The sequence below is a fragment of the Streptococcus sp. 1004_SSPC genome (genome assembly GCF_001069025.1).
GTDB lineage: Bacteria > Bacillota > Bacilli > Lactobacillales > Streptococcaceae > Streptococcus > Streptococcus vestibularis.
Window position 1 is genome coordinate 1 of sequence record NZ_JWGQ01000101.1, and the last position, 48,174, is coordinate 48,174.

48 protein-coding genes, 1 tRNA gene and 2 pseudogenes are annotated in these 48,174 nt (G+C 39.9%); 8 read left to right on the top strand and 43 right to left on the bottom strand.

Features of this window, described 5'->3' with window-relative positions:
• Window positions 1-64: 64 nt before the first annotated feature.
• From serB to ADF62_RS07400, 13 genes are all read right to left on the bottom strand, one after another.
• On the bottom strand, window positions 65-715 hold the full coding sequence (serB, locus tag ADF62_RS07340) for a phosphoserine phosphatase SerB (protein ID WP_003093290.1): 651 nt from the start codon (window positions 713-715) through the stop codon (window positions 65-67).
• Window positions 716-825: 110 nt separating this feature from the next.
• On the bottom strand, window positions 826-2,550 hold the full coding sequence (gene ezrA, locus ADF62_RS07345; protein ID WP_048788498.1) for a septation ring formation regulator EzrA: 1,725 nt from the start codon (window positions 2,548-2,550) through the stop codon (window positions 826-828).
• 96 nt (window positions 2,551-2,646) lie between these two features.
• Window positions 2,647-4,599, bottom strand: coding sequence for a DNA topoisomerase (ATP-hydrolyzing) subunit B (gyrB, locus tag ADF62_RS07350; RefSeq protein WP_048788499.1), 1,953 nt, complete (start codon window positions 4,597-4,599; stop codon window positions 2,647-2,649).
• Entirely contained in the window at window positions 4,600-5,160 is a 561-nt protein-coding gene (locus ADF62_RS07355; protein ID WP_048788514.1) for an HAD-IA family hydrolase, read from the bottom strand. It lies immediately after the preceding gene.
• Window positions 5,161-5,245: 85 nt separating this feature from the next.
• The gene (locus ADF62_RS07360; protein ID WP_220428504.1) at window positions 5,246-5,956 is read right to left on the bottom strand and encodes an LrgB family protein; all 711 of its coding nucleotides are present in this window, start codon (window positions 5,954-5,956) and stop codon (window positions 5,246-5,248) included.
• The gene (locus ADF62_RS07365) at window positions 5,934-6,287 is read right to left on the bottom strand and encodes a CidA/LrgA family protein (protein WP_239665011.1); all 354 of its coding nucleotides are present in this window, start codon (window positions 6,285-6,287) and stop codon (window positions 5,934-5,936) included. Before ADF62_RS07365 ends, ADF62_RS07360 begins: the two co-directional genes overlap by 23 nt.
• 171 nt (window positions 6,288-6,458) lie before the next feature.
• Window positions 6,459-6,529, bottom strand: a tRNA-Thr gene (locus ADF62_RS07370).
• Window positions 6,530-6,586: 57 nt separating this feature from the next.
• Window positions 6,587-6,940: an arsenate reductase family protein gene (locus tag ADF62_RS07375; protein WP_048788500.1), complete on the bottom strand. Its 354-nt coding sequence runs from the start codon at window positions 6,938-6,940 to the stop codon at window positions 6,587-6,589.
• Window positions 6,941-6,974: 34 nt separating this feature from the next.
• Window positions 6,975-7,469: a methylated-DNA--[protein]-cysteine S-methyltransferase gene (locus tag ADF62_RS07380; protein ID WP_048788501.1), complete on the bottom strand. Its 495-nt coding sequence runs from the start codon at window positions 7,467-7,469 to the stop codon at window positions 6,975-6,977.
• 58 nt (window positions 7,470-7,527) lie between these two features.
• Window positions 7,528-8,706 carry a 3-phosphoglycerate dehydrogenase family protein gene (locus tag ADF62_RS07385; RefSeq protein WP_048788502.1) on the bottom strand — a complete coding sequence of 393 codons (1,179 nt, stop codon included), beginning with the start codon at window positions 8,704-8,706 and terminating at the stop codon, window positions 7,528-7,530.
• 18 nt (window positions 8,707-8,724) lie between these two features.
• Window positions 8,725-9,282, bottom strand: a complete 558-nt coding sequence (locus ADF62_RS07390) for a hypothetical protein (RefSeq protein ID WP_003094036.1) — start codon at window positions 9,280-9,282, stop codon at window positions 8,725-8,727.
• A 12-nt stretch (window positions 9,283-9,294) separates the two neighbouring features.
• The gene (gene serC / locus ADF62_RS07395; protein WP_048788503.1) at window positions 9,295-10,389 is read right to left on the bottom strand and encodes a 3-phosphoserine/phosphohydroxythreonine transaminase; all 1,095 of its coding nucleotides are present in this window, start codon (window positions 10,387-10,389) and stop codon (window positions 9,295-9,297) included.
• A gap of 153 nt (window positions 10,390-10,542) precedes the next feature.
• Window positions 10,543-11,436: an ROK family protein gene (locus tag ADF62_RS07400; protein ID WP_048788504.1), complete on the bottom strand. Its 894-nt coding sequence runs from the start codon at window positions 11,434-11,436 to the stop codon at window positions 10,543-10,545.
• Between the two features lie 115 nt (window positions 11,437-11,551).
• Between ADF62_RS07400 and ADF62_RS07405 the strand changes: the two genes are divergently transcribed.
• Window positions 11,552-11,947 carry a VOC family protein gene (locus ADF62_RS07405; RefSeq protein WP_002884456.1) on the top strand — a complete coding sequence of 132 codons (396 nt, stop codon included), beginning with the start codon at window positions 11,552-11,554 and terminating at the stop codon, window positions 11,945-11,947.
• A gap of 42 nt (window positions 11,948-11,989) precedes the next feature.
• On the opposite strand, the gene ADF62_RS07410 is transcribed toward ADF62_RS07405, so the two are convergent.
• From ADF62_RS07410 to folB, 8 genes are all read right to left on the bottom strand, one after another.
• Complete coding sequence (locus ADF62_RS07410) at window positions 11,990-12,889, bottom strand: SPFH domain-containing protein (protein WP_002891518.1); 900 nt, start codon at window positions 12,887-12,889, stop codon at window positions 11,990-11,992.
• A 307-nt stretch (window positions 12,890-13,196) separates the two neighbouring features.
• Entirely contained in the window at window positions 13,197-14,264 is a 1,068-nt protein-coding gene (locus ADF62_RS07415; RefSeq protein WP_048788505.1) for an ABC transporter substrate-binding protein, read from the bottom strand.
• Complete coding sequence (locus tag ADF62_RS07420) at window positions 14,257-15,036, bottom strand: ABC transporter permease (RefSeq protein WP_048788506.1); 780 nt, start codon at window positions 15,034-15,036, stop codon at window positions 14,257-14,259. The genes ADF62_RS07415 and ADF62_RS07420 overlap by 8 nt, the downstream gene beginning before the upstream one ends.
• Entirely contained in the window at window positions 15,033-15,827 is a 795-nt protein-coding gene (locus tag ADF62_RS07425) for an ABC transporter permease (RefSeq protein ID WP_048673786.1), read from the bottom strand. Before ADF62_RS07425 ends, ADF62_RS07420 begins: the two co-directional genes overlap by 4 nt.
• A complete protein-coding gene (locus ADF62_RS07430) occupies window positions 15,811-16,965 on the bottom strand; it encodes an ABC transporter ATP-binding protein (RefSeq protein ID WP_048788507.1) in 1,155 nt (384 codons plus the stop codon). Before ADF62_RS07430 ends, ADF62_RS07425 begins: the two co-directional genes overlap by 17 nt.
• A 44-nt stretch (window positions 16,966-17,009) precedes the next feature.
• A complete protein-coding gene (murB, locus tag ADF62_RS07435; RefSeq protein ID WP_048788515.1) occupies window positions 17,010-17,912 on the bottom strand; it encodes a UDP-N-acetylmuramate dehydrogenase in 903 nt (300 codons plus the stop codon).
• A 189-nt stretch (window positions 17,913-18,101) separates the two neighbouring features.
• Complete coding sequence (folK, locus tag ADF62_RS07440; protein WP_003096473.1) at window positions 18,102-18,593, bottom strand: 2-amino-4-hydroxy-6-hydroxymethyldihydropteridine diphosphokinase; 492 nt, start codon at window positions 18,591-18,593, stop codon at window positions 18,102-18,104.
• On the bottom strand, window positions 18,590-18,949 hold the full coding sequence (gene folB, locus ADF62_RS07445) for a dihydroneopterin aldolase (protein WP_003094589.1): 360 nt from the start codon (window positions 18,947-18,949) through the stop codon (window positions 18,590-18,592). The genes folK and folB overlap by 4 nt, the downstream gene beginning before the upstream one ends.
• Before the next feature lie 219 nt (window positions 18,950-19,168).
• On the opposite strand from folB, the gene ADF62_RS07450 reads away from it, so the two are divergent.
• The gene (locus ADF62_RS07450) at window positions 19,169-20,620 is read left to right on the top strand and encodes an alpha-amylase (RefSeq protein WP_048788508.1); all 1,452 of its coding nucleotides are present in this window, start codon (window positions 19,169-19,171) and stop codon (window positions 20,618-20,620) included.
• Between the two features lie 30 nt (window positions 20,621-20,650).
• Here ADF62_RS07450 and folP read toward each other — a convergent pair whose 3' ends face one another.
• From folP to rpsP, 6 genes are all read right to left on the bottom strand, one after another.
• Entirely contained in the window at window positions 20,651-21,451 is an 801-nt protein-coding gene (gene folP / locus ADF62_RS07455) for a dihydropteroate synthase (protein WP_048788509.1), read from the bottom strand.
• A gap of 8 nt (window positions 21,452-21,459) precedes the next feature.
• Window positions 21,460-22,023 carry a GTP cyclohydrolase I FolE gene (gene folE / locus ADF62_RS07460; RefSeq protein ID WP_002884345.1) on the bottom strand — a complete coding sequence of 188 codons (564 nt, stop codon included), beginning with the start codon at window positions 22,021-22,023 and terminating at the stop codon, window positions 21,460-21,462.
• A 146-nt stretch (window positions 22,024-22,169) separates the two neighbouring features.
• Window positions 22,170-24,014 carry an APC family permease gene (locus tag ADF62_RS07465; RefSeq protein ID WP_048788510.1) on the bottom strand — a complete coding sequence of 615 codons (1,845 nt, stop codon included), beginning with the start codon at window positions 24,012-24,014 and terminating at the stop codon, window positions 22,170-22,172.
• 66 nt (window positions 24,015-24,080) lie between these two features.
• Window positions 24,081-25,343, bottom strand: coding sequence for a bifunctional folylpolyglutamate synthase/dihydrofolate synthase (locus ADF62_RS07470; protein ID WP_048788511.1), 1,263 nt, complete (start codon window positions 25,341-25,343; stop codon window positions 24,081-24,083).
• 165 nt (window positions 25,344-25,508) lie between these two features.
• Entirely contained in the window at window positions 25,509-25,757 is a 249-nt protein-coding gene (locus ADF62_RS07475) for a KH domain-containing protein (protein WP_003093900.1), read from the bottom strand.
• Window positions 25,758-25,768: 11 nt separating this feature from the next.
• Window positions 25,769-26,041: a 30S ribosomal protein S16 gene (gene rpsP / locus ADF62_RS07480; protein ID WP_002884675.1), complete on the bottom strand. Its 273-nt coding sequence runs from the start codon at window positions 26,039-26,041 to the stop codon at window positions 25,769-25,771.
• 427 nt (window positions 26,042-26,468) lie between these two features.
• On the opposite strand from rpsP, the gene tehB reads away from it, so the two are divergent.
• Complete coding sequence (tehB, locus tag ADF62_RS07485; protein WP_003094612.1) at window positions 26,469-27,347, top strand: SAM-dependent methyltransferase TehB; 879 nt, start codon at window positions 26,469-26,471, stop codon at window positions 27,345-27,347.
• A gap of 83 nt (window positions 27,348-27,430) precedes the next feature.
• Here the strand turns inward: tehB and ADF62_RS11555 are convergent, their stop codons facing one another.
• Window positions 27,431-27,589 (bottom strand): cobalamin biosynthesis protein CbiX, encoded by a 159-nt coding sequence (locus ADF62_RS11555; RefSeq protein WP_162489196.1) that lies wholly within the window; start codon window positions 27,587-27,589, stop codon window positions 27,431-27,433.
• 1,013 nt (window positions 27,590-28,602) lie between these two features.
• Between ADF62_RS11555 and ADF62_RS07495 the strand changes: the two genes are divergently transcribed.
• Window positions 28,603-29,430: an exodeoxyribonuclease III gene (locus tag ADF62_RS07495; RefSeq protein ID WP_003093291.1), complete on the top strand. Its 828-nt coding sequence runs from the start codon at window positions 28,603-28,605 to the stop codon at window positions 29,428-29,430.
• Between the two features lie 72 nt (window positions 29,431-29,502).
• Window positions 29,503-29,982 (top strand): QueT transporter family protein, encoded by a 480-nt coding sequence (locus tag ADF62_RS07500; RefSeq protein WP_003093479.1) that lies wholly within the window; start codon window positions 29,503-29,505, stop codon window positions 29,980-29,982.
• A gap of 39 nt (window positions 29,983-30,021) precedes the next feature.
• Here the strand turns inward: ADF62_RS07500 and ADF62_RS07505 are convergent, their stop codons facing one another.
• The 14 genes and pseudogenes from ADF62_RS07505 to ADF62_RS07570 form a co-directional block, all read right to left on the bottom strand.
• Entirely contained in the window at window positions 30,022-31,650 is a 1,629-nt protein-coding gene (locus tag ADF62_RS07505; protein ID WP_048788512.1) for a membrane protein, read from the bottom strand.
• Window positions 31,647-32,543 (bottom strand): annotated as a pseudogene (locus ADF62_RS07510) (helix-turn-helix transcriptional regulator). The gene ADF62_RS07505 and the pseudogene ADF62_RS07510 overlap by 4 nt, the downstream one beginning before the upstream one ends.
• Before the next feature lie 141 nt (window positions 32,544-32,684).
• Window positions 32,685-32,948, bottom strand: a complete 264-nt coding sequence (locus ADF62_RS07515) for a hypothetical protein (protein WP_048788513.1) — start codon at window positions 32,946-32,948, stop codon at window positions 32,685-32,687.
• Between the two features lie 120 nt (window positions 32,949-33,068).
• Window positions 33,069-34,082, bottom strand: coding sequence for a diacylglycerol kinase (locus ADF62_RS07520; protein ID WP_003093200.1), 1,014 nt, complete (start codon window positions 34,080-34,082; stop codon window positions 33,069-33,071).
• A 9-nt stretch (window positions 34,083-34,091) separates the two neighbouring features.
• Window positions 34,092-36,050, bottom strand: coding sequence for an NAD-dependent DNA ligase LigA (gene ligA / locus ADF62_RS07525; protein ID WP_003093433.1), 1,959 nt, complete (start codon window positions 36,048-36,050; stop codon window positions 34,092-34,094).
• A gap of 50 nt (window positions 36,051-36,100) precedes the next feature.
• Window positions 36,101-36,610: a QueT transporter family protein gene (locus ADF62_RS07530; protein ID WP_003094667.1), complete on the bottom strand. Its 510-nt coding sequence runs from the start codon at window positions 36,608-36,610 to the stop codon at window positions 36,101-36,103.
• A gap of 90 nt (window positions 36,611-36,700) precedes the next feature.
• Window positions 36,701-37,660: a YihY/virulence factor BrkB family protein gene (locus ADF62_RS07535; protein ID WP_003096444.1), complete on the bottom strand. Its 960-nt coding sequence runs from the start codon at window positions 37,658-37,660 to the stop codon at window positions 36,701-36,703.
• Window position 37,661: 1 nt separating this feature from the next.
• Entirely contained in the window at window positions 37,662-38,522 is an 861-nt protein-coding gene (locus ADF62_RS07540; protein WP_003093906.1) for a methionyl aminopeptidase, read from the bottom strand.
• 43 nt (window positions 38,523-38,565) lie between these two features.
• The gene (gene spxR, locus ADF62_RS07545) at window positions 38,566-39,846 is read right to left on the bottom strand and encodes a CBS-HotDog domain-containing transcription factor SpxR (protein WP_003094415.1); all 1,281 of its coding nucleotides are present in this window, start codon (window positions 39,844-39,846) and stop codon (window positions 38,566-38,568) included.
• The gene (locus ADF62_RS07550) at window positions 39,839-40,384 is read right to left on the bottom strand and encodes a GNAT family N-acetyltransferase (protein ID WP_048788516.1); all 546 of its coding nucleotides are present in this window, start codon (window positions 40,382-40,384) and stop codon (window positions 39,839-39,841) included. The genes spxR and ADF62_RS07550 overlap by 8 nt, the downstream gene beginning before the upstream one ends.
• A gap of 65 nt (window positions 40,385-40,449) precedes the next feature.
• Window positions 40,450-41,712 (bottom strand): UDP-N-acetylglucosamine 1-carboxyvinyltransferase, encoded by a 1,263-nt coding sequence (locus tag ADF62_RS07555; protein WP_003093180.1) that lies wholly within the window; start codon window positions 41,710-41,712, stop codon window positions 40,450-40,452.
• A gap of 85 nt (window positions 41,713-41,797) precedes the next feature.
• On the bottom strand, window positions 41,798-44,038 hold the full coding sequence (locus ADF62_RS07560) for a DNA internalization-related competence protein ComEC/Rec2 (protein WP_003093634.1): 2,241 nt from the start codon (window positions 44,036-44,038) through the stop codon (window positions 41,798-41,800).
• A complete protein-coding gene (locus tag ADF62_RS07565) occupies window positions 44,028-44,723 on the bottom strand; it encodes a helix-hairpin-helix domain-containing protein (RefSeq protein ID WP_003093743.1) in 696 nt (231 codons plus the stop codon). Before ADF62_RS07565 ends, ADF62_RS07560 begins: the two co-directional genes overlap by 11 nt.
• 107 nt (window positions 44,724-44,830) lie before the next feature.
• The gene (locus tag ADF62_RS07570; RefSeq protein WP_003094150.1) at window positions 44,831-45,586 is read right to left on the bottom strand and encodes a lysophospholipid acyltransferase family protein; all 756 of its coding nucleotides are present in this window, start codon (window positions 45,584-45,586) and stop codon (window positions 44,831-44,833) included.
• A gap of 129 nt (window positions 45,587-45,715) precedes the next feature.
• On the opposite strand from ADF62_RS07570, the gene ADF62_RS07575 reads away from it, so the two are divergent.
• The 3 genes from ADF62_RS07575 to ADF62_RS07585 are packed head-to-tail and all read left to right on the top strand — an operon-like array spanning window position 45,716 to window position 47,738.
• Complete coding sequence (locus tag ADF62_RS07575; protein WP_003094094.1) at window positions 45,716-46,651, top strand: polysaccharide deacetylase family protein; 936 nt, start codon at window positions 45,716-45,718, stop codon at window positions 46,649-46,651.
• A gap of 49 nt (window positions 46,652-46,700) precedes the next feature.
• Window positions 46,701-47,465, top strand: a complete 765-nt coding sequence (locus tag ADF62_RS07580; RefSeq protein WP_003096421.1) for a tRNA1(Val) (adenine(37)-N6)-methyltransferase — start codon at window positions 46,701-46,703, stop codon at window positions 47,463-47,465.
• A gap of 3 nt (window positions 47,466-47,468) precedes the next feature.
• A complete protein-coding gene (locus ADF62_RS07585) occupies window positions 47,469-47,738 on the top strand; it encodes a GIY-YIG nuclease family protein (RefSeq protein WP_003096419.1) in 270 nt (89 codons plus the stop codon).
• 49 nt (window positions 47,739-47,787) lie between these two features.
• Here ADF62_RS07585 and ADF62_RS11945 read toward each other — a convergent pair.
• Window positions 47,788-47,907, bottom strand: a pseudogene (locus tag ADF62_RS11945) (IS30 family transposase); the annotation flags it as partial.
• Window positions 47,908-48,174 lie beyond the last annotated feature (267 nt).

Here is a 48,174-nt window from a genome sequence, read left to right on the forward strand (position 1 = left end):
AAAAGTAGTGAGTACTCTCTCCCGTCGGAGATTTCTTCACTACTAATCTTAGTATGTTTTATACCTACTTTGTCTTAACCTCATCCAAAATCTGAATCACCTTATATAAATTTGGTTCTGTGATTTGATAGGGAGCTTGTTCACGGACAATTGGTTTGGCACAAAAGGCGATGCCTATGCCGGCTGTCTTAATCATAGGCAAATCATTGGCTCCATCACCCATAGCAATGGTTTGAGAGAGTTTAAGACCATTTTCTGCTGCCCAATCTTTAAGTTTGGCTACCTTGACATCTTTGGTAACAATCTCACCATAAATCTTACCAGTTAAGAGACCATCGACCACCTCAAGGTGATTAGCCTTCACATAATCAATACCTGCTTCTTTTGCCAGTCTATCAACTGTCTCATGGAAACCACCAGAAACTAAACCTACCTTGAAGCCACGTGAGTGAAGTTCATCCACAAGTTCCTTGGCTCCCTTGTTGAAATGAATGCGGGCATAGACCTTCTCAAATATGCTGTCAGGTAATCCCTTAAGGGTTGCCACACGCTCATTCAGAGCCTGTCTGAAATCTAATTCTCCACGCATGGCCCGCTCTGTGATTTCAGCGACCTCTCGACCAACACCAGCCTCTTCCCCCAATAAATCAATTACTTCTTCTTGGACCAGAGTTGAGTCTACATCCATAACTAATAAGCCTTTTACTTCTGACATAATTACCTCTATTCTTTAATACCTATATAACTTTTATTAGGCTTTTCATTAACCTAAAAAGAGATAAGTTTCTTCAAAAAAATCCTGGACCGAGGCCCAGAATCTCTCTTCTACATACGAATTTGTTCGCGTGTTTTTTCGTAAGACGATACAAAACGATCTGTTACACCTGGTTCTACTGTTTCCAAGGCGTAAGAGATTTCTTCCAAAGATGCATCGTAGTCGTGGTCAACTTCGAACAACTTAAGCGCATGCTCAAAGCTACTTTGAACAGCAGGTTCGAAAGAGCGGTAACGGTTTGAGTACTGCAAGAGTTGTTCAGTCAAGGTTGCATTTTGAACAACCAAATAAGCAGTCTCTTCCAAATGTTCAATAGCATTTTTTGACGTTTCAGTCAAACGCATTACTGCATCAATATTAATACGTCCACGGCTGAGCTCGTCCATAAGAGCCTCGATTTGTGCACTTGTTGAGAAGAATACACTCAAGAAGGATTGAGGAATACCTGGAAGATTACGTTTTTCCATGTAACGCTTGATAACATGCAATTTATTAACATAAACATCAAGCTCGTCACGCGCCTTAGCTTCATTTTTCGCGATAGCTCGAAGATTTTCAAAAACCTCAACCTGTCCATTTTCAACAGCAGACAAGGTATTGAGACTCTTTTCGAAGATCTTTTCAAGTTCTGAGAAAGGTTTCACCTGATTATCAAAGTTTTCAAGGGTTGGAAGAACTGCTGTTTCAACACTCGAAATATCTGAAGCAAAGCTACGTACATCTGCTGCATAAGTTTCATCGAAAATGTAAGTCAACATGAGACGCTCAAGCTCTTCTTGAAGTTTCTTGTTGTTTTCTTTAGCATGCTTGAGATAATCTGGCAAAATTTTCTTTTGACGTATAACAGCCTTGTATGATGCAATTTCGCGTTCGAAAATGCTATACAAGTTGTCAATTTTTTCTTGAATATCAGAGTTTTCTTCTTCCGCGCGATCCAGGTCAAGAGAAACCAACTCACTTGAGTTTGAACGGATAGCTTCACGAATTTCCTGGAAGTGACGTTCGATATTTTTCTCAGGGAAGTGGTAATTTTGCTCAATCAACTTGCGGTATCCAGATTCCAAATCATCCAACTGATCTGGAAAATCATCTTCCAACTTAGCTACAATGGCTGGAATCTTCTCTGAAATTTGACCCAAAGCAATGGTATGCTCCTCTGCACGGTCCAAAATGCTTGATGCCTCAACAGGGTCACCTGATGAATTAAGAGTCACGAATTCAGCAAACTCAGATTCGATGTTTTTAAGCTGTTTATTGATTTCACCCATAGTAGAGCCAAAATTATCAGAGTTTTCTTCAATAGAATTTTGCAACTCTTCGTACAAGTCAAGTGCATGTTTAACACGAGCACTATTCTTTTCTTCTTGTTCTTTCAAGGTTGAGAGCGCCTCACGAATAGACTTAATGTCTTCTTCCACAAGATCTAACTGACTCTCAATATTATTGATCTCACCACTAGCTTTAAAGAAATGGAAGGTATCATTCATATTTTCAGCTTCGAAAATATGATTTTCAATATCTGCAAATGAATTTGTCGAAATGTCTATCCATTTCTGATTCCATTCACGGAAAGTTGTTTGACTTTGTCCAATCAAATGAAGCTTTTTAACTTCTTCAATTTCTTCGTTAATTGGCAAGTCAAACAATTTTTGCTTGCGTTCTTCAAGCTGTGCAATCCGCGAATCATTTCGTTTTCTAATAAGAATACCGACTAAGTAAGCGACAATTACAAGTATAACTGCCACTACAATCAGTAAAACAATTCCGCTAGACATAGTTTCTCCTTAATCGTCTATTATGTTCATAAATGTAGAATAACATTACGATTATATCATAGTTATCCTAGCATTGCACCTTTTTCTAAAAGAATATTAGATATCCAGAGTACTGTAAACGGCATTTTCTTCGATAAATTCGCGGCGAGGTTCAACCTTGTCTCCCATCAACATATCGAAAATCTTATCGGCCTCTGCAGCATCATCCACAGAAACACGTGCCATCAAACGATTTTCAGGGTCCATGGTTGTTTCCCAAAGTTGGTGGTCATCCATTTCACCTAGACCTTTATAACGTTGAACCGTAGGTTTTGAACGTCCCACACTGTAATTTTCAAGAGCTACACGCAATTTTTCTTCTTGATTTGCACCAGGTTGGATGTATTCTTTAATCTCAGAACCAACCTTAACCCCATAAATTGGTGGTTGAGCAATGTAGACATAGCCTGCTTCCAAGACTGGACGCATAAAGCGGTAAATCAAAGTCAGAAGCAAAGTACGGATGTGGGCCCCATCGACATCGGCATCAGTCATGATTACCAACTTGTGGTAACGAGCCTTGCTGACATCAAATTCTGATCCAAAACCAGTTCCCATAGCTGTGAAGAGAGAACGAATCTCTTCGTTGGCTAGAATCTTATCCATGCTAGCCTTTTCAACGTTCAAAATCTTACCTCGAATTGGCAAGATAGCTTGGAATTCACGATTACGACCTGATTTTGCAGAACCACCGGCTGAGTCCCCTTCGACAATGAAGAGCTCATTCATTTCGGCATTGTTTGACGAACAATCTGCTAACTTCCCTGGAAGGTTTGAAATTTCAAGACCTGACTTCTTACGTGTCACTTCACGAGCACGCTTAGCGGCGATACGGGCCTTAGAAGCCAGAATTCCTTTTTCAACAATCTTTTTAGCAATAGCAGGATTTTCCAAGAGGAAGCGACTTAAGGCTTCACTGAAGAGACGATTAGTAATCTTAACCACTTCTGAGTTTCCAAGTTTGGTCTTGGTTTGCCCTTCAAACTGTGGGTTTGGATGCTTAATAGAGATGATAGCAGTCAAGCCTTCACGAACATCATCACCGGTCAGATTATCATCTTTTTCTTTGAGAATCTTATTCTGACGTGCATAATCATTGATAACACGAGTAAGAGCCGTACGGAAACCTTGTTCATGAGTACCACCTTCATGAGTGTGAATGTTATTAGCAAAACTCATCACCGTTTCATGGTAGCCGGTCGTATACTGCATAGCAACTTCAACTGAAATACCATCCATCTCACCATCTGTGTAGATAGGCTCGTCAAAGATAACGTCTTTGTTTTCATTGATGTACTTCACATAAGATGTGATTCCACCCTCATAGTGATAATGTTTCTCTTGTTCAAGACCTTCACGCTTATCTGTAATAGAGATACGTAGACCCTTGTTCAAAAAGGCTAATTCTTGGATACGTTTAGCCAATTTTCCAAAATCAAACTCCGTTGTCTCTTGGAAAATCTCTGGGTCTGGCGTAAAGTGAACAGTCGTACCATGTTTCTCTGTTTCACCAATTACTGCTAAATCTGCTACCACTACCCCACGTTTATACTCTTGGAAGTGGATATAGCCATTTTTATAAACCTTAACATCAAGTTGTGTTGAGAGGGCATTAACGACCGAAGAACCAACCCCGTGCAAACCACCAGAGACCTTATAACCGCCTCCGCCGAATTTACCACCAGCGTGAAGTACTGTAAAGACAGTTTCTACCGCAGGACGGCCAGTTTTTTCTTGGATATCGACTGGGATACCACGACCATCATCAACAACCGTGATAGAATTATCAGGTTCAATAAAAACTTTGATATGTGTGGCGAATCCTGCTAAGGCCTCATCGATTGAGTTATCGACAATCTCCCATACCAAGTGATGCAAGCCTTCTTTTGAGGTGGATCCAATATACATTCCTGGGCGCATACGTACCGCTTCAAGTCCCTCTAAGACCTGAATCTGGCTGGCATCATATTCTTGCGCTTTTTCTTCAAGATTTTTTAATTCATCAGTCATCTATGTCACAATCTCCAATAATGATTTATGGCCATCAACAAACAAGGTATCCAAACCCGCTGCTCCTCCAGCCTCTATGTCTATCTGGCGGTCACCAATGACCAAGCCATGTTTAATATCGTATTTTTTAATTAAATAAAGGAAACTATCTGGACTAGGTTTTCTAGCAAAACCATTTTCAGAAGTTACAACCTCTGTAAAATAATGAGCAATCTCTGCTCTATCAAGGATATCTAGCACCAAATGATTACGGTGGCTAACCAAGAAATTACGTCCGCCCTCAGCCACAATCTTAGCAAGGACATCCTTAGCACCTTCAAAAAGCACAGGTTCTTGTAAATGTTTGGCTTCCTCTTGCTTATATAGGGTTCGAAAATCAGTTATATCAGGCGCAAACATGGCAATGGCAGTACTGGTTGACACCTTAAGGGCATCATAGACTGCTTGAAATTCTGCTGTACGCTCAAATTGTTCTAAAGTTGCTAGAAAGGCTTGGCTTGATACCTGGTAATTATCCAACAAGGTACCACCTAAATCCCAGATATAATCTCCATAATTCATAATCTTAATTATAGCATAAAAGGTCAGATTTTGCTTGTTTTTCATAGCTAAAAAGGCTTGGAAAACCTATCCAAACCTTAATTTTTTATCTCAGAATTAAACTAGCCACAATAGGACTAATAAAGACATATAAAATCCCTGTTACAGCGATTGATAGACCACCCATGGCACCTGCAACCTGACCATATCTGAAGGCAGTTCCAGTACCAACGGCATGCCCAGTTCCTCCTAGGGAAAGACCAATAGCGACTGGATCTTTAATTCCAATCATCTTTAAAAAGACAGGGCCTAAAACTGAGGTTAAAATACCCGTAATAACAACTACAACCAGAGTAACTGTCGTAATCCCCTGCATTTTTTCCGAAATTCCTACAGCCATGGCAGTCGTCACAGACTTAGGAAAGAGTGAGATAGCAAGGAAATAATCCATACCAAAAAGCTTAGCAATCAAAGCGGTATAAGTAGTGTTAAGAACACAGGCAACTGTTGACCCAATCAAGATACTCTTATAGTGATGACGCATGAGGTGTAGATTTTTATAAAAAGGAACTGCTAGCGCGACGGTTGAAGGAATAATCAAACTGTTAAGATAAGAGCCACCTACATAGTAATCCTTGTAGGAAATACCTGTATAGTGCAAAATGACGATAATCAAGGCAGTCGATACAAGAAGAGGCGTTGTCAAAGGATTAGGAAAACGGCGATAAATCAAAAGTCCTATTGTGTAAGCTAGTACAGAAAGTGTTAGCCCAAACAAAGGTGTGTTAAAAAAATTAGCCACGATTAACCTCCTCATAATCGCCTTCAAAGTGTTTTTTGATAAAGACAACAACTACTGCAATCACTACAATATTAAGAACCAAGGCTCCCATAATAATCAAAATAATAGGGACAATATTCGCTGAAATAGCATTCCATCGTTCCATAATACCGACACCCGCTGGCAAAAATAGAATAGTCATATTGGCAATTAAAAACTCTGCTACTGCATGAATATGACGTAGACGAATCCACTTAAGCTGTAGAGCAATCAGAAGTAAGAATAAGCCAATGATACTTCCAGGTACAGGTAATTTAAAAAAGGTTGAAAGTGCTTCGCCAATCACGGCAAACAAACAAATCAACATGAATTGAACGTATTATTTCACAACTTGCCTCCTAGGTTTAATCACCTATTAGTCTACTCCTTTTTTTGAATTTCAAGAGTTTTCAGTAAATTCTTTTGAAAAATTGAGAGGCATAAATCAGCCTCTTTGAATATAAAAAAATCCAACCCTGAGGCTGGATTCATTCACAGATGCCACCACCGAGAATTGAACTCGGAACGGAGCATTACCATTGCTCTATTATACCATTTAACTATAGCGGCAACTGTTTTAATCTTACCATACTTCTATTTACTGTGGCAAGATTTTTTGCTTATTATTTATAAATTTAAGTCTTGGTAAGGGGTGCGGTAACCAATCTGCAAAACCTTACCATCCTTAATCAAGATAGGACGTTTTATCAACATCCCATCTGAAGCTAAGAGTTCAATAGCTTCATCAAGAGACAATGTTGGTAGCTTATCTTTTAAACCTAAAGAACGGTAGGATTGTCCACTCGTATTAAAGAATTTCTTGAGTTCTAAATCTGACCCCGCCAAAAGCTCTTTTAAAAATTGAGCCGAAGGTGGGTTTTCCTTAATATTAATAGATTCAAAATCTAAACCTAATTGATTGAGTTCCGCCTTTGCCTTACGACAAGTGCTGCATTTTGGATATTCATAAAAAGTGTACATGTTTTTCTCCTTTTTTCTAGCATAAGACATCTGTCTAAGGATGGTCAAACCTAATGCCTTCTAACTGAAGTAAGAAACGCTTGGCTTCTTCTCCTGCTGCATATTTTCCTATATGACCACTACTAGGAAGAACCCGATGACAGGGGACGAGAATCAACCAAGGATTCTTACCAACAGCAGTTCCTACAGCCTGTGCGGATTGACAAGAAGTTGCCTTACCAATCTGACCATAGGTTCTGATTTGCCCCATAGGAATTTCACTTAAAGCCAACCAAACTCTTTGTTGGAAAGCTGTTCCTCGTTCAGCTAAAGGAAGGTCATCTGGACTTGGATTCTCACCTTTAAAATAAGCCTGCAACCACTTCTTGGTCACTTCTAAAATAGGATTTGAGGTGTCCGCTAACTCCTCTTCCTTAAAACCAGACTGAAAATGATTTTGTCCTTTTAACCATATACCATAGAGGACTTCTTCACCAGCCACCAAGGACAGGCGACCAATAGGGGATACATAATACTGACGATAATACATAAGTTCATTATAACAAAAAAAGACAGGAAAACCTTGTTCCTGTCAGCTTATTTCTGAATTATTTACCTTTAATCAAACGTACTCGTACGATATTGTCGCTGGCCTCAAACTTAGCGACCAATTCATCAATCTTAGACTTGTCTGTCTCATCAAGGTCAAGAAGGGTATAAGCATACTCTCCCTTTGAACGGTTAATGATATTATCAATATTGATATTAAAATCAGAGACCGCTGTTGAAATACGGGCCACAATGTTAGGCACGTTTTTATTAATCAAAGTGATACGATATGGAGCACTCAAAACCTGTTGTACACGTGGGAAGTTAACAGAATTGACAATTTCACCTGTTTCCATGAAGCGACGGATGGTTTGACCAGCCATAATAGCACAGTTAAGCTCTGCTTCACCCGTCGAACCACCAACGTGTGGAAAGACTGTCACATTAGGCTTGTTAAGTAGTTCTTCTGTCCCAAAGTCAGTGATGTAACGTTTTACTACACCTGTTTCCAAAGCATCAAAGAGCGCATCATTCTCTACTAATTCTGCACGGGCAAAGTTGATGATTGTTGTTCCTTTTTGCATGAGGTTAAAGGCATCTGCATTGAAAGTACCTTTCGTATCAGGTGTCAATGGAACGTGAACAGTGATATAATCACAGTTTTCAAAGATTTCTTTGAGATCAGAAACACGTTTAACATGGTGAGAAATATTCCAAGCTGCTTCAATAGAAACATATGGGTCGTAGCCATAGACCTTCATTCCCAAACGGTAGGCATCGTTAGCAATACGCGCACCAATGGCACCTAGGCCGATAACACCCAGTGTCTTACCAGCAATCTCGCTACCCGCAAACTGCTTCTTACCTGCTTCGATTTGTTTAGGCACATCGTCACCGCTAAGTTTGTTAACCCAAGCATTGGCCGCAATATAATCACGTGCTGAAAGCAAGATAGAAGCTAAGACAGCTTCTTTAACTGCATTAGCATTAGCTCCTGGAGTATTGAAGACAACAATTCCTTTTTCAGTTGCTTCATCCACTGGGATATTATTAGTCCCAGCACCGGCACGCGCAATAGCTTTCAAATTTTCAGGGAAAACTGTATCATGGAGATTTTGACTACGAATAATGTAAGCATCTGGATTTTCCGCTAAATCACCATCAATTTGGAAATGATTTCCAAGTTCCTTCAAACCAATTTGGTTAATATTATTATATGTTTTTACGCTAAATACCATAATTTTATTCCTCTTAAATTAATGAATCCCGTGGTGAGTAGCTTCATCAACTTCTTGATAAAAAGCCTTCTCCCTCTTGGTTTTGATTTTCTGATAGGCAAGTCGTTCACCATCAATAGGAACCTTACCACAATAGACATAGCCAAGTTTCTCCAAAATATGCTGCATGACAAGATTCTTTTCATGCGTGTCGCAACGAAAATCATGAGCGTCAGTTCCCTCAATAAGACCTTGAATAAAGGTTTGAGCGACCCTTTGACCTGTAACCTCAGTCAAAACGGCAATCCTATGGAAGGTAATGTAGCGCTTATTATGATGCTTCCAGTCTCCATCATAGATTTTGTCGTAAGCAGGGTCTCCATCAGTAACCACCGCAGCATAAGAAACAATTTGACCGTCAATGATACCGACATAGGCTTGCCCTTTAAGAACATCATCAAAGATGGTTTCTTCAGTAGGGTAACCATCAGCCCCTTGCCATTGGGAACTACCCGCTTCTGCTAAAGCAGTTCTAGCACTCTCAATCACAGTTATGATAGCCCCAATTTCATTTGGGAAGGCTTGTCTAATTTCCATCTCTTTATCTAATTATTTGTTTTCGGCTTCAAATTTCTTCATAAAGTCAATCAAGTCAAGTACACCCTGACGTGGGAAAGCATTATAAACACTAGCACGCATACCACCTACAGAACGGTGTCCTTTGATATTCTTGAAACCAAGAGCATCTGCTTCTGCTACAAACTTAGCATCCAACTCTTTACTTGGTGTGACGAATGGAATGTTGCAGACAGAACGATCCTTTTCATATTTGACAGGGTTTGTGTAGAAATCAGATGATTCAATGTAATTATAGAGAAGGCCTGATTTCTCACGTTGAATTTCCGCCATCCTATCTACGCCACCAATTTCATTTTTAACCCAGTCAAAGACGAGTTTTGAAATATAGATATTGAAACATGGTGGTGTATTGTAAAGTGATCCTGCTTCAGCTTGAATACGGTAGTCCAACATAGCAGACAATTGTGGTTGGTCGTTAAGGAAGTCTTCACGGACGATAACCACTGTTACACCAGCAGGCCCAATATTTTTCTGAGCACCAGCATAGATAAGAGCAAAATCCTCAACATTATAGCGAGCTGCCAAGATATTTGAAGACATATCTGCTACAATTGGCACACCATTAGTATCAGGCAGATCATAGATAGATGTTCCCTCAATTGTATTATTGGTAGTCAAGTGAACATAAGCGGCTTCTGGATCAATCGTTGAAGGATCAAAACTTGGAATATGATCGTAAACAGTATCCTCAGATGACGCCAAAAGAATTGGTTCAAAAGGAATAGTTTTTGAAAGTTTAACAGCTTCTGTATAAGCTTTTTTACCCCATGACCCTCCCACAAGGTAGTAAGCTTTCTTACCTTGAGCAAGGTTCAGTGGAACCATTGTGAATTGCGTTGAAGCGCCCCCTTGCAAGAAAATAACCTTATAGTTATCAGGAATGGCCATTAGCTCGCGAAGTGTCGCTTCCGCATCTTTAACGATTTTGTCAAATTCTGGAGAACGGTGGGACATTTCTAGCACGGACATACCGGAATCTTGATAGTTAAGCAATTCAGCTTGTGCTTTTTCGAGCACAGGTTTTGGTAATGTAGCAGGTCCTGCTGAGAAATTATAAATTGTCATAAAGACACCTCCAAAATTTTAATGGTCCCATTATAGCGAATTTTCTGAATATTGTAAAGTGTTAATAGTAAAAAACGAACGGAATTGCCCGCTCGTCACAAAAAAGTTAGGTATTTTATGTATATTTTTGCAAGTAATCGAATTTACTATCCGTTATCCTTGCTTAAGAAAATAGGCTGCACCAATTAGATTTGCTCCATTATGATGATAACAGGCCACAATCTTCGGACGTTTAATGATTTTACCAATAAAGTCAATCTCATGGTGAACCTTATCAAACTGGCGATTGACCTCCTCGATAAGAATAGGCTGGGCTGAAATACCACCTCCAATAACAAAGGTTTCCATATCAAAAATGGTTTGAAGATTCAATATGGTAATGGCTAAGTTACGGCAATAGCTTTCAAAAAGTGGATAGACTGTTTTATCTCCTGCATTTATGGCCTTAAATGCGGCTAAACCATCCTTTAAATCTGAATTACCTAGCACTTCATTTACCTTGGTGATTAAACCGACAGCCGACAAAGTCATGCCTCGCATCAATGAAGAATCCACTTTTTCCATTTGAACTGGTAACAGAAAGGTCAACTCACCCGCTTGAAAGTGACTTCCTTGAAAAAGTTTACTATTAATAATAAATCCACCACCTAGACCTGAACCCAAAACAAGGGCTGCACCATTGGTCACTCCTTGCAAATGACCTGTAGCTAGCTCTGCCAAGGCGACTGCTTTTCCATCATTAAGAGCAGCTACTGGCAAATGATACTTGGCTTGCAGGGCTGCTTTGACACGAAAACCATGAAAGAATCTCAACAAACCGCCGTGATAAATCACACCCTCCTCAGTATCAACAGTTCCAGGAACACTAATAGCTATACCTGATAGGGCTGCTTCAACTGAAGTAACTATCTGATCAATCATATCAATAGCTTGTTCTAAGGTTTGTGGAGATGACTGCGTCGGCAGACTCTTTTCAATGGTAAACTGCTCTGAAACAAGTGCCGACTTCACCTGTGTTCCCCCAAAATCAATCGCTAAAATTGTCATAAGCATACTCCACAGATTGTTTTTCGTCATTATAGCATAAAAGAGCCAATAGTAGAAAAAACGGTTCCAAAATGCTATCATAAACTTACAGAATTAGATAAAAGGAGTATCTCACATGACTAAATTTCTACACACTTGTGTCCGTGTCAAGGACCTAGAAGCCTCACTTAAATTTTATAAAGAAGCACTTGGTTTCAAAGAAGCTCGTCGCAATGATTTTCCAGAATATAAGTTCACCCTTGTCTACTTGCAACTCGAAGATGATCCTGATTACGAGTTGGAATTAACCTACAATTATGACCACGAAGCCTATGATTTAGGAGATGGATACGGTCATATCGCTGTTGGTGTCGATGATTTAGAAGCTACACACCAAGCTCACAAAGAGGCTGGATACACTGTTACAGACCTCTCAGGTCTTCCTGGTAAACCAAAAATGTACTACTTCATCACTGATCCAGATGGCTATAAGATTGAAGTTATCCGTTTGACACAATTCCTAGAAAAATAAAACAAAAAAGTCAGATCGTATAGATCTGGCTTATTTTTGTGCTTAATTTTTATTATCTGCCTTCAAAGCTGACAAAATTTGGGTACGAATATCATCCACACCGTTTGGATTATTTGGTAGGAATAAGGTTTGATTACCTTTAGCTGCAAAAGTATTAAGGGTATCTAGATATTGGTTGGTCAAGAGAATAGACATAATCTGCTCTTCAGACATACCCACATTAGCCTCTTTAAGTTCTGCAATAGATTCAGCCAAACCATCAACGATAGCTTTACGTTGTTGAGCAATACCAACACCATGAAGACGATCTTTTTCAGCTTCGGCTTCAGCTGCTGTGACAATCTTAATCTTATCTGCTTCTGCCAATTCTTGGGCTGCCACACGCTTACGTTGAGCAGCATTGATTTCGTTCATAGACTGCTTAACTTCAGCATCTGGTTCAACTTTGGTAATCAAGGTCTTAACAATGATATAACCATAAGTGGTCATTTCTTCTGCTACTTGGTGTTGAACCTCAAGGGCAATTTCATCCTTCTTCTCAAAAAGCTCATCAAGCGTCAATTTAGGAACTGATGAACGGAGAGCATCCTCAATGTATGATTTAATTTGAGCTTCCGGACGCATGAGTTTATAGTAAGCATCTGTAACATTTTGCTCATTAACACGATATTGAGTAGCCACATTCATCATGACAAAGACATTGTCCTTTGTCTTAGTTTCAACCACAATCTCACTTTGAAGCAAACGTAGTTGAATACGGGCTGCAATTTTATCGATACCAAATGGCAAACGCATATGGATACCACTCGTTGCGATTTTTTGATAGCGTCCAAAACGTTCAACGATAGCTACTGACTGTTGACGTACGACATAAAGCATACTGATGAGAATTCCCAAGATAATCAAGAATGAAATCAGTAAAAAGAGAAATGCTGCTTGCATGTTAAGTCCTCCAAAATAAACATAAAAATTTCTTTGCTTTATTATAGCACAGTAATACAGTTGTTCAAGAAAAATAGCATGGTTTGTTCAGAATAGTGTAAAGTAGACACTTTCTTAAACTCTTATGTGTCAGCACTTCTGAAATCTTGGAAACTCTTGTTAATCGAGAGACTTGTACGCAACAGGCGAGACTTTTCGATGTAAGAAAAAGACTGAAACTATTGCGTTTCAGTCTCTCCGTAATTTTAAAATAAAATCGTTTGAAGAACCGTTTTAGATTGCATCTGAAACTTAGGCCTCAAAAAACTTATTTACGATACATCTTAACTTGAAGGTAAATATCGTTATAGATTCCTAGCCACTTTTGACCTAGGTTATTATAGACTTCAAGGTTTTTAATGGTTGATTCTGATGGGTAAAAGGCCTTATCATCAGTAATACTCTTTGGAAGTAAGGCTTTGGCTGCCTCATTAGGTGTGGCATAACCAATATATTCAGCATTTTGTGCTGCATTTTCCGGTTTAAGCATGAAGTTGATAAAAGCATAAGCTTCTTTTTCATGCTTCACTGTTTTAGGAATGACCAGATTATCAAACCATAGATTTGAGCCTTCAGATGGAACAACATAACGAAGATCCTCATTTTTATCAAGCATCTCACTGGCTTCCCCTGAGAAGGTTACTCCAATAGCTGCATCACCTTGAATCATGTAGCCCTTCATCTCGTCACCAACAATAGCCTTGATATTTGGTGTTAGACTATTAAGTTTAGTTTCAGCCAAACGTAATTCAGTCATGTTCTTGGTATTCAAACTGTAGCCCAAGCTATTGAGAGAAAGACCAATAACTTCTCGCGCGCCATCAACCAGCATAATCTGGTTTCTGTATTCGGGTGACCAAAGATCATTCCAGTGCTGAGGTGCTTTTTTCACCAATTTAGTATTATAGACGATTCCGACTGTCCCCCAGAAATAAGGGATGGAATAGTCATTGTGAGAGTCAAAACTAAGTCCTTTAAAGCTTGAACCAATCTGATCAAAGCCATGGATTTTAGATTTATCCAACTTCACCAAAAGGTCTTCCTTGACCATTTTATCAATGGTGTAGTCTGACGGCACAGCAATGTCGTATGTCGTACCACCTTGCTTAATTTTAGTATACATAGCTTCGTTAGAATCAAATGTTTCATACTGGACCTTGATTCCTGTTTCTTTAGTGAACTTGGTCAAGAGATCAGGGTCAATATAGTCACCCCAGTTATAAATAACAAGTTTGTCCGAAGCATTTCCGGTGCGACTTTGCATGTAGGCAGAAATTCCCCAAAGGAAGAAAATAATTGCTAAAATCCCTGCCAGAAATTGATAGAGTTTACGCATCATGCTCCTCCTTTCTCTCCTGGGTAATCATATAATATCCAATGACTAGAAGGATAGAGAATAGGAAGACAACCGTTGATAGAGCATTGATTTCTAAGGAAATACCTTTGCGAGCACGTGAGTAAATTTCCACAGCAAGTGTTGAAAAACCATTACCCGTTACAAAGAAGGTTACTGCGAAGTCATCCAAAGAATAGGTAAAGGCCATGAAATAACCAGCGATAATACCAGGTGTCAAGTATGGCAACATGACCTCACGTAACATCTGCCATTGGGTCGCACCCAGGTCATAAGCTGCATTCACCATGTCTCGATTCATTTCCTTGAGACGGGGCAAAACCATGAGAACCACGATTGGGATTGAGAAGGCAATATGACTCAACAAAACCGATACAAAACCAAGTTGGAAACCAATCAAGGTAAAGAGAATCAAGAAACTCGCACCAATCATAACGTCCGGTGCAACCATTAGCACGTTATTTAGGGATAAAATCCCATTCTGATGCTTCTGTTTACTCTCATAGATAAAGATAGACCCAAAGGTACCAATAATCGTCGCCAGAAGAGCGCTAAGGAAAGCTAAAAAGAAGGTTTGAGCCAGAATTAACATAAGACGGCTATCTGAAAACATGCTCTGGTAGTTATCCAGAGTAAAACCTGTGAAACTATTCATATCGCTACCACTGTTGAAAGAATAGGCGATTAAATAAAAGATTGGCAGGTAAAGGATAACAAAGACAAAAGCTAAATAGAGATTTGCAAATTTTTTCATTGACGTCTCTCCTTTGTTAACCACATTGTCGCAATCATAGCAGCAATAAGAACAACACCAATAGTTGCCCCCATTCCCCAGTTTTGTGTTGTGAGGAAATGCTGTTCGATAGCCGTTCCTAGTGTAATAACTCGGTTCCCGCCAATCAAACGTGTTAGCATGAAGAGGCTAAGACTAGGAATGAAGACCGATTGTACACCCGAGCGTACCCCATTAAGCGACAAAGGAAAGATAACCTTGGTAAAGGTCTGCCAATCATTAGCTCCTAAATCCTTACTTGCATTGACAATATTCTCATCCAAATCATCCAGAGCATTAAAAATTGGTAGAATCATAAATGGAATTTCAATGTAACTGGCTACAAAAATGAAAGAGAAATCCGTAAAGAGAATTTGCATAGGGGCAATCCCAAAGAAACCAAGAAAGGCATTGATGCCCCCCTGTTGACCAAAAATCCCCATAAAAGCATAGGCTTTCAGAAGGAGATTGACCCAGGTTGGTAAAATGACCAACATCAACCAAAGTTGCTTATGCTTTAGTCTGGTTAAAAGATATGCCGTCGGATAAGAAATGAGAAGGGTTACCAGAGTAATGATGGCTGCATAAAGAACCGAGTTAAAACTCATCCTTAAGTAAGTCCAACTGGAAAAGAAGGTACCATAATTGTCCAAAGTAAAGTTGCCACTGATATCAAAGAAAGACTGATAGAGTAGCATGAGCACTGGAGCAACCACGAAGAGCAGGAGCCAAAGGAGGTAAGGTACCGAGAAGAGGCTAGCTGTTTTCTTCATAGCGCTCCTCCTCAATGGCATTAATCAAGCCATCTTCATGTTCTTCCACTTCCACATATTCTTCAATACGTGCATCGAACTCTTCTTCTGTCTCATTAAGACGCATGATATGAATATCCTCAGGCGTAAAATCAAGACCTATAATCTCACCCTCAATCGCCTTACGGGTTGAATGAATCATCCATTCATTGCCAAGATTGTCATAAGCAATGATTTCATAGTGGACCCCACGGAAGAGCTGCGTTTCCACGCGAACTTGCAGTTTACCTTCTTCAGGAAGCGCGATTTGTAAATCTTCAGGACGGATAACCACTTCAACAGGTTCGTTTGGACGCATTCCTCCATCCACAGATTCGAAACGTTTTCCGTTGAACTCAACCAAATAGTCCTCAATCATGACTCCTGGTAGGATATTAGATTCTCCGATAAAGGTTGCAACGAAATGGTTGATAGGCTCATCATAGATATCAACAGGCGTTCCTGATTGAACAATTTCACCATCGTTCATAACAAAAATCCAGTCTGACATGGCCAATGCTTCTTCCTGGTCGTGAGTGACGAAGACAAAAGTAATCCCTAGACGTTGCTGTAGTTCACGCAACTCGTATTGCATTTCAGTACGTAACTTCAAATCCAGTGCTGACAAGGGCTCATCCAAAAGGACCACACGTGGCTGATTGATAATCGCACGGGCAATAGCCACACGTTGGCGTTGACCACCTGATAATTTTTGAATCGAGCGCTTTTGATAACCATCTAGTTGAACCATTTTCAAGGCTTCTTTTACACGCTCTTCAATTTCCTTTTTAGGCACTTTTTTTAACTTAAGCGCAAAAGCCACATTGTCAAAGACATTCATGTGTGGGAAGAGGGCATAAGATTGGAAAACGGTGTGGACATCCCTTTTATTGATAGGGATATCATTAATACGCTTTCCATCCAAAAGAACGTCACCACTGGTCGCATCCAAGAGACCAGCAATGATGTTCAAGATAGTTGATTTACCAGAACCAGAAGCCCCAAGTAGGGTATAGAACTTACCTTCTTCCAGTTCAAAGTTGATGTCTTTTAAAACTTGTGTGCCACTGTCTTCAAATACTTTCGAGACGTTCTGAAAGGCAATAATCGGATTAGTCAATTGTCATAAATCCTCCATGGATAACAAAAATAGGATTAGTATTATTAATTTAATTTGTCGCCAATGATGCGAACTTCAGGCTCTAGTGTCACACCTGAATTTTCCTTAACCTTAGCGATAACATCTGCAATAAGGTCTTCATAGTCTTTTGCTGTTCCTTGATTGACATTGACCATGAAACCAGCATGCTTAGTTGAAACCTCAACACCACCGATACGATGTCCCTTGAGGTTGGCTTCCATAATAAGCTGACCTGCAAAATGACCTAGCGGACGTTTGAAGACCGAACCACATGATGGGTATTCAAGAGGTTGTTTAAGTTCTCGCAAGTGATTAAGACGGTTCATCTCATTCTTGATTTGCTCGTAGTCTCCTGGTTTGAGGTTGAATTTTGCTGAAATAACCACTTCACCTGTTTCTTGGAGCACCGAACGACGATAACCAAAACGCATATCTCTTGCATCAATCGTACGAATTTCACCGTCTTTTGTAAGAACCTGGGCAGAAACCAAGATATGTGAAATCTCGCCACCATAGGCACCCGCATTCATAAAGACAGCACCACCAATACTACCTGGAATTCCCGCCGCAAATTCAAAACCAGTCAAACTTTGGAACCGGGCCACCTTGGTTGTTGCAATCAAATTAGCTCCCGCTTCTGCTTCAACTTGATAACCATTAACAGCGATACCATTAAGCTTATCAAACATAATCACAAAACCTCGGATACCACCGTCACGAACAATCAAATTACTGGCATTACCAAGCACCATCCACGGAATGTCGTGCTTGTTTGCAAATTTGACAATACGAGAGAGCTCATATCGGTTACGTGGAAAGGCCAAATAATCCGCTGGACCTCCAACCTTGGTGTAAGTATAACCTTTTAAGGGTTCGTCGAAACGAATATCAATCCCCACTAAGTCTTCTTTAAGTTCATCTAACATGTTATTTCCCATACTTTTTCTATACATTTATTTCTTTGTAGGTATTGTGAAAAATTCCCCCTTATGACTATCACAACCTAAAAATGAATTAGTATTTTTCCCAAAAAATTAAAAGAAAAATACAGCAAAAAGCCAAGATTAATTATAGCAAAAAATCCCCATCTTGACGACAAGGAATTTTAGTAAAAACTAGTCCACTTGCTCCAATTTGCGGACATCACTAGTGTCTAATTGACTCAAATATTTTTCGTAGGGTTGACCAGTTTGAGGCTCAACTAAATCCTCGGCAATTTCTAGCAGAGGAACCAAAACAAAGGCCCTTTGAGTCATGAAAGGATGAGGCACTTTAAGGTGTTCAGTCCCCCAGGTTTCCTGCCCGTATAAAAGAATATCAATATCCACAGTCCGAGGGCCCCAGTGTTCATGTCGAACGCGGTCAAGATTTTTTTCAATTTGCTGGCAATAACTTAGTAAGGTTTCGGCCGGCAACTGAGTGTCAAGTGCTAAAGCGAGATTCAAAAAATCAGCCTGGTCTGTTAATCCCCAAGCAGCCGTCTCATAATAAGAGGACACTGCTTTAACTTCCGTCTCAGGCAATCGATTCAAGCTCTCAACCGCTTTTTGAAGATAGCCTTGACGATTTCCTATATTAGATCCCAAACTTAAATAAACTTTCGTCATCGACTGCGCTCCAACTCAATTCCAACACTTCTATAGTGCCCATTAATTGGTGGGTTTTCTTTAGTAATTCTAATTTTAATAGATTGGATTGGCGCAAATTGATTAAACAAGTCCTCACAAATAGCACCAGCTAAACGCTCGATCAAAATATACTTTTCTTCTTCCACCTGTTTCTGTACTGCTTCAAAAACCAAACCATAATGAACTGTATCTGCTAGATTGTCACTTTGTGAAGCCCTGGTCAAATCAACTTCCAGTTCCAGGTCAACCACAAAAATTTGCCCTAGGGTTTGCTCCTCAGCAAAAGCCCCGTGATAGCCATAAAAACGGCAACCATTTAAAATGATTTTATCCATATCTTCTCCTTAAGACGACTAAACTCATCTTTATTCTAACACAAAAAAGGTGAAAAGTTGGGATCTAATTAGTATGACATTTTAGACAAATCTGAAGTTATTGTTTTTCGACAATACAATCGATTGCGTAATTCTTCTGATTTGGTAAAATAAAGGCACAGGAGTTTAAAAATTCCTGATATCTAAACTAAGACTATCTCAACTAATAAGGAAAAAACTATGACAAATCAAACTGCAATGCAATACTTTGAATGGTATCTCCCAAGTGACGGCCAACATTGGAACAACTTAGCTGATGATGCCCAACATCTAGCAGACCTTGGCATCAGCCATGTTTGGATGCCGCCTGCTTTCAAAGCTACTAACAAAGATGATGTTGGTTACGGAGTCTATGACCTCTTTGACCTTGGGGAATTCGACCAAAAAGGAACCATACGCACCAAATATGGTCTCAAGGAAGAATACCTTAATGCCATCAACCAACTCAAAAATGTTGGTATCGTCCCTATGGCCGATGTTGTGCTCAACCACAAGGCAGCCGCGGATAAACTTGAAACCTTTGATGTGGTAGAAGTTGACCCCGAGGACCGTACCCAAGAAATCAGCGAACCGTTTGAAATCGAGGGTTGGACTCATTTCACTTTTGACGGACGTCAGAAAGCTTACAACGACTTTGAATGGCACTGGTACCACTTTAATGGGACTGACTTCGATGCCAAAAGAAATAAAAATGGTATTTATCTTATCCAAGGTGACAACAAGGGCTGGGCACACAATGACTTGGTTGACAATGAAAATGGTAACTTTGACTACCTTATGTATGCCAACCTAGATTATAAACATCCTGAGGTTATAGAAAATATTTACGAATGGGCTGACTGGTTCGTCGAAACAACTGGGGTCCAAGGTTTCCGAATGGATGCCATCAAACACATTGATTCTTTCTTTATGCGTAATTTTATTCGCGACGTCAAAGAAAAACAAGGTCAAGATTTCTATGTTTTTGGTGAATTTTGGAATGCCAAGGAAGAGGATAATAATACTTATCTCGAAAAAACTGAAAACCGCTTTGATCTTGTGGATGTTCGCCTTCATAACAATTTATACGATGCTAGCCTCGAAGGAGCCGAGTATGATTTAACGACTATTTTCGATCATAGCTTAGTCAAAAATCACCCTGAACATGCAGTAACCTTTGTAGACAATCATGACACCCAACGTGGACAAGCCCTGGAATCTACAGTTGAAGAATGGTTTAAACCAGCTGCCTATGCCCTTATCCTTCTTCGTGAAGACGGTCTTCCTTGCCTATTTTATGGTGACTACTATGGCATTGATGGGGAGTTTGCTCAAGAAAGTTTCAAAGATGTCCTAGACACCTTACTTTACGCTCGTAAAGATTTGGCTTACGGAGAGCAAATAGACTACTTTGACGACCCTAACTGTATCGGATGGACACGCTCTGGTAATGAAGACGGTACTCCATTAGCCGTAACCATTTCTAATGATGCTGCCAACAACAAATCTATGGAAATTGGAAGTGATTGGGCTGGACAAACCTTCTATGATATCCTTGGAAACTGCTCTGATACTGTAATAATTGACGAAGACGGATGGGGAGACTTCCCAGTTTCTGAAAAATCTGTCAGCGTTTGGACAATTCAAGACTAAGAAAAAAGCTCAATTGAGCTTTTTTAAATTTCATAAAATTCCTGAGATAGTCTTAACAATATCACGATTGACTTCAACATTATGGACACGGACAATTTGACATCCCTTGCCAACAGCATAGGCAGATAAAGCAGCTGTCCCTTGATCACGGTCCTTGGCAGGAATATTTCCACCTAGGAGATAATCCACAACACGCTTACGAGAAATCCCAAAAAGAACAGGATACCCAAGTCCAATAACTTTGTCCAAGCCTCTAAGCAGGTCAATATTGTGTTGAACATTTTTAGCAAAACCAAAGCCAGGATCAATCCAAATATTTTCTTTAGCTACACCTGCTTCCAAGGCAGCTTGCGCACGTTGACTAAGGAAAGTACAGACATTCTCTGTGACATCACTGTATTTTTCTTCTTTTTGATTATGCATGAGGATAATCGGTACATTCTTTTCAGCTGCTAAGGCTAGCATCTGACCATCATAAAGTCCTGCCCATACGTCATTAAGAATATCTGTACCTGCTTCAAGAGCAGCTCTGGCAGTGGCTGTCTTGTAGGTATCAATACTGATAAGAACATCATATTTTGCCTTAATAGCTTGTATAATTGGCACAATACGAGCAATCTCTTCTTCCTCGGTTACAAATTCTGCTCCGGGTCTTGTAGATTCACCACCCACATCGATAATGCTAGCCCCTTGCGCAATCATACGCTCAACCTGAGCCAGTGCATCTTCTATTGTGACAAAATCACCACCGTCTGAGAAAGAATCTGGGGTGACATTCAAAATTCCCATAATGCAGGCCTTACCTGCAATTTCATGTTTACCAATAAACATTTTAACTCCTAAAAATCACGCATCAAAGAAAGAATTTCCTTACGTTCTTCACGGTCTTCTTTATAGAGGCCTTTTGCAACCGTTGTGATGGTCTTACTTCCTGGTTTTTTAATACCACGCATAGTCATACACATGTGCTCAGCTTCCACCATGACAAAGACTCCTCGAGGATTAAGGGCTTCTTCAAGCGCTGTAGCGACTTGATCTGTAAGACGTTCTTGCAATTGTGGACGACGGGCCGCCACTTCAACAGCACGTGCCAATTTTGATAGTCCTGTCACCTTATCCCCACTTGGCAAATAGGCTACATGAGCCTTGCCATAGAAAGGAACCAAGTGATGCTCACACATAGAGTAAAAAGGAATATCCTTCACAAGGACAACTTCATCATGAACTTCTGAAAAAACCGCTGTAAACTGATCTTTCGGGTCTTCATTTAAACCTGAAAACATCTCAGCATACATCTTAGCCACACGTTTTGGCGTATCCAAAAGACCTTCACGCTCAGGATTCTCACCCAAAGCTTCCAATAATTGATAGACTGCTTGTTCTACTTTTTCTTGATTTGCCATAATTTCCTCTTGCAACGTTATAATATTATCTATTATAACTCATTTTACGCGATTTTTCTTGCAAAAAATAAAATTGCTAAGCTGAATCCTAGCCCAAAAAAGCGAAGACTCCCCGTCACATGATGACTGTCTTCGCTTGTCTTTATTTAATCTTTTAAGTGGTAAGAATAGGATGAAATGACAATATTCTCACGCCATTTGAGATAATATTTCAATCGTAAACTCATCTGATTATGAAGTATGGTTTGCCATGATTTTTTCGGAACAAACTGTGGAATCATAACAGTCAAAGTCGCATTATCCTTTTCAGCCTGAGTAGCCACTTCATCTACATATTGAATAGTTGACTGCGTAATTGAACTGTAAGGTGATTGGATATGAACCATCTCGATTTCTGGGAAATATTTTTTAAATTCTTGTTCGGTTTCCTTATCCTTATTCTCTGTATCTTTAGTAGACACATGCATAGCAATAACCTTATCTCCAATAGAACGTGCATAAGAAATGGCACCAATATTAGCCTTTGTAACATTTCCCACCAAGATAAGAACAATGTTGCCTTGATAATGATGTTCTTTGACTTGACCATTAATACGCAACTGTTGAGCAACTCCATTGTAATGTTTCTTAATCTTAAGGAACATCCACATCAAAATAGCAATAATTGGGAAGAATGGCCAAATATCCCCTAAGCGGAAGAGGAAGAGAATGAGGACAATAGCGTAACAAATTAAGGCACCTAAAATATTAGCTAAAGAATGCTTCCAGAACCCTTTGCCGTATTCACGAATCCAATGGACAACCATACCTGTTTGAGAAAGTGCAAAAGGAATGAACACCCCTATTGTATAAAGCGGAATCAAACGTTCCGTATTTCCTCGGAAAATGAATAAGAGAGTAATGGCCCCAATAGCCAGCGTCAAGATTCCGTTAGAGTATCCCATACGTGCACCTTTTTCAAGATACATATGAGGCATGTATTTATTCTTAGCCATGTTAAAGGACAACATCGGAAAGGCTGAAAAACCTGTATTTGCTGCCACTGCAAGAATCATAGCAGTTGAGAACTGAAAGATATAAAATAAGATACTTCCAATCCATGAATCACCAAGAATTTCCCTAGCCATCTGCGCCAAAATTGTCACACCTGAATGAGGTGTAATACCAGTCCACCAGCTAAGGAAGGTAATACCAGCAAACATGACTCCCAAAATACTTGACATGATAAAGAGGGTTGATGCAGCATTTTTAGACTTAGGTTTCTTAAAGAAAGGCACCGCATTAGAGATGGCTTCTACCCCTGTCAATGAAGCCGAACCTGAAGTAAAGGCCCTTAAAATAAGAATAACTGACACGCCTGTAACCGGTTGACCTAAATGCGCCGTAGCCGCATAAGGCATATGACCCGTTAAAATTTGAAAGAAACCAAATCCCAACAATAATAGCGTCGAAACAATGAAGAGATAAACTGGTATCATCAAAGATTTTGCCGATTCGCGCATTCCCCTAAGATTCATAACCATCAAAACAAGCACCAAAATCATTGATATTTCAAGATTGAAAGGATGAAGGAAGGGAAGGGCTGAAGTAATGGCATCTGCACCTGAGGCCACCGAAACAGCAACCGTCAACATATAATCAACCAAAAGACTACCACCAGCTATCAAGCCAAACTTAGGAGACAGATTTTCCGTCGTTACCATATAGGCACCACCACCTTGAGGATAGGCCTTGATAACCTGTCTATAAGAGATGGTAAGGCTGGCCAAAAGAACGAGAACCAAAAGCCCAATAGGGATTGACCACCAAATAGCCGCACTAGATACAGCTGTCAGAACCAAGACGACCTGCTCTGGACCATAGGCGATAGATGAAAGTGCATCACTCGACAACATGGCCAAGGCCTGAATCTTGGACAATAAGTGTTCATCACCATTATCATCATGAGTTAAAGGTTCACCGATTAAAATGTTTTTCAGACGTTGAAACATTGTGATCTCCTTACTTTTAAAACATACGAGGGCTATTATACGCCCCTAAATGTCATCTTTCAAGTCTTAAACATCACTTGCCTGCTCTAAAACCCATTTTCTGACCTGAGAAATGAAGTATAGAGATCCCGTAATCACATAAAGTTTCTTATTGTCAGTCGTCACATGTTCTTTAATCCATGTTTTGAAGTCTGGTACCTGCTTATAAGCCTCTGGGTATTGATCTAGTTTAACACTGTTTGGATAGTCAAAACTCGTTACAGTCAAGTCACCAACCGATTTTAGTTGGGCAAGCATACCATCGATAGGCTTGGTGTCAATCGCCGCAAAGAGAAGTTCAATCTCCTTATCTACATATTCTGACTGCAACAAATCAATCAAAACTTTAACACTCTCATTATTATGAGCGCCATCAATCATAAGATTAGGTCTTAAAAATTCTGTTCGACCTCGCCAATTGGCATGAGCCAGGGCATCCTTTATGAGTTCAGGCGTTACTTTGGGATAATCTTTTTGAAGCAATAAAGAAGCCATGATAGCCAAGCTAGCATTTGCTACTTGGTGTTGACCAGCCATAGCCAAGACTATATCATCTAACCTTTGCTCTCCATAGGTAAAATCAAAGGAATGGCTTGATCCTGTAGCCGTGAAATCTCTCCCTAGCTCATAGGTCTTAGCCCCTTCTTCACGCGCTTTCTTCTCGAAAACATCTCGAACATCAGTACGGTCAGTCGCATAAATAAAGGGAGCTCCATTCTTCAAAACACCGGCCTTCTCAGCTGCAATTTCAGCATGAGTATTCCCCAAAATAGCCTGATGGTCTAAACCAATCGAAGGACATAGGACTGCCAAGGGCTTAAAGAGATTGGTTGAATCATGAAGGCCACCCATTCCCGCTTCAATGAATGCGATATCCACAGGATGGACCTGACCAAAATAGAGGAACATCAAGACTGTGATAATTTCGAACTCTGTCGCATTTTCGTGATTTGTCTCTTTTGGCAACCGTTCAACCACAGGCTTCACACGATTAACCAGGTCAAGTAAGTTCTCTTCTGAAATCATCTGACCATTGATAGAAATCCGTTCCTTAAAATCAATAATGTAAGGCGAGGTAAAAGTTCCAACTTCATAACCTGCTTGAGAAAAAATCATTTGTAAGGCATTGACAGTAGATCCCTTACCATTTGTTCCCACAATATGCACAGCCTTAAGATTGTCCTGTGGGTTTCCTAGTTCTTCAAGCATCCAGGCCATACGTTCCAAGCCAGGCTTAATACCAAATTTTAATTGACCATGAATCCAATCCAATGCTTCTTGATAAATCATAATTGCTCCTTTTTAAGCTAATGCTTTGACTTAGCCATTAAACTAACCATTAAACTAGTTAACCTAGTTTTTCTATTAGCCTAATACCACTCTAACCCTCTTATTATACCAAAGACTGCTAGCTATAACCAAAATAGACAAAAAAGGTAACCCTAGGGTCACCTCTTAAGCTTTCTCTTTTTCGTCAATAACAAGACGAACTTTTTTACCTTGAGTAGGTACCGAATAGACAATCGCTCTTATCGCCTTAATAGTACGTCCTTTTTTCCCGATAACACGCCCAATATCGGATGGAGCAAGATCAAGATGGTACTCCAAAAACTCAGAACCGTCAATAATCTTGATGGTCAACTGATCTGGTGAAGTAATTAAGGGGTTAATGATAGCGATAATAAGATTTTCAATGGTATCCATAGGCTAAAAAATTATTTTGAGAATTTTGATTCGTGGAATTTTTTCATAACACCTTCTTTTGAAAGGATGTTACGAACTGTATCTGAAGGTTGTGCACCTTTAGACAACCACTCAAGAACGCGTTCTTCTTTAAGTGTTACTTGGTTTTCTTCAACGAGTGGGTTGTAAGTACCAACTGTTTCGATGAAACGTCCATCACGTGGAGCACGTGAGTCTGCAACGTTAATACGGTAGAAAGGTTTTTTCTTAGAACCCATACGAGTCAAACGGATTTTTACTGCCATTTTCAATTTCTCTTTTCTTCAGTTTTTTTATTATGGTGGAGGCACTTACTGCCTCTCTACCTTAACTAGTATACCATATCATTTTTATGTGTCAAGAAAAAAACTTGACAGATTTAAATTTTCTACAAAAAAACTAGAGACAAGCTCTAACTTCCTTATAGGACTATTTCTTGGTAGTACTCTTATGATTTTTTCATAAGCCACCTTTGTTTCAGCATACTCGGTTTCTAAGCCCTTAGCTGTCGCTTTAGAAGCTCTCTCAGTTCATATATTTGAACTTTATCTTCATAAATCAATTTCATAATAAAAACACCTCAAAAGTTAGACTTTCTCTATCTAACTTTTTGGATGCAGTTCAGCTAAGCCTTTTTTCTTTTTCCATACTTTTGCTATAATAGAGACATACATATCGAAGGGAACTCAACATATGACAATAGATCAGCAACTCGTTTGCTACAAACGTCTTCCAAACTGGACAGCCACGACACTCCCAGAAATGGTGACGCAAAAACATAACACTAAGGTTGGAACCTGGGCTAAACTGACTATTCTATCAGGAGCTCTTCACTTTTACGAATTAGATGAAGGGGGACAAGTTACCGCAGAGCACCTCTTCACGCCTGAAACAGAAATTCCTTTTGTCCAACCACAAGCTTGGCATCGAATCGCTCCTGCTTCCGATGATTTAGAATGCTATCTTTCCTTCTACTGCAAGCCAGAGGACTACATGGCTAAAAAGTATGATACTAAAGCCCACTCTGAGGTTCTTGAAGCCGTCCAGTCTGAACATATTAAACCTGGTCGTACCCTTGATTTAGGCTGTGGCCATGGTCGCAACGCTCTTTATTTGGCATCACTTGGGCATGATGTTACAGCCGTTGACGTTAATAACGAAGCTACACAACGCATCCAAATGATTGCAGATGAGGAAAGTTACAATGTTAGAGCTGGCTACTACGATATCAATGCTGCTGCTCTTCCCGAGTCTGAGACCTTTGATTTCATCCTCTCAACAGTAGTCTTTATGTTCCTTGATCCCGATCAAATTCCGGCTATTATCAAGAATATGCAAGAGCGTACTGTCGTAGGTGGTTACAATCTGATTGTCTGTGCCATGGATACCGAGGAACACCCTTGTACCATGCCTTTCCCATTTACGTTTGAAGAGGGAGAGTTGAAAAATTATTATAGTGACTGGGAGTTAGTCAAGTATAATGAAAATCTTGGTCACCTTCACCGTTTGGATGAATATGGCAATCCCATCGCCCTTCAATTTGCAACCATCTTAGCTAAGAAGGTTAAATAAGAGCGAATAACTGTAGACGAGCTGAGCACAGCTTGACTTGTCTTCAAAGTAAAAACTAGGAATCCAGTCGGATTCCTAGTTTTTTAATTGTTTACAATGTCTGCATATCCTGATTTAAGGTCTGCGTTTTCTGTTTCTTTGACATCATACACACCACCATTAGTAGTTACTGAGTAAGGAACAAAGGGAGTTCCGTCTTTTTTTATCATAAAGAAATAGCGGTGAACAGAAGCATTCCCCATCTCTCATAAACCGAAACAATGGTACACTCAGAACTGCTATTACCATTTGCAGCATCGGTTTCATCCACAGACATATTATTGTCCGACATTCAACGAAGAGGCTTCCTTGGCATGGTTAGGATCAGGTGTATCAATACTTACACTGCTAGATTCGTTTGACTTATTATTTCACTAGATGAAGTGATAGTATTCTCCGTTGATTAGAATATCGAGCTAGCCACTGTGGAAGACGACTGAGTCTGTTTATCGTTCTTCACTGAACTAGTGACAAGAGTCAAACCAATTGCAACTACGATTACTACTAGGGATCCTAAAAGTATATAGATATAATTATATTTTTTCGAGACTCCAATAAGGCCAGACTGATAAGCCAGTTGTAGCTAATCAGATTTTGGCTTACGTCCCTGAACTTACTCAAAACGACTTATCCATTCTGCTTCTGACAGCTCTCGCATAATTTTCCTCTTCTCTTTATCATATTACCTTTCATCCTATTACAGAATAAGTATGATGACAATAATGACAAAGATATGAAACTTGCTCTTAGTAAGACGATTAATGACTTATAAGAGAGAACAGGTTCAGACAAAAGAGGAAAATCAAGACACCCATGACCATTAGGAGACTAATCTTATAACCTAGAGGATTTCTGGGATTTAAACTGGTTCCAAGACCATACCTACGGAGGACAAATAAGGGCTCTGAGGGAAATTGATTAAGGTTGTAGCCTAAGAGATACCTTAAATATAGCAAGAAGAAAAAGCTCATTCCCGGAAAAACGATAAGAGGAAGCACTAGCCCCTGTGACCACCAAATCTTGATTGTAAGAATGACTTGTAGTAAAAAGAGAACTACAAACAAATAACAAATGCGTGTTTGTTTTTTCATTGATTGTCACCTCCATCTAGGTTAAGTATACTCCCCCTAGCTTCTCTTATCAATCCCATAACTCGCCTGATATCTTATTTTCTGCTACAATAGATAGGAACAATTCAAAGAAGGAAACTGTACACATGAAATTAATTTCTTGGAATATTGATTCCCTAAATGCTGCTCTTACCAGTGATTCTGCACGCGCTCAATTATCACGCGCTGTCATCGATACTTTGGTCGCTGAAAATGCAGATATCATTGCTATTCAAGAGACAAAATTATCTGCTAAAGGGCCAACTAAAAAGCATTTGCAAATCTTAGAAGACTACTTCCCTGACTATGTCAATACCTGGCGTTCATCTGTCGAACCTGCCCGTAAAGGTTATGCTGGAACCATGTTCTTGTATAAAAAAGAATTGACGCCAATCATTACTTATCCTGAAATCGGAGCGCCTTCAACCATGGACTGTGAAGGACGCATCATCACTCTCGAATTTGCCAATTTCTTTGTGACACAGGTCTACACACCAAATGCTGGTGACGGTCTCAAACGTCTGCTTGAACGTCAAATCTGGGATGAAAAATATGCAGATTACCTAGCCAAATTGGACGCTCAGAAACCCGTTCTTGCGACTGGTGACTATAACGTTGCCCACAAGGAAATCGACTTGGCTAACCCGTCAAGTAATCGTCGTTCACCTGGTTTTACAGATGAAGAACGTGCTGGCTTCACTAACCTCCTTGCCAAAGGATTCACAGATACCTACCGTCACCTCAATGGTGATGTTACAGGCGCTTATACATGGTGGGCTCAACGTAGCAAAACATCTAAAATCAATAATACAGGCTGGAGAATTGACTACTGGTTGACTTCAAATCGTATTGCCGATAAGGTCACAAAATCAGACATGATTAACTCTGGTGATCGCCAAGACCACACACCTATTGTCTTAGAGATTGACTTATAAAATAACTCTAGACCTAAATCCCTAAAAGAGTAGAACTACTACTCTTTTACTATGCCCAATAAAGGAGAAATAATGAAATCTAAACTTAACCCTACACAAAAGCTTGTTCTCTCAGCTATTATCATGGCCCTTTATATCGCTATCCTCTTTGTCTCACAAGCCATTTCCTTTGGTGCTGTTCAGATGCGTCTGGCTACGGCTTTATATGGATTAACCTATATCTTTCCATTTTTGGTTGTCCCACTCAGTCTCGCAAATGCTATTGCTAACTCTTTTGGTGGCCTGGGATTGATTGATGTTGTCGGTGGTTTCTGTGCCAGCTTTTTAGCAACTGGTAGCATCTACCTCATCCGTAAAATTAAGCTATCTAGCTGGTTTATCATACTCCCAATCCTACTCATTCCATCCTTAGTGGTACCAATATGGCTTAGCGCCCTACTTAAACTTCCTTATGTTGCTCTCGTTATTAACCTTATCTTAGGGCAAATAGTTCCTGCAATCTTGGGAGCTGTACTCGTACGAGAGTTAACTAAGCGAGGATACAAAGACTGACAGACAAAAGTATCTCTGCAAATTGCAGAGATACTTTTTTTAGTAATGATATGCTTTTTCGTAAGCTTCTTTTGGTGTCAGTTTGTCTCCAAAAATAAGTAAACGGTAGTCAACATTAGTAGGATCTTTTTGATAGTCATCAACCCAATCTTGATTCATTTCGAGGTAAAGATTATAGGTTCCCAACTTAGTCGAAACAGTACCTATCTTGTAAAAATCTTTATAACGCTTTTGGTTATCTGTTTTTTTCAATTTTTCATATCGATAATAGGTTCTGGCAAACTCCGTGAACTGTAATTCTTTCTTATCTTTTCCAGAGCCAGTTGTGACTTCAATGGTGCCCTTGTTATTTGTTAAATGTAAATCATAATCATAGTCATTGTGACTATTCACTTGGAAGACACCTGAAGTAATATCACTGTCATCAGAGAATGTCTGAATATCAGCGAACTTAGCAGCCTGCCAAGAAGCAGGGATTCCTTCATACTCACCATCGCTTTGCAAGCCTAAAAGTGACCAATAATGACCAAGATAGAAGGTATTAGACTTATTACGATCTGTCACCAGTTCACCTACCATCTTAAGGTTTTCAGCACCTAGACGATAAGGGTTAGAAAGGTAACCAAAGACTGGGAAGAAGTAAATGATGACTGTAAAGGTCAAGAGAGTCTTCATATTAATCTTATTGATAGCCCAGAAGAAATAGGCAGCTGAGAACAAGAGAGCGTAAGCAGCACCATAGCTAAACTTATGCGCATGGGCAATCAAAAGTAAAATGAAGAAAATAGGTTGGATAGGACGAACCTTATGATAGATGATAGAGAAAACGTCCTCCTTGTCTTCCTCAGATTTGAAAATCAAGGACAAGACAATGGTCAAGAGTACAAAGAAGGCGCCAAACCCGAAACCAACATCATTTGGACGGAAGAAGTAAGCCAAGATGGACATGTCCATTACCAATAACCAGACAGATGCAAAGTTGACTATGTTGTTACCAAATTTTGCAGCTGTTTGGTTTGGTGCCTTCAAAGGTACTTCGAAGGCTTGTGCAAGTGCTCTTTCTTTGGCTTGGCGTTCGGCCTCTATTGCCGCTTTCATTTCCTTAGTACGGCGTTCCTTTTGGAACAAATGGGCAACCTTGGTCGGTTCATCTTGTCTCGACTTGGTAATGCTCAAAAAGAGCAAATATTGCATAGAAAAGATGAGAGCTGTGTTCCCACCGTATTCTAGGAAGGAACCATCCCAAATACTAGAAACAACTGCAAAAATGATATAACCTCCAATTGAGATTAAAACCGTCAAAAGCAAATGAATCCAACGAAAACGATAAGTGTATTTATCAGTTGTATCTCGTCTCAAAAACGTGTCACGTGGGTAAAGATACCAGATAACGAAGATAAGTTCAATGGCCTGAACAGATGTTAGAAAACCAACATAGTTGAAGCCAAAAACGGCTACTATCACATTGATGAGATAGGAAATAATAGCCAAAACTCGCAGACTGGTGCGCTTAGACAAGAGTCCAATACTCATCAGGGTGATAGTTGAGAAGGCAGAAAAACCAGCACCCATCTTATTATCAAAGATAAACACATTGACAAAGGCAAAAATCAAGATTCCTAGAAGAGTTAAGACTTGTTTTTGCATTTCTTTTTTCTTTTCTTTCATATTTTCCCTCCTTCAAAGCGTTGAATATACTTTTGAAAACCTAATAAACTAAAGGTTTCAATCTCATAACGGACCTGATCAACACCATCACTAATGCTTTCCTCTAGCAGTTTAAGTTTTGGAATATCGGATTCCAAGACATCACGGTAAAGTCCTTTATATTCAAAGGTAATTCGAGCCCACTCATTACCAAAAAGCATTGAGAAAGCCAAATCATTTTCAGATTTGTGAATGGTTTGGAAATGATCAACACGGAAATAACGGATTTCAGAGAACTGATAATCACAAGTAAAGTTATCATCCAGTTTGTAAGAAATACAGTAGAAATAATGGTTGTCAAAAATGACTGAAATCGGAAAGACCTTATATTCCTCCACTTTTTCTCCTGACTTACGGTAACTAAAAGACAAAGGACTTTGGTCCACAATGGCATCGAAAATGGCTGAAATAGCTGGTAAGAGTGACTTATCTTGATTCTGATAAATCTTAAGTTCTTGATAACTATCTAGTTCTAGCTCAGTCAATCGCTTGATACGTCTGCGCTCCTTGTCGTCTACAGCCCTCTCAACAAAGATGTTGATAATTTCTGCTACTTCATCCTTTCGAAGGGCACGACTCTCTAAAAGAATCTTAGATAGGATAACTGCCTGATTGTATTTAAGGTTACCATAGCCCTGTTCATACTGGGAATGATAGGAACCGTTTTTTCTAGAATACTTAACCTTCATATTTGGACGTAACTCAATCAAATTTTCCTTGAGTTCACTCACGTCCTATTTAAGTGTACGCTCACTTATGCCAAAGCGAGCCAGGTAGTCCGTTTTTGAAATGTCATTTTCCTTTTCCAATTCGGACATAAAATACAAGAGACGTTTGGTTTTTGATGCTGTCATTATAAAATCCCCCTTTATAATCAAACCTCTTATTACAAAAAAAGTGCTGTCTAGTTATTCATTATCATAGATAGTCATCCCCAGTAGCGACGAGCCACAGAATTATATCTCAAATAATAGTCCTTTTTCTTTTCGTTATACTCAAAGGACAAAACATACCACAATTACAGCCAGATACACAATTATTGGCTTATACTTCCAAGATAACAAGACCAAGCCCCAGCTCACACTTAAGAGTATCAGTGGCAGAGCAAGAGTCAAAAAGGAATGCCGCTTCTCAGCTTTTTCCTCCTGAAAAGCATATTCAAACTCTGGCCCTTTATTACTAAAACCCGACTCGAAAGCCTGATCACCATTCTTTAGATGAACATCACTTAAATAATGTTCATTCTCTTTATTAAACATCCACTCCTCTAAATATTCTATATAACAATTTCCCAGTTTTTCTATTGTAACAAATGAAAGCGTCATTTTCTACAAATATACTTAAAAAGCAACCTATCTTAGGTTGCTTAAAGGTTAACCTTAATCATTTTCGATTTTTTCAGCTTCTGTACTGAATTTTTGTGCAATAGCTTCTAGAGCCAAGTCGTCTGTATCTGGAAGCGTGATAGCATCATCAGAAATCTCATCAATATTAGCATAGAATTCAATGTGATTCTTAAGATTTTGAAGGTGGATTGGGGCATCACCACCGTATTCTCCATCCAGATTGATCATCATACGATCTTCACCTAAAGGCTCAATATCTAGTGAACTTGTTTTGATATAGGAAATTCTCTTGTCGTAGATGTGTTTACCACCTTGGAGAACCTGACGAATAAGGTCTACCAATTCAAAGAGGTTGGCTGTCTTAACCATGATTAGTGTAAATTGACCATCATCCAGTTTAGCATCTGGGGCAATCGTTTCAAAGCCACCAACTGAATTGGTCAAGGCAACGAAAATCATGGAAAGGCCGCCTTCAAAGACACCCTCATCATGCGTAATACGGACAGGAACCTTTTTAACTTGTGGAAGCAACTCTGCCCCCTTAACAAGGTAAGCCAAATAACCAAGCACTGTCTTTAAGCGGCTAGGCACACTATAAGTTAGCTCCGTAAAGGAACCCGCAGCCGCAATATTGATGAAGTATTTGTCATCATAGGCACGACCAATATCCATTTGAAGGGTTTGATTTTTAGCAATAACCTTGGCTGCTTCAACAGGATTCCCTCTTGGAATCTTCAAGGCGCGTGCAAAGTCATTTGTCGTTCCCGTTGGAATAACCGCCATTTGTGGGCGTTTTTTAAGCGGGGCAATCCCAGAAACAACCTCATTGATTGTTCCATCGCCACCTGCAGCAATAACTAAGTCAAAGCCTGCTTTGGCTGCACGAGTGGCCTCATTTTTTGCTGAGTTTTCATCTGGTGTTGTTTGAAAGGCTGACGCTTCAAAGCCAGCACCTTCCAGAATATCCAAGACCTCAGCAACATTTTTTTTCATAATTTCTTGTCCAGATGTTGGATTATAAATTAAGCGGGCACGTTTTTGTTTCATATTGAACTCCTATAAATCCAGCAACCAAGCCTCATCTTTTACTTCAATTCCTAGGCTTTGTGCTTTTTCCAACTTACTTCCGGCATCACTACCAGCAACCACTAAATCTGTTTTCTTAGAGACAGAACCTGTCACTTTAGCACCCAGAGCTTCTAGTTTTGCCTTTGCTTCACTACGTTTAAGATGCTCCAATTTCCCTGTCAAAACAACTGTCTTACCAGATAAGATAGCATCATCTGCCACCTTTTGTCCAAGATAGGACAAATTAACGCCATAGGATTCCAGTTCTTTCATAAGAACTTGAGCCTCTTCCTTAGCAAAATAGCGCTGGATGGACTTGGCAATAACATCTCCTAAACCATCTACAGCAGCAATAGCCTCGACATCCGCACTGGCTAACTCTTGTATACTTCCAAAAGCTTCTAACAATTGCTTACTAACCTTGGCACCAACATGACGAATCCCCAAGCCATAGAGCAATTTCTCTGCAGAATTTTCTTTTGAGACTTGAATGGCCGAATAAAGTTTCTCAGCTGATTTTTCCTTGAAACCTTCTAATTGGAGGAAATCTTGACTGTTCAAGCCATAGATATCAGCTACATCTTTAACCAATTCAGCTTTAAAGAGTTTTTCAACTACTGAAGGTCCCATACCTGCGATGTTCATGGCATCACGAGAAGCAAAATGAATCAGACCTTCCTTGATCTGAGCAGGGCAAGAAGGATTGATACAACGTAGGGCAACTTCATCTTCAAAATGTAAAAGACCACTGCCACAAGATGGACATTGTGTCGGTACTTCCATCGGTTCCTGTGTCGTACGCTTACTTTCTACCACACGAAGAACAGCAGGGATAATATCACCAGCTTTGTAGACAATAACGGTATCACCGATACGAATGTCTTTTTCAGCAATATAATCCACATTATGAAGGGTAGCTCGACTAACCGTTGTCCCTGCTAATTGCACCGGAGTCAAATTAGCAGTCGGCGTTACTACACCTGTACGACCTACCTGCCAGTCTACTGAAAGAAGCTCTGCTTCCTTTTCCTCAGCAGGGAATTTATAGGCAATGGCCCAACGTGGTGCCTTGACTGTAAAACCTAATTCCTCTTGCATGGCTAAACTATTGACCTTTATAACAACGCCATCAATATCGTAAGCCAAGTCATCACGATCCTGACCGACAGCTTGAATAAAGTCCCAAATCTCATCCATCGACGATGTGACAATGCGTCGTGGATTAACTGAGAAACCTAGTTCTGCCACTTCATTTAAGACATCATTTTGTGTGAGACGCTCCGTTGGACTAGCTTCCTGATAAAGGAAAGTCGCTAAACGACGCTCCGCAACCACTTTGGTATCCAACTGACGAAGAGTCCCTGCTGCAGCATTACGTGGATTGGCAAATTCGGCTTCACCATTCTCCTGACGTTGGATATTGATGCGTTCAAACTCAGCTCGTGGCAGATAACACTCCCCACGCACTGTAATATTAAGCGGTTGATCCAGCTTAAGAGGGATATCTGAGATACGCTTGACATTTTCAGTGATATTTTCACCGACAGAACCATCACCACGTGTCGCACCTACCTGGAGAACACCATCCACATAGGTCAGCGAGATAGAGAGACCATCAATTTTGAGTTCAGCCATATAATCAGCATTAGGAAATTCGTCCTTAACCCTCTTATCAAAGGCATCCAGCTCTTCTCGTGAAAAAGCATCCTGCAAACTATAAAGCGGATACTCGTGTTGATATTTTTCAAAACCATCAAGGACCAGCCCTCCCACACGATGTGTTGGACTATCTGCTTGAACAAGTTCTGGATGTTCAACCTCCAAATCTACAAGCTCACGATAGAGCTTATCGTAGTCTGCGTCTGACACCGATGGATTATCTTCCGTATAATACTCTTTTGCATACTGGTTAAGTTTAGAAACCAGCTCTTTCATTCGTTTTTCCATAGGAACATTTTAACATAAAAGCAACAAAAAACGCCTTTACAGACGTTATTTTACGAAACAAAATCGATTACTTTGGCCAATTTCTTGATAAGGACCGCACCAACTAAGAGTGACGCCAATTCTCCTAAAGCGACAGTGAACCAAGTAGCCCAAAATGGCGCTTGAGTAACCAAGGTCAACTCTGCAGCGATGGTCACCATGAAGAATGAAAAATAAAAAGCAAAATAAACATGAGCCTTATCAAAGAGGCCACCCAAAATATCTTGATTCTTAAAGCGGTCAAAGAAATAAACTCCTGAACCAACAAAGACTAGCGTTGAGAGACTTCCAACAACCACATCAATCATGTTAAAACTAAAGAAATTAGCAATCACACACCCCAAAGTAACGGCAATGATATACTTGCGATTATAAAATCCCAGAAGATTGAACATTTCCGCAATACGGAACTGGTAAGGACCATACGAAATTAAGTTGAAAGGTGGCACAATGGTCAAGACCACGTAAAGAGCCGCCACAATAGCAATATGTGTTAAATCACGAACAGTTTGTTTTTTCATTTTTCCTCCATAATCATTATCTTTTTATTATCTACAAAGGATAATATTCCCGTCAAAAGAGCCTGGGCTTCGCCAAGCTCTCTTTATGCTCTAAGACTTATCCTCATCGTTTTTTTGTTTTTTGCTGTCACTACCGTCTCCAGAAAAATGCTGAATTATGGTAAGCACGTCACCCCTTCTACTGTGCAGTTCACCTTGTTTAAGTTCCTGATAGGTCGCATTAAAGACAGCACCCAAAATCAAAATCCTAGCCAAAAAGATGAACCAAAGCATGAAGACGAAAATCATAATGGATCCAAATAACTTGATATCAACTAATCGACTCAAGGTACGAATCACATAGGTTCCAAACAAGTTGCTTAAATAGCCAATCACTAAAGTCGTAAAGATAGTCCCTGGCATAACATAGCGGATTTTTCGAATCTTCACATTCGGAAGTACAAAATAAAGCACCATCATTCCCAGGAAGACAACTGCAATACTCAGAGGCTGGATACTATTTAAAATAAGCTGAGTCATCTTGGAACCAATAGGATAGGTCTGTGTAATAACTCTAAGAACCGACTGAATAATCGTAGATAGCATTAGTGCAAAGGTGAGTAAGAACAAGATGACGAGACTCATGAAACCACCAACAATGTGACTAATAAAGACATCACGGTGTTCTGAAGCACCATATACCTTGTTAATCGCCTTTTGAAGCGAAGACAAGGACTTAATCATGGTCCAGAATCCCGTCAAAGAGGCAACTCCCAACAACTGTCCTGAAGGTGTCGAGAAGATATCCTGAACAACGTTGGCTGCAGGTGCATAAAACTGCTTAGGAAGGTGTTCATTCATAAACTTCAAGAGATCAGTCGTATCAATATTCAGATAGGGAAAAACATTTGCCGCAATGACAATGAGCGGAAAAACCGTCAAAATCAAATAATAAGCCACGGCGATACTAGAAATATCTATCTCAGCACTACGATAATGTCTAAGGTAGAGCTGCAAAGGGCGCCATTGAAGCTTATCTAGGAGACGGGCCATTATGCCTTGTCGTTTCATACTAATAAGTTCTTTCTTCGCCTTGAGAAGTCAAAATTACTGGACCATCTTTAGTAATAACAAACTGGTGCTCATATTGACAAGAAAGGCCACCGTCAAGTGTCTTATGAGCCCAACCAGTTTCAAGGTCTGTATCGATTTCCCAAGTTCCTGTGTTAATCATTGGCTCGATGGTCAAGACCATTCCTTCTTTAAGGCGAAGACCACGTCCGGCCACTCCATAGTTAGGAACCATTGGTTCTTCATGCATCGTTGGTCCAACTCCGTGTCCTACCAAATCACGAACGACACCATAGCCTCGACTTTCAGCGTATTCTTGGATAGCTGCACCGATATCACCGATACGATTACCAACTACCGCTTGTTCAATACCAAGATACATGGCTTCACGGGTTACTTCCATAAGGTTTTTAACCTCATCAGAAGGCGTTCCAATCGCATAGGCCCAACATGAGTCAGCCAAACCACCAGTATATGATTCTGTATATTTTTTTACTTGCGCAACATTATCAAAATCCAATTTTGATACATCAAGCACTGACTTATCAATAGGTTCTGACAAGACCATATCAACTTTCAAGAGGTCTCCATCTTTCAAGATATAATGACGTGGAAAGGCGTGTGCTACTTCATCATTAAGACCACAACATGTCGCATAAGGATAGTCCATGATGCTTCCTTCGACCCCAATCTGAAGCGGTAGAACATTTTCTTCTTTACAACGACGACGCACATACTCTTCTACTTCCCACATATCCACTCCTGGTTTCAAGAGGTCACGTAGGCCAATGTGGATACTTGCAAGAAAATCTCCCGCTCTATCCATCGCTTCAATTTCACGTGCTGATTTTAGTGTAATCATTATTTTCTCCGTTTTCTTTATTTCTTTAATTTTAAATGGCTTATTAAGTTTTCTTGACCACTACTACTGACTTACAAACCGTATGATTACCATGAGTAACCATAAGGTCTAAATGAGCTCTGCGTCTGGTTTCCGCAATGATACTGGGTGTAATCGTCACCTTATCATCAATTTGAGCCGCCTGAAGAAAGTAAAACATCATCTCTTCAATCACCAGACTATTTTGTTCTTGGTTTTCCATCGTTCGGTAAACAACCTCTTTAACCATTTCTACAAGAACACCCTGTGTAAGGTTCCCAGAATTATCAATCATGGCCGGTTCTACCTCAAAACTAAAGGCATTCTTTTCACGATTAAGGTTAGCTATCATTTGATCGCTAAATGTATGGAGATCACCACGGTTATTATCTTGAAGCTCCTCTAAAACCTGACGACGAGTGATAGTGCCTAGATAATGTTTTTCGTCATCCACAACAGGAATCATGTCATAGTCTTCAAAAATCATCTTTTGGGCCACAGTCGCAAGGCTAGTCTCCAAACGAGTCACTGTCGGTTTTGTCATAATAGCCTTAGCCATAGTGGTCGGAAGCTGATTAGCCACATCACGCATGGTCACAATCCCAATAACCCTATCATCCTCAGACACAATAGGAAAACGAACAAGGTTAGTCCGTTTAACCAAATTTTGAAAATCTTTGACTGTCATTTCTGGAGTCATATAGTTGTAGTCTTCTCGTCTAGTATAGACTTGAGCGACTGTTTTAATATCTGTTTTGATACGAACATTCGAAAGTGCCTGGTTAATCATAGTCGCCACAGTAAATGTATCGTAAGTAGTGACCATGACTGGAAACTGCTTCAAACGAGAAAGCTCTTTAACCCTATCAGAAACCTGAAAGCCTCCAGTTACCAGAATAGCATTATTGTATTCGAGGGCTAATAACTGGATATCTTCCCTGTCTCCAACAATGAGAAGGTCGCCTTTTGTTAGATAACGGGTGATATTCTCAATAGTCATGGCTCCAATGTAAAACTTACTGAAGACACGTTCCAAACCTTCATGACCCGAAATCACCTCAGACTCTGTAATCTCTGCAATCTCCGCAAAGGTCAGTTTGTCAAGGCGAACCTGGACTTTCTTTTCAATTCGAACTGTTCCACTTCGAGGACGCGTTTCAACTAGTCCTCGATTTTCAGCTTCTTTAATGGCTCGATAAGCAGTTCCATCAGAAACCTGCAAGTGGTTAGAAATACTACGCACACTAACTCGTTTACCGATGGGCAAAGCCTCTAGATAATCTAGAATTTCTTGATGTTTACTCACAGTTCTCCTCCTTCTCAAAGCGGAGATAATCTCTCATGGTACGGGTGTATCGGTCTGCTCCTTTGAAACGAGACACCAATTTAAAGCCAGATTTTTCTGCTACACGAATCGATGCCTTGTTTTCCAAATGAGCAATAAGGATAATGCGTTCCATGCCCATAGATGTCAATGCCAAATCTGACAAACAAGTAACTGTCTCAGTCATTAGACCTCTACCCCAATATGAAGCATTCAAAAAATAACCGATCTCTGCCGTCCTTTTCTGGACATCTATCTTTTCAAAGCGAACGATCCCAATCAACTTATTAGACTCTCGATCTACAATTGCCCAAACACCCAAAGGCTCCTTCATGAAATAATGTATCAAAAGGCAATCTGTTTCATACTGAGTTTTGGTAGCAGGAAAGAAAAATTGTAAATTCTCTGGATTCGACACAATCTCATGTAAGTCAAAACGATCTAAAAAGACGAGTGGTCTAAAAGAAAGGCGCTCTGACTCAAAGAAGGCAAAAGCACCCAAACTAGTCCAAATATCCATGATAGTATTATAGCACAGTTTTAGAAATGGAAAAAGGCTCAACAAGAAGCGGTTGAACCTTAGACTTAATCTTCAATCAAACGAATATCTGCACCAAGATCAGAAAGTTTCTCAATGATATTTGAATACCCTCGAAGAATAAATTCAATATTTGTTATTTCAGTCTGACCATCTGCCATAAGTCCTGCAGTAACGAGTGCAGCACCCGCACGCAAATCACTAGCTTTCACAGGTACACCAGAAAGTTGCGTTGGCCCATTATAAACAATCTGACCGCCAAGCACTTGAATATCAGCACCCATACGAGCCAGTTCAGGAACGTGATTTACACGCTTCTCATAGATTGTATCAATGATTTTTCCTCGGCCACTTGCTTTCAGCAACAATGGTGTCATTGGTTGTTGTAAATCCGTCGCAAAACCTGGATAAGGTGATGTCTTAATGTCAATAGGTTTTAAATCGCCCTGTTCTTCTACAAAAATTGCATCTTCTTCAACGATCATGCGAACACCCATTGCTTCAAGCTTAGCAATAAAACTTTCAAGATGTTCATAGAGAACATTTTTAATTTTAATCCCCTTACCAATAGCTGCTGCCATAGCAATGTATGAGCCCGCTTCAATACGGTCTGGAATAACCTGATGGCGAGTACCATGTAGGCTCTCTACACCATCAATCGTGATGATTTCTGTACCAGCACCACGTACACGCGCACCCATATTGTTGAGAAGCGTTGCCACATCAATAATTTCAGGTTCACGAGCGGCATTTTCAATAACCGTACGACCATCAGCCTTAGCCGCAGCCAACATGGTATTGATGGTCGCTCCAACACTGACCGTATCCATGTAAATATGAGCACCCTGAATACGTTGACCAGCATCAGTCGCAATACGCATAGACTCGGATTCATAAGAAATGCTAGCGCCCATCGCTTCAAACGCCTTAAGGTGAAGGTCAATAGGACGTGGTCCTAAATCACAGCCCCCAGGAAATCCTACTGTAGCTTGACCATAACGCCCAAGCAAACTACCATAGAAATAATAAGAAGCACGAAGGCTGTTAATCTTACCAAATGGCATTGGCATATCTTTAACTCCTCGAGGGTCGATTTCAAGTGTTTCGCCATCACGCTTAACAGAACCACCCATTACTTCAATGATCTCAATTAGATTATCGACGTCGCTGATTGCTGGTACCCCGTCAAGAGTAACCACTCCATCAGATAAAATGATGGCTGGAATCAAAGCAACAACTGAATTTTTAGCTCCTGATACTGTAACTTCTCCTTGAAGTTTCTTACCACCATTGATGATAATTTTACGCATACTGTTCAATCTTTCTTATACTGGAATATTAGCCTTTACATTCTACCATAGATTGAGGTGCATGACAAATTAAGGACCCTGGAAATTATCGGACAGTTTCACTTGATAGTTTGAACCATCCCTTAAACCGAATAGCACCATCCTGGTCTGTGCGTAAAACCTTAATATGACGTTCTTTGAAACGCTCTAATGTTTCATCATTTGGATGCTTATAACGATTATTTTCACCAGCTGAGACAAGCGCAAGTGATGGTTCTAACTGATCCAAAAAAGCTTCTGATGAAGAGCCTTTAGAGCCGTGATGTCCTGCCTTGAGAACACTTACTTTTAAATTTGGATAGCTGGACATCAATTCCTCCTCTCCTTCTTTTTCCAAATCACCAGTAAACAGAAAACTGGTCCCCAATAACTTTCCATAGAGAACAAGTGAATCATTGTTACCACCATCACCAATTTTATTGGGATAAAGAACCTGTAGGTTACTTCCCATCATAGGCAGTTTATCACCAGCCTTTAAGGTGCGAACGGGACGTTTAAGAAATCGAAGACGTTTGGCAAAACTAGGCTTAGTCAAAGCCCCCTGACTGACACAAATTTCCTTAATCTTAAACCGTTTAGCTACTTCCTCCAAATCACCAATATGGTCTGTATCTGTATGAGTCAGAACCAGATAGTCAATTTGAGACACTCCCCTTGCCTGTAGATAGGGAATTAAGGTTTTCTCCGCATTACTCGTCTGGCTCCCCTCTTGCCATTTTTCCTTAGAGCCGAAAGTCACCTTGCCACCTACGTCTATCAGGATCGTCTTACCTTTCATACTCCTTAAAAAAATACTGTCTCCTTGACCAACGTCAACCACCGTCACCTCATTGATCAAAGGATGTTTAACCCAGATCATCAAAAGACTAAAAATCATCAAGAGGGATATTCTAAACTGAGGCTTTTTCCAAAAATCAAAGAGCAAAACCAATACAACTATCATCAAGCCAAACTGAAACAAACTAGGTTTCCCTAGAATTAAAGGCTGGCCTATCCAGTATTGTATCCAAGTCAAAAAGGTCTCCATCCATTCAAAAAGTGGGTTAATTTGAGAAAAGATTACCAGTCCTGAAAGTGTAAAAAGTACTGTTAAGATAGGTAAGAGAAAGCTATCGAAAACTAGAGAGAAGATTGCCGTCAGAATCAAACTCAATGGTTGAAAAGTTCCATAATAGTAGGTCAAAAAAGGCAAAGTCCCAAGACTCAATACCAAACTCATATAGATTGACTTTTTAAAAGACGGCATCTCCTCAAAATCAAATAAACACAATAAGAAGGCATAAGAACAACTTAAAACACCTCCTACCGTTAAAAGAAAATGAGGCAAGACTAGAAATAATAGAAGCAGCGTTATGCCCATATTGTTCAGTTTTTTAATACCACACTCAGCCAAAAGGCTTTGAATCAAAGAACGTAAGACCGAAGCCGTCCAACCAGTCATTAAGCTATAGAAAATCGAAAAAGGTAATAAGATAGCAAGGATATAATTTTTGGGAAGACCCAAACGAAGAAGTCCATAGCGAAACCAGCCAAGAAAAAATCCAACCTGCATACCCGATAGCGCAAAAAGATGAATAATCCCCAAGCTGGTGTAGAGTTGACTCTGCTCATCAAACTCCTTATCCAAATACCCAAAGAGCAGTCCTGTCATATAGTGTCTCATCGGATTAGGAAAATGCGTCTGAATATGAACTAGAGCCCTCCTCCTCAATTGATGGAAAAAATCTATTGGAGATATCGATTTTGGGGTTACGATATGATCCAGACGCTCAATCTGAGCAATCCTATAAATGCTCTGACTAGCTAGATAAGACTGATAATCAAAGCCTTGAAAATTACGTTGACCTGTTGCCGAGGATAGCTTTATTTTTCCTTTTAAAACAAGCGTTTGACTAGTAGTCTTAAAAAAATGCTGATCCTTCTCAGATTTTAGCCGGTAAAAGACCCGATAGGTTTGACCATTTGACTTACCGATTGCTGATAATTGCTCACCATTAACTGAGAGCGTATCTGCAACCAGTGTCACCTGATGAATTTCAGCAGGAACTTGCTTATCTTGCATGATAGCTCTGTGGTGCAAGAATAAAAAATAAATCAAAAAGAACCCACCAACAAGTCCCACCAACTTTAGAGCTGCCATATTCTTCCAATGATGCTTCAAAAAACAGACCATAAAAAAGACAAAAGCCCCAATAGCATAGAAATTAGATACAAAAATAGTAAAATAAAGAGCAACTATTAAAAGCGCTAGGGAAAAAAGATTGATTGGAGATTTTTTAAGCCACATAGATGGACTCTCTGATTTTATCTAACGTTTTATCACCAATGCCTGAAACATTTTTCAGGTCACCTACGGACTGAAAGCCGCCATGACTTTCACGATAAGCGACAATATCCTCTGCCCTCTTGGCACCAATTCCAGAAATAGTTTGTAACTGCTCTGAGGTCGCTGTATTTAAGTTAATTTTGCCATTCTTAGATACAGCCTGCCCTCCTTTGTTAGAGACCTGACCAGTATCTGATTGATCAAGAACAGAAACATTCTCGTCTTTATTGGCTACATAAATAACCTCTTCATCTGACAAGCTTGCGGCCAAATTAACACTCTTAGCGTCTGCATCCTCTGTCATTCCTCCAGCTTCCTGAATGGCATCTGTCACCCTAGCGCTTACTTTTAGCGTATATACACCTGGCTTGACCACAGCCCCCTTAACATCTACCGTTACTTTTGACTTAACTTTTTCACTTCCTTCAGTTTGTGACTGAGAAGACACTTCCGTAAGTGATTTTGACCCTTCTTTGGATGAGGAGGTTGACAATGTTGTCACATCTGTATAAGACGTCTCTGCCTCCATGCTGTTGCCGGCACCACAAGTCATCCACAGAAAGAAGCAGAAAACCATCATCAGCACACCAATGATACTCACAAATAGACGATTATTGTTAACATAGTCTATAATCTTTTCCTTCACGTCAGTCTCCTTAATTGATATATTTTCTTTCTTATTCGTAAAAAAATTGAAAAATATATCAAAAAGAAAAAAACTCCGTCAGATTTATGTCTGACAGAGTCATTAGCTTATTTCTGTGTTTCTTTGGCACGGTGTTTTTCAGGATCCCAAACAAAGCTAGCTACATATGAGAAAGCCATAGTCAAAATCACTGCAATGATAGCCACAAGACCGAGAGGTATACGGTAAATATAAGTCAATGGATTTGGTTTCTTGCCTGTTTGATAGCTCAAAGCTTCTTCATCAAGGCGATCAAATTCAGACTGAATACGACGAGCAACCTCTTGAATATTCTCATCATTCAAACGCTTCAAATCTGAAATATCAATAGGATTACCATAGTTCATATCCACACGTTCACCTGTCAAGAGCCCCTTGAGTTCACGAGGTCCTTGATAGACAACTGGCATAATCTTAACCTTAGCCATCTTAGCGATAACTGCAACCCCACCCTTAACATCAGAAGAATGACGACTACCACTTGGGAACATAATCAAGCTACGATTACTCTTCTTAAGCATATTGACAGGATACTTGATAGCCTCCTGACCAGGATTTTCACGGTCAATCGGGAAGGCACCACACATACGAATCCACCAACCAAAGATACGATTCTTGAAAAGTTCTTTCTTAGCCATGAAAATAAACTGCTTAGGACGAGCTGAGAAAGCCATATAAACAGGGTCCCACCAAGTTCGGTGTGGAGCCACCAAGATGTAGTTTTCATCCTTGTTCAATAATTTATCACGATTGTGGTAATGGGCATTACCATTGATAATCCAAAGAAGGAAGACAACAAGCCCACGTAAATAAGCGTAAAACACGTTTTTACCTCTTTTTCTACAATTTTTTAACTATTATACCAAAAAAAGGAACGCTTTTTCATAGAATTTCTTTGTAAAACAATTGGAAATGTTGTGGCAGTTTCTAATTGTTTGAGCTATAATGTAATTATGAAAAGAAGTATTGAGATTATAGGGAAAAATAGGAAGGCACTTAATCTATGCCTCATCATTGCTAACTTGGCCGTACTGGCTATTCTAGGATTTGTTTTGTCACAACGCCACAATTCTAAAGCTGAACAACCAGCTCAGACTGAAAAAACTGAACAAGTAGCTAACGGAGCAAATTCTTCTTCAGAACAAGCTAAAAAAAATGATAAAAAACAACTCAAAAAAGGTAGTAACCATAGCATTGAAGCCTCTGATTATGCCTACGACGTTACTGCTGTTAATAACACTATCCGAGGTGTATCTCAAGATGTTGACGATAAGGTTGTCTTTTTAACCTTCGATGACGGGATTGATCCTACCTTGACACCACAAGTCATGGATATTCTGAAAGAGTATGGCGTTCACGCAACCTTCTTCCACATTGGTTATACCATTAGTCAAGAAAATGCGGACATCCTCAAACGCCAAATTACAGAAGGACACGCTATTGCTAACCATAGCCTTAGCCACAACTTTAACCTACTTTATCCTGGGCGTGTTCCCAACAAAAGTCAAATTGTTTCTGAAGTTGACCAAACCAATGCCAATTTCCAAGCCATCCTAGGTAAGGACTTCAAAACAAGAATTTTCCGTTACCCTGGTGGTCATATGTCATGGCAAGGATTGGAGGCAACCGACCATGCTCTCGCCAATCAAGGTATCCAGTGGATTGACTGGAACATGCTCTGTGGAGATGCAGAACCAGCCTCTGTTCGCCCAACCACATCTGAAACTATGATGGCCTACATGGATGGTTCTCAACAGTATTTCCCTGAAAGTCATGTTAAGGTTGTCCTTATGCATGACGCTGCTGGTAAAGAACTTACTATTCAAACCCTTCCACAAATTATCGAATATTTCAAAAATCAAGGGTATACCTTCGGTGTCCTAGAGTAATCACTCGCAACAGTTCCTTTGGGAGCTGTTTTTTGTTACAATTAAAACTATGACAAATCCAATTTTAAAAGATGGAGAACGCATTGACCAACTCTTCTCCACAGATGTAAAAATCATTCAAAATAAGGAGGTCTTCAGCTATTCTATTGACAGTGTCCTCCTCTCTCGGTTCCCAAAAATTCCAAAAAAGGGATTAATCGTCGACCTCTGTTCAGGAAATGGTGCCGTTGGCCTCTTTGCCAGTACACGCACTGAGGCACCGATTACCTTGGTTGAGCTGCAAGAACGTCTGGCTGATATGGCCCAGCGTTCCGTAACTCTTAATCAATTAGAAGATCAGGTGACTGTTGTCAATGACGACCTAAAGAATTTGCTTGACCATACCCCACGATCTCAGGTGGACCTTATCCTCTGTAACCCTCCCTACTTTAAGGCGACAGAAACATCTAAGAAGAATCTGTCAGAGCACTACCTCTTGGCCCGTCACGAAATCACGACTAATTTGGAAGAAATTTGCCAGGTCGCACGTCATGCCCTTAAATCTAATGGGCGCATTGCCATGGTGCATCGCCCTGACCGCTTTTTGGATATCATTGACACCATGCGCCAGTATAATCTAGCACCTAAACGCATCCAGTTTATCTATCCTAAGATGGGACGTGAGGCAAATATGCTCCTGATTGAAGCCATAAAAGATGGATCAACAGATGGACTGAAGATTCTTCCCCCTCTCTTTGTGCACAAGAAAAATGGCGACTATACCGACGAAATCTTTGAGATTTACTTTGGAAAAAAGGCTGAAAGTGAGTCCTAAACGATGGCAGAAAAGGATAGCAAGGCCTACATGTATGTGGTCGAGTGTGCCGATGGAACCCTCTATACAGGCTACACCACAGACGTCGAACGCCGCCTCAAAACCCATAACTCAGGCAAAGGCGCCAAGTATACCAGAGCCCGCCTACCAGTTAAACTCATCTACTCAGAAGCCTTTGACAGCAAGTCTGAAGCCATGAGTGCCGAAGCACTCTTTAAGAAAAAAAGTCGAGAGAAAAAACTAGCTTATATCAAAGAACACACGGAAAAATAACCGTGCGTTTTTTAGTCTTGAATTATCAAATTAAGTGCATACTTTCCTCTTAGAAGACTTCATAAGATGTTTTCCAGTTAAGACATTTTCATATTCTATTATTTAGTTTGTTCTCCCAAAGCTGAATGATATAATCTTCAATCAATGTCAAATCACTACCTTTTAGAAAAATTCTCATAGTGGTATACAACGCACGTGTATGAATCAGTCTACATGCTCTAAATAGCTTTAAAATCAGTAGTATTACTCCAAATTTAGTAAATAAAAAAGACACCCGGCAAGGTGCCCTGAATTATATCCACAGTAAATGCCACAATATAGATAAACTCATCTTTAGATATAAATAATCTTACAAAACACTTCTATGCTATCTTTTTTCTCTAATTAAACCTACTTTGATAAATTAAATTAAACAACCACTGAAGATTGATTAATG

Coding starts and splice junctions, on each gene's coding strand:
- serB (WP_003093290.1), bottom strand. CDS start 715: ATGTCAGAAGTAAAAGGCTTATTAGTTATGGATGTAGACTCAACTCTG.
- ezrA (WP_048788498.1), bottom strand. CDS start 2,550: ATGTCTAGCGGAATTGTTTTACTGATTGTAGTGGCAGTTATACTTGTA.
- gyrB (WP_048788499.1), bottom strand. CDS start 4,599: ATGACTGATGAATTAAAAAATCTTGAAGAAAAAGCGCAAGAATATGAT.
- ADF62_RS07355 (WP_048788514.1), bottom strand. CDS start 5,160: ATGAATTATGGAGATTATATCTGGGATTTAGGTGGTACCTTGTTGGAT.
- ADF62_RS07360 (WP_220428504.1), bottom strand. CDS start 5,956: ATGAGGAGGTTAATCGTGGCTAATTTTTTTAACACACCTTTGTTTGGG.
- ADF62_RS07365 (WP_239665011.1), bottom strand. CDS start 6,287: ATGTTGATTTGTTTGTTTGCCGTGATTGGCGAAGCACTTTCAACCTTT.
- ADF62_RS07375 (WP_048788500.1), bottom strand. CDS start 6,940: ATGTACACTTTTTATGAATATCCAAAATGCAGCACTTGTCGTAAGGCA.
- ADF62_RS07380 (WP_048788501.1), bottom strand. CDS start 7,469: ATGTATTATCGTCAGTATTATGTATCCCCTATTGGTCGCCTGTCCTTG.
- ADF62_RS07385 (WP_048788502.1), bottom strand. CDS start 8,706: ATGGTATTTAGCGTAAAAACATATAATAATATTAACCAAATTGGTTTG.
- ADF62_RS07390 (WP_003094036.1), bottom strand. CDS start 9,282: ATGGAAATTAGACAAGCCTTCCCAAATGAAATTGGGGCTATCATAACT.
- serC (WP_048788503.1), bottom strand. CDS start 10,389: ATGACAATTTATAATTTCTCAGCAGGACCTGCTACATTACCAAAACCT.
- ADF62_RS07400 (WP_048788504.1), bottom strand. CDS start 11,436: ATGACAATTTTAGCGATTGATTTTGGGGGAACACAGGTGAAGTCGGCA.
- ADF62_RS07405 (WP_002884456.1), top strand. CDS start 11,552: ATGACTAAATTTCTACACACTTGTGTCCGTGTCAAGGACCTAGAAGCC.
- ADF62_RS07410 (WP_002891518.1), bottom strand. CDS start 12,889: ATGCAAGCAGCATTTCTCTTTTTACTGATTTCATTCTTGATTATCTTG.
- ADF62_RS07415 (WP_048788505.1), bottom strand. CDS start 14,264: ATGCGTAAACTCTATCAATTTCTGGCAGGGATTTTAGCAATTATTTTC.
- ADF62_RS07420 (WP_048788506.1), bottom strand. CDS start 15,036: ATGAAAAAATTTGCAAATCTCTATTTAGCTTTTGTCTTTGTTATCCTT.
- ADF62_RS07425 (WP_048673786.1), bottom strand. CDS start 15,827: ATGAAGAAAACAGCTAGCCTCTTCTCGGTACCTTACCTCCTTTGGCTC.
- murB (WP_048788515.1), bottom strand. CDS start 17,912: ATGTTAGATGAACTTAAAGAAGACTTAGTGGGGATTGATATTCGTTTC.
- folK (WP_003096473.1), bottom strand. CDS start 18,593: ATGACGAAAGTTTATTTAAGTTTGGGATCTAATATAGGAAATCGTCAA.
- folB (WP_003094589.1), bottom strand. CDS start 18,949: ATGGATAAAATCATTTTAAATGGTTGCCGTTTTTATGGCTATCACGGG.
- ADF62_RS07450 (WP_048788508.1), top strand. CDS start 19,169: ATGACAAATCAAACTGCAATGCAATACTTTGAATGGTATCTCCCAAGT.
- folP (WP_048788509.1), bottom strand. CDS start 21,451: ATGTTTATTGGTAAACATGAAATTGCAGGTAAGGCCTGCATTATGGGA.
- folE (WP_002884345.1), bottom strand. CDS start 22,023: ATGGCAAATCAAGAAAAAGTAGAACAAGCAGTCTATCAATTATTGGAA.
- ADF62_RS07465 (WP_048788510.1), bottom strand. CDS start 24,014: ATGTTTCAACGTCTGAAAAACATTTTAATCGGTGAACCTTTAACTCAT.
- ADF62_RS07470 (WP_048788511.1), bottom strand. CDS start 25,343: ATGATTTATCAAGAAGCATTGGATTGGATTCATGGTCAATTAAAATTT.
- ADF62_RS07475 (WP_003093900.1), bottom strand. CDS start 25,757: ATGGATACCATTGAAAATCTTATTATCGCTATCATTAACCCCTTAATT.
- rpsP (WP_002884675.1), bottom strand. CDS start 26,041: ATGGCAGTAAAAATCCGTTTGACTCGTATGGGTTCTAAGAAAAAACCT.
- tehB (WP_003094612.1), top strand. CDS start 26,469: ATGACAATAGATCAGCAACTCGTTTGCTACAAACGTCTTCCAAACTGG.
- ADF62_RS11555 (WP_162489196.1), bottom strand. CDS start 27,589: ATGGGGAATGCTTCTGTTCACCGCTATTTCTTTATGATAAAAAAAGAC.
- ADF62_RS07495 (WP_003093291.1), top strand. CDS start 28,603: ATGAAATTAATTTCTTGGAATATTGATTCCCTAAATGCTGCTCTTACC.
- ADF62_RS07500 (WP_003093479.1), top strand. CDS start 29,503: ATGAAATCTAAACTTAACCCTACACAAAAGCTTGTTCTCTCAGCTATT.
- ADF62_RS07505 (WP_048788512.1), bottom strand. CDS start 31,650: ATGAAAGAAAAGAAAAAAGAAATGCAAAAACAAGTCTTAACTCTTCTA.
- ADF62_RS07515 (WP_048788513.1), bottom strand. CDS start 32,948: ATGTTTAATAAAGAGAATGAACATTATTTAAGTGATGTTCATCTAAAG.
- ADF62_RS07520 (WP_003093200.1), bottom strand. CDS start 34,082: ATGAAACAAAAACGTGCCCGCTTAATTTATAATCCAACATCTGGACAA.
- ligA (WP_003093433.1), bottom strand. CDS start 36,050: ATGGAAAAACGAATGAAAGAGCTGGTTTCTAAACTTAACCAGTATGCA.
- ADF62_RS07530 (WP_003094667.1), bottom strand. CDS start 36,610: ATGAAAAAACAAACTGTTCGTGATTTAACACATATTGCTATTGTGGCG.
- ADF62_RS07535 (WP_003096444.1), bottom strand. CDS start 37,660: ATGAAACGACAAGGCATAATGGCCCGTCTCCTAGATAAGCTTCAATGG.
- ADF62_RS07540 (WP_003093906.1), bottom strand. CDS start 38,522: ATGATTACACTAAAATCAGCACGTGAAATTGAAGCGATGGATAGAGCG.
- ADF62_RS07550 (WP_048788516.1), bottom strand. CDS start 40,384: ATGGATATTTGGACTAGTTTGGGTGCTTTTGCCTTCTTTGAGTCAGAG.
- ADF62_RS07555 (WP_003093180.1), bottom strand. CDS start 41,712: ATGCGTAAAATTATCATCAATGGTGGTAAGAAACTTCAAGGAGAAGTT.
- ADF62_RS07560 (WP_003093634.1), bottom strand. CDS start 44,038: ATGTGGCTTAAAAAATCTCCAATCAATCTTTTTTCCCTAGCGCTTTTA.
- ADF62_RS07575 (WP_003094094.1), top strand. CDS start 45,716: ATGAAAAGAAGTATTGAGATTATAGGGAAAAATAGGAAGGCACTTAAT.
- ADF62_RS07580 (WP_003096421.1), top strand. CDS start 46,701: ATGACAAATCCAATTTTAAAAGATGGAGAACGCATTGACCAACTCTTC.
- ADF62_RS07585 (WP_003096419.1), top strand. CDS start 47,469: ATGGCAGAAAAGGATAGCAAGGCCTACATGTATGTGGTCGAGTGTGCC.